The sequence below is a fragment of the Cloacibacterium normanense genome (assembly GCF_002943105.1).
Taxonomy (GTDB): Bacteria; Bacteroidota; Bacteroidia; order Flavobacteriales; family Weeksellaceae; genus Cloacibacterium.
The window spans coordinates 1-57,491 of sequence record NZ_PTPZ01000003.1 but is presented as its reverse complement, the minus strand read 5'-3'; the positions used below and the strand labels follow the sequence as shown (position 1 = coordinate 57,491).

Sequence of the window (57,491 nt, the reverse complement as noted above, 5' to 3'; positions counted from 1 at the left end):
TTTCTCGCAGATTAAGCTGATTCGGCTGATTTTCATCTGCTCAATCTGGTATAATCAGCGAGAGATTTTACTCGTTTTCGTTTAACAATTCTGCCAAAACTTTTTTGGCTCTCATAATTCTTACTTTGGTATTGGCAACAGAAAGATTGAGTTCTTCTGCAATTTCTTTGATGGTTTTTTCTTCAAAAAATCTCAAATGGATAATTTTTTGATAATTGTGATCCATTTTGGCAACTGCATCAATGATTTTTTTCTCTTCCTGCACAGAAATCATAATTTCTTCAGGAGATTTTTCGAATTGATTTTTAAAATCCTGAAAACCGTCCATTGTTTCTTCGGTTTCTCGATTTTTTTTACGCCAATAATCAATTACTGTGTTTTGAGCGATGGTAAGAACCCAAGTTTTGAACTGAAAATTCTCATCATACAAATCTAATTTTGCCAATACTTTAGAAAACACCGAAACCGTCAATTCATCTGCGGCGTTTTCATCATGAACTTTTTTCATCACAAAAGAAAAAACGTCTGTCCAAAATTGATTAATCAGTTTCGTTTGTGCTTTCTGATTCTTCTCTTTAGCCAAAAAGATGAGCTGTAAAAGTTCTGGTTTTTCCATTGCAAATGCAAAGATAAGGATTTTGTAAGAGCCAAATAAAAAGAGCCAAGTAAAAAATGATTAGATTTTGTCTATAAGATTTATGACGCGAGCATTTCGATAAGCTCAATATAAACTTCACGAGCGTCGGTTATTTTCAAAGTTGAAAACGTAAAATTTTCTAGTTTAAAAATCGTTCCATAGGAACGATATTTGTGTAATAGAAATTATTTTGTATTGGCTGTTGCGTTCCGTAGGAACGTTATGTCTTAATAATGCTAAAAAACATTGCGTTCCTACGGAACGCTTTAATTTTGTTAGTAATTTTTTATTACACACATTTGGTTCCTCTGGAACCGTTTTTTAATTTTTCTGGCGCGAGCATTTCGATAAGCTCAATATAAACTTCACGAGCGTCGATTGTTCTCAAATTAATTAAACCTTCAAGGATTTAAAATCCTGGAAGGTTTGAATAAACAAACTTTAAGAAAATTGAAAAGAAAAACTGCCCGTGAATTTTAGCCACGATTGGAGCATTGTTTGAGCTCTTTTAATTTTTTTGAGGATTGAGCGTTGGCAAAAAAAATTAAAAAGCGAGTGCGGAAAGCGTGTCTGAAAGTGAATAAATACAGAACCGTGTGCTCATAAAATTACACCCAAGATTCCTGAATAGCTTTTGCAATAAGCTCTGGAACTGTTTCACAACCAGATTTTGCAAGAATGTTTTTTCGGTGTGTATCTACTGTATACTTTGAAATATGTAATTTTTGTGAGATTTCTTTTGAACTTTTGCCTAGTACAACGAGTTCGAGTATCTGTTTTTCTCTAGAAGTGAAAATTTCATCAGAAGGAATAAAAATAAGCCTATCTACAGCAACATTATAATACGAAGGCTCTCCTTCTAATCCTAAAAAAGAAAGTCCCGAGGGTTTATTATCTCTTTTTAAATATGAAATATCGGTATGAACTCCTAAAGTTCTTATCACCGCTCCATTTTCATCACTCTGAATGGTTACAACTTGTTGAAGAATCCATTTATAGTTCCCAAAAAAATCTTTTAAACGATAATCATAAGTTACTTTATACTTGAGTACTTTTTCTGGAGGCAATTGCTCAAAAAATTTCGTAACAGCATGCTCATGTTCTATAAATCGTTTTCTATCTTGAGGATGAATATTTTCAAAAATATATTCTGCAGTAATGGGTTCAGAAACACCTAAAACATCCTTAACTTCTTCGCTCATCCATTCTATAGTTGCAGTAGCAGCATTGAAAATATAGTAATAGTAATGCCCAAAATGAAACAAATTAAACATTTTTTTATATACTTCAAGCTCAAAATTAGAACCGTCTAAACCATCATGAAATTTTGAAATTTTATTCCAAGTTTTTCTCATGACATCAAATTTAATTATTTCTTTTGCCATAGTCGTGATGTATAAAAACTTTAAATTATATATTCGAAATTAAAAATGAAACCCAATCACCATTTCAATAAAAAACATAATAATTAATCAATATAAAAACAATAAACTTAATATAAATATAATAAAATTGTCTTATTAGTGAAAAATTAATTATAAAAATACCTACTATTAGGTATTTTTTTTTGAAATCAAAACAGCCAACTTTGTGAAAATTATATCTTAATTCTACTTAATTCTCATTTTTCTATCAAAATAAAACAACAAGTATGAAAATCCTCAATTCCTTAAAACTATCACTTGCGTTATACTTAATAATTACCTGTTTACAAAATTGTGCTGTGCCACAAAACAGTGTGAACCAAAGAAGTAATTATTTAAATATGCTCAATGAGCAAATGAAAAACAACTCTAACAAAAACAATCCTAACAATTCATCTGGAAGTGCTGCAGGACCAGTAAGAACAAATTAAATTACTTAGAAATAAAAAAACATTTAAACAAAAGACTATGAAGAAAATTATTTTTTTTAAAATTGCTTTTAGCATACTCGTTTTTTCGCTGATTCTCCACAATTGTGGCGCAAAAAAAATGACTAGTATTATTCAAGTAGACCTAGCTCCAGCAGTTACTCCAGATGCTAAGGAACTTACAAGAGTAACTGATGATAATTTACAAAATTTCTTTCCAGTTCTTAGTCCAGACGGAAAAAAATTACTATACCACACGATAGACCCTAGCCAAACTGGCTCTAAAAGATCTCACATAGATCTTAAAACTATTGGCACACAAGGAACTACTCCACTACTTACAGAAGGTTGCATGTTCCCCTCTTGGATGGCAGACAGTAAAGGATTCTACTTTACTTATGCTGTACCTTCTAAACCAGTAATTGCAAAATCCAGAATTGACCAAGGAGGAATAAATTATGTGTCTGCTAATTCTAATGGTGATGATGATTATTCTGCTTCTTTTTTAAAAGCAACTAATAAAATATTATTTAGCACTAAAATAGGAACAGACTATCAACTTTGCACTATGGATCCTAGCGGATTAAATTTTACGTTATTAGGAGCTGGAGATTCTCCGAATCCACACCCAAATAATAAAGAGTTCCTCTTTAGTAAAAAAGTGGGTAACTTTTCTCAAATTTTCATCTACAATCTGGAAACTGGTCAGCAAACTCAACTAACTAGTGGAGATTTTGATTATGTTCATCCTAAATACGCGCCAGACGGAAAATGGATTGTATTCAGTAAACGAGAAAAAAATAAATCAGGAACACAAATCTCATCTCATATCTTCTTGATGGATGTAAATGGAGGAAATGTAAAACAACTTACCACAGGAAATACCTGGAATGCTACACCATCTTTTGGAGTTGATGGATCTATCTATTTCAGTTCAAATGCTGGAAATAGCGATACAAAAAGAAGTTGGGATAATTTTGACATTTGGAGACTTATTCCAAATCTTTAAAATATTTTCATATCAAATCACAAATCCTACATTTTCACAATGTGGGATTTTTATTTAATTAAGAATTTAAAATCTAAAAAACTTCCAACTTCCTACTTCGCGCAAATTTCCTATCTTTGCCATTCAAAATTTTTAAGAAAATGAACGCTTTTATTGAAGAACTAAAATGGCGCGGTTTGTACGCTGATATGATGCCCGGAACGGATGAACAACTGAATAAGGAAATGACGACTGCTTATATTGGTTTTGATCCTACCGCAGATTCACTTCACATTGGGAGTTTAATTCCGATAAAAGTTTTGGCACATTTTCAGCAACACGGTCATAAACCTATTGCTCTGGTTGGTGGTGCAACAGGTATGATTGGCGACCCTTCTGGTAAATCTTCGGAGAGAAATTTATTAGACGAAGCTACGCTTAATCATTATGTAGATTGTATAAAAGGGCAACTTTCCAGATTTTTAAATTTTGAAGGAAACGAACCAAATAAAGCGGAATTGGTAAACAATTACGATTGGATGAAAACCTTTACCTTTCTGGATTTCGTGCGTGATATAGGGAAGCACCTTACCGTAAATTATATGATGGCGAAAGATTCTGTGAAAAAACGTTTCTCTGGCGAAGCTGGAGTTGACGGAATGAGTTTTACAGAATTTACCTACCAATTATTACAAGGTTACGACTTCTTACATTTATACAAAAATAACGGTGTAAAACTACAAATGGGAGGTTCTGATCAATGGGGAAACATTACCACAGGTACAGAATTAATCCGTAGAAAAGCACAAGGTGAAGCTTATGCATTAACTGTTCCGTTGATTACAAAAGCTGATGGTTCTAAATTCGGGAAATCTGAAGCGGGAGAAAATTATTGGTTAGACGCCAAAAGAACTTCTCCGTATAAATTTTACCAATTTTGGTTAAATTCTTCTGATGTAGATGCTGAAAGATTCATTAAATACTATACTTTCTTACCAAAAGAAGAAATAGAAGCTTTGGTTGAAGAACACCAAACTGCTCCACACGAGAGAAAATTGCAGAAAAAATTAGCTGAAGAAGTTACAGTTTGGGTTCATGGAAAAGCAGAATACGAAAAGGCATTAAAAGCCTCTGAAATTCTTTTCGGAAGAAGTACTGCCGAAGATTTGGTAAGCTTAGACGAAGAATTATTCTTACAGATTTTTGATGGAGTTCCGCAAGCTGAAGTAGCAAAATCAAACGTTTTAGGAAGCAACATTATCGATTTATTATCAGAAAAATCTGGTTTCCTAAAATCTAAAGGCGAAGCAAAACGCGAATTACAAGGAAATGCTATTTCTGTAAACAAAGAAAAAGTAAAAGACGATTTCGTAGCTGCCGAAAAAGATTTAATTGACGGTAAATTTTTACTCCTTCAAAAAGGTAAAAAACAATATTTTATTGTAAAAGCGGTCTAAAATTAAATTTACAACGCTTTGCATAGTTAAATAAATTATAAAACACGCTCTAGAGCGTGTTTTTTGTTATCATTCGGTTTTCAAATGTCTACATTTGTGCCTTTATAAATTCTTATTAATGGTTATTATTATTTTCATCATCGTCCTATGGTATTCAGGACTATTTTTTCAAACTTTTTTCCTTCATCGTTACGCAGCGCATCAAACTTACACCATGTCTAAATTTGGTGAAAAACTGTGTTTTATTCTTACTTGGATTACCCAAGGTTCTAATTATCTTTCAGCGTATGGTTATGGTGTAATGCACAGAATGCATCACGCTTTTGCCGATACAGAAAAAGACCCGCATTCTCCAAAATACGACCCAAATCCACTGGCAATGATGTGGAGAACGAAAAATGTTTACCAACAAATCAATAAGCAAAAAATTGCCATTGAAGAAAAATTCACGAAAAACGTTCCTCAATGGAAATCATTCGATAAGTTTGCCAGTTCATGGTACTCAAGAATTGGTTGGGGAGCTTTCTACACCGTCTTCTTTATTATTTTTGCTGAATATTGGTGGCATTGGCTATTATTACCTATCGCTATTTTAATGGCTCCAATTCACGGAATGATTATCAATTGGTTTGGTCACATTTACGGTTATGTAAATTTCAAAGTGAACGACACTTCTAAAAATTTATTCCGTTTTGATTGGCTAATGCTTGGCGAAGGTTATCACAACAATCATCATAAATTCGGGGGAAGAGCTAATTTCGGTGGCGTGAGATGGCACGAAATAGATGTGACTTACATGATTATGTTGCTCTTAGAGAAATTAGGTTGGATTAAAATGAACCGAGTGATGGCCACTCCAAAAAGAGAAATCTAAAATTTACAAAATAGAATACACGCAGAGATTTGCGTGTTTTTTTTCTCTAACCAAACCTTCAAGGATTTTGAATCCTTGAAGGTTTTTCTACACCTCAATCGTTGTAGTATTTTTCACTTCGGCAATCATAAAAGAACTGTGTGTAGAGCCGATATGTTGTAAAGTAGTGAGTTTTTTAACCATAAAATCTCGGTATTCTTCCATGTTTTTTACACAGATTTTTAAGATATAATCGTAATCGCCACTCACGTGAAAACATTCCGTTACTTCTGGCAAAGTCATAATCTCTTTTTCAAACTGTAACACGTATTCTTTTTTGTGTTGCGTTAATTTCACATGACAGAGCACGATGAAATTTTTCTCCACTTTATGTTTATCAATCAGCGCTACATATTTAGAAATAACACCTTGCTTTTCTAATTTTTTGATGCGTTCATAAACTGCTGTCACAGACAAATCTAACTTGTGAGACAATTCTTTAGTTGTTTGTTTGCTATCTTCCTGAAGAAAGTAGAGCAATTTTTTATCAATTGAGTCGAGTTCCATAGATTATTTTTTGGAAAAAGTTTACAAAAATCAAATATAATCATAAATTTTTCTAATAATTTAAATTTAAGTAGATTTATTTTCTATAATTAAAAATAATCATTGTAAAAAAGTTGGAATTATTAGAATTTTATTACCAGAAATTTTCTTTTCCTCAATCCTAAAGGACGGAAAATTTCTTACATTAACATTAAATATTATGGAAAATTTCGATGCAGCAAATGCAATTCAAGACTTACAATATTTCGGGGAATTTGGTGGAGTAAACCCTTCAATTTCTGACAGTTCTACCTACACTTTTTTATCTGCAAAAACCATGTTCGATACTTTCGAAGGCAATGCAGAAGGTTGCTATTTGTACTCAAGACATTCATCTCCGATGAATTTATATTTAGCTCAAGCGTTAGCAAAAATGGAAGGAACAGAAGCGGCGAATGTTACTGCATCTGGAATGGGCGCGATTACTTCTACCCTACTTCAAATTTGTAAAAGTGGCGACCACATTGTTTCAGCAAGAACGATTTATGGTGGAACTTACGCATTCTTAAAAAACTTCCTGCCTCCTTTTAACATTGAGACAAGCTTTGTAGACATTAATAATTTTGAAGCGATAGAAAACGCCATCAAACCTAATACGAAGGTGATTTATTGCGAAAGCGTAAGCAATCCTTTATTGGAAGTAGCAGACTTGAGAAAACTATCTGAAATTTGTAAAAAACATAATTTAAAATTAATTGTAGACAATACATTTTCTCCGTTGCAGATTTCGCCTATACAATTAGGTGCAGATATTGTGATTCACAGTTTAACAAAATTTATTAACGGAAGCAGCGATACAGTGGGCGGCGTTTATTGCGCTTCTCAACAATTTATAGACGATACTAAAAATGTAAATAACGGAAGTTGTATGCTTCTCGGTCCAACTATGGACAGTTTTCGTTCGGCAAGTATTTTGAAAAACCTAAGAACTTTGCACATCAGAATGAAAAAACACAGCGAAAACGCAATTTATCTCGCCGAAAGATTCGAAAAAGACGGTCTGAAAGTAAATTATCCTGGTTTAAAATCTCACAGAAATCATGAACTCATGAAGTCTATGATGCACCAAGAATATGGCTTTGGCGGGTTATTAACTTTAGACGCTGGAACCGTAGACAAAGCCAATGAATTAATGGAAATGATGCAACAGGAAAACTTGGGTTACCTTGCTGTAAGTTTAGGTTTTTACAAAACATTATTCTCTTGCAGCGGAAGTTCTACCTCATCTGAAATTCCTGAAGAAGAGAGAATTTCCATGGGACTTTCTGATGGATTGATTAGATTTTCAATTGGTTTAGACCATGACATTGAAAGAACTTACCAAAAAATGAAAACTTGTATGGTAAAAGTGGGGATTTTGATGCGATAATTTGGCGATGTGATGATGCGATAATTAGGTGATTTTTCGTTCCGTAGGAACGCAATGTCCATTTTCATTCATCTAGAAAAATAATTTTGATAATTTATAAAACTGACCTTGTGTCAGTTTTTTTTTATTTGGCAAAATATTGGTAAAGTGAAAAGAAACGGAAGCCAGTTTATAGCCCAGATTGAAGCGTAAATCCTTTTTTCTTGAAAAAAGATTGTAGCGGAAAGCTGGACTGAACTTGAAAGAATTTACAAAACGTCTTGCTCCTTATCAAAATTTAAAAAATTATCTTTGCAATATGGATTTACAATTTATCGTAAGAGAACCCGAAAATATTACGCCAAATTCTCAACTCTTGGTGATGATTCATGGTTATGGAAGTAATGAAGAAGATTTATTTTCTTTTCGTCATGATTTACCAGAAGATTGGATTATCGTGAGTTATAGAGCTCCAAAAATGACCGACTACAATGGTTTTTCTTGGTACGACATTGATTTTAACGATGCTGAAAAATTTATAGATGTAGAACAGGCGGTAGATTCTATGAAAGCGATTATGAAATCTATTGACAACCTAAAACATCATTATCAGTTAGAAGGAAAAACCAATATGATGGGATTTTCACAAGGCGGAATTCTTACGTATGCTATGACGCTTACTTACCCGGAATTTTTCAATAAAATAGCTTGTTTAAGTGCTTATCCAGAACCTAAAATCCTTAAAAACATTAAAGGCAAAAAAGAAATTCAGCATCTTAGATTTTTTATTTCTCATGGAACCGAAGACGCTGTAATCCCATTAGATTGGGGAAGAAAAGCAGCAGATTTCTTGTATGAACTGGGTGCATTTTTCACTTTTAGAGAATACATGAACGGACATGGCGTGAATCAAAAAAATTACATGGATTTAATTAATTTCTTTAAATCATAAAAAAAGGTGTTTCTGACTTAGAAACACCTTAATATTTTTTAAGAATTCATCAATTCTTCTATTTCTTCTACTTCAATCGGAATGTTTTTCATCAGATTAAAAGCAGGTCCAGAATTCTGAATGACCATATCATCTTCTATTCTCACCCCGAAACCTTCTGCAGGAAGATAAATTCCAGGTTCTACGGTAAACACCATATTTTCCACAAATTTATCTTTTAAAATTCCGTAATCATGTGTATCAAGACCTAAATGGTGAGACGTTCCGTGCATCATGTATTTTTTGTAAGCTGGCCAATTTTTATCTTGGTTTTGAACATCAGCTTTGTCAAGAAGTCCTAATTCTAAGAATTTAGACGTGTAGAATTCTCCACATTCTTTGTGATAATCGTACCAGTTGTTTCCAGTAACTAAAAGAGAAGTCGCAAAGTTTTTCATGTCTAAAACTGCATTATAAATCTCTTTTTGTCTCGCTGTAAATTTACCATTCACAGGAATCATTCTGGTAAGGTCAGATGAATAATTAGCATATTCCGCACCTACATCTAGTAAAATTAAATCTCCATCTTTACATTGCATATTATTGGCAATATAGTGCAGTACATTTGCGTTTTCGCCACTTGCAATAATTGGCGTATACGCAAAACCTTTACTTCTATTTCTCAAAAATTCGTGCATGAGTTCTGCTTCAATTTCGTATTCCCAAACTCCAGGTTTCACGAAAGAAAGCAATCTTCTCACGCCTTTTTCGGTAATGTTACATGCTTTTTGTAATAATTCTATTTCTTCTGGCTCTTTGATGCTTCTCAAATGCTGAAGAATAGGATTACTTCTTAAAATTTTATGAAGCGGAAACTCTCTTTTTACTCTTTCGATGAATCTGTCTTCACGAGTTTGCACTTCTAAAACCGCTCTATAATGCTCGTTTCTATTGAGATAAATATTCTCGGCTTCGTTCATCAGATTATAGAAAATTCTATCAAAATCTGATAACCAAAGTACTGTTTTTACTCCAGAAACTTCAGTTGCTTTTTCTTTGGTTAATTTTTCGCCTTCCCAAACAGCGATATGTTCATTGGTTTCTCTTAAGAAAAGAATTTCGCGGTGTTCTTCATTGTAAGCATCAGGAAAAATCAACAAAATGCTTTCTTCTTGATCTACTCCGCTCAGATAAAAAATATCTCTGTGTTGCGCAAAAGGCATGGTAGAGTCTGAACTTACTGGATAGATGTCATTAGAATTAAAAATAGCCAAAGAATTAGGCTGCATTTTTTCTACAAACTTTTTACGATTTTTGATAAAAAGTGAACTAGAAATTTGTTCGTATTTAGTTGTCATTGTATGAAAATTAGAAAGTGTGGTAAAGTTAATGAATTTTGAAAAAAGCGATAAGGCTTTAGCACCATTAATTTTACGTTAATTTTTCCGTTAATTTTTTAAATTGTTTTTCGGCATCTTTTCCTTCATATAAAATACTGAAAACTGTGTTGATGATTGGCGTTTTCAGTTTCTTTTCGTAAGCAATTTCGTAAATTCCGCGAGTGGCGTAATACCCTTCTGCAACCATGCTCATAGATTGTACCGCAGATTTCACAGTGTATCCTTTACCAATAAGATTTCCTAAATTTCTATTCCTAGAAAAAAGCGAATAAGCCGTTACCAATAAGTCTCCCAAATATGCACTATCATTCACTTCTCTATGCTCTGGATAGACTGCATCTAAAAACAATTCCATTTCTCTAATCGCATTAGAAACCAAAACCGCATTAAAGTTATCACCATAACCTAATCCACTTGCAATTCCTGCTGCAATAGCATAAATATTTTTAAGAATAGCACTGTATTCATTGCCTAGAATATCTTTGGAACAGCTTACTTTGATATAATCCGAAGTAAAAAGTTCTCTAAGCGCATCAATATGTTCTTTTTCTGCTGCTGCAATGGTAAGATAAGACAATCTTTCCATCGCCACTTCTTCTGCGTGACAAGGTCCTGCAATTACCGCTTGACTTCTGAAACCAATTTTAAAAACATCTCTTAAATAATGTGCTACTACATCATTATGTTTAGGAACAATCCCTTTGATTGCAGAAACGAATAATTTTCCTTCGTAATCGCAAGTCATTTTTTCTATTGCATCTGCAAGATAGATAGAAGGAGTTGCCAAAACTACGATATCACAAGCAGAAACCAACTCATTAATATCTGTAGTGATTTTCAGTTTTTTTATATCAAAAGCAACCGCAGTAAGGTAATTAGGATTATGGCCGCGCAATTCTAGAGCTCCTTTTACAAACTCATTCCTTACGCACCAATGCACCAATTTCGCATTTTCTAATAGCATTTTTACAATTGCCGTAGCGAAACTGCCGCTTCCTACAACCCCAACAGTTGGCAATTCTTTGCCTTTCTTTTTAGCCATTTTAAAAAATTTGGTAGAAAAACAAAGATACAAATTATAGTGAGAAGCTAAACCTTAAAAAAATCATATTAACAAAAATAGATTTCACAGATTGACTTTACCTACTGAGTTTCAAGTATAATAAAAGCAATAATAATCAATTATTTTTAACAAATTTATACTTTTATTAACAATACTTTGGCATAATTTTTATCATAATTCATCGTTTTTGGATGAGCAAAAACATTGATTTAAAATATTTTAATTAATTTTGGCGTCGCTAAAAATTGAAAAACTGAGAAAAAAGTAATGAAGAAATTTTTTATAAAAAAGAAGAATGTTCAGCTATTCATGGGCGCTCTTCTTTTCGTTATCCTTCTGCAAAGTTTTGTTATTGCAAAATTATATTCAGAAAAAGATGACAAAAATTATCAAGTCAATTTAGTAAAAATCAACACCCAAAAAGACAGCTTAGATTTCTTTAAATTAAAAAATGATTTAGCCGCTGTAGACAATACAGTAAGAACAATCAACAATTATTTAAAGGCAAAAAACGCCTCTAATCTAAGTATAGAAGCACTATCTAGAGACAGCTTATCTAGTTCGGTTTATCTGTCTAATCAAAGTTCTAGATATTCTGAATATCTTGTAGAATTAGAAAAACGTTTACAGCAAGTTCCAGTTGGTCACCCAATAAATAACGGTTTTCTTTCTTCTAATTTTGGGATGAGAAAAAATCCTATTCCGTCTAAGAAAATCCTACTCGCTTCTGCAAGACCTCTTGCTATTTCATCTGAAAAAATAGAAAAAGACAGCGCTGGAAATGTAATCAACAAAAGCAACGTTAACGTAGCATCAAAAAACGCTGCTCCTGCTGAAAAAGACCAAATGCAATTCCACAAAGGAATAGATTATGGCGTAAGTTATGGTAGCGATGTAATGTGTACTGCTACTGGAAAAGTGATTTTTGCAGGTCAAAAAAGTGGTTACGGGAGCTGTGTAATCATCAGTCATGGTAATGGTTTAGCAACGCTTTACGCTCACCTTTCTAAAATTAATGTAAAAGCCAACCAAAGTGTAAAAGCAGGAGAAGTAATCGCACAATCTGGCAATTCTGGAAGAAGCACCGGTCCACATTTGCATTACGAAGTTCATAAGAACAATACACCTGTAAACCCTAAATTATTTCTGAATTTATAAAAATCGAAATATAAAATTTGAAGAAAGCATCCACTTGATTGGATGCTTTTTTTATTTAACTTTAGTGAAAATTTTGGGTCATGAAAAAAGACAAAGTTCCTAAAAAAGCTAAAGAGAAGTCTAAAAAAAAGAATTCAACCGAAAAGAAGGAAATCATTATCAATGAAAATTCTTCGCCAGTTTGTTTTGCTAAAAGTAAAGAAATAAGAGACGAATACCAATAAAAAAACTGACTCTAATTAAAGAATCAGTTTTATAATAGTTTTATTGAATTAATAAGCCGCAGTAAATCTTTGCTTCACAAACTGATTATTTTCTAATTCGTCTACCAGAGCTACTGCTACATCTTCTACAGAAAGAACACTTCTACCGCTTTCATCAAAAACAGGATTTTCTAGCGCTGTTCTATAGGTTCCTTTTCTAACTCCTGCTGTTCCTTGATGCATTTCTATGGCTGGAGAAAAGAATGTCCAATCTAGCTTCTCATTCTTTTTAATCATTTCTAAATATTGTCTGGCTGCTTCTGCGCCTGGTTTAATCTCCGCTGGAAATTCTGGAGTATCTATTAATTGAAGGTTTTCAGCAATATATAAACTTCCTGCTCCACCAACAGTAATAAATCTTTTTACACCAGATTCTTCTACCGCTTTTTCGATGCTTTCTGCTCCTTTTAAGAAATCTTCAAAAATATTTGGATTCGTCCAACCTGGGTTGAAAGTACTAATCACCGCATCATTTCCTTTTAGGATTTCTGACAATTCAGCTGTATTATAAATATCTGCAGTTACTGCTTTTACATTTTCTGATTCTTCGATTTTAGAAGTATTTCTAGCCAAAGCATTTACAAAATATCCTCTATTTGCTAATTCTTTTACTACTTGAGTGCCAACAAAACCTGTTGCACCAATGACTGCGACTTTTTTCATTTTTATATAATTTAAATTGTAATAATTTATGTTACATTTATGCTTAAAAAATTTTATTTGAATTGTTCTATAAAATTTTTCAAAGATTTTTCTTTTAAGAAATTCACCACTACCATATCTGTTTCAGAAAAAAGAAGATCCAAATGCTGATTAATCACTTTTCCTACTTCACATTTCGGATTAGGATGTTGATTTTTTTTACCTAAAACCTCTGAGTTTTTTACGGCATTGTAAATTTCGGCAATCGTAATTTGGTTGAGGTTTTTCCCTAATCTAGTGCCGCCTTCTTTACCTTTTTTACTCTCTACCAAACCTGCTTCTCTAAGCACAGATATTTCTTTTCTTACGATTACAGGATTTACATTGATGCTTCCAGCTAACCAATCAGAAGTATGCCATTCTTCTGGTTTAGAACCAAGAATAGTCATAATATGAAGCGCTGTGGAAAATCGAGTATTGTTCATTTATGTTGCAAAGATATAAAAATTTTTAATTGTAACAAATTTTATTACATTTAAGGTTGAAAAAAAAATTCTCTTAAAAAAACAAAATCCTCAGAAATTCTGAGGATTTTGTGGCCCAGCTTGGGCTCGAACCAAGGACTTGCTGATTATGAGTCAGCTACTCTAACCAACTGAGTTACAAGGCCAAATATTTATGATAAAATATCTTTATTTCAATTGGGTGTGCAAATGTAAGATTTTTTCGGAAAATTCAAAAAAAAATTAAGGTTTTTCTTGACACAATTCTACCAAAACTCCATTTGTAGACTTAGGATGTAAGAAAACCACCAACTTATTATCTGCGCCATCTTTTGGCTCTTCGGAGATAAAAACAAAACCTTCTTCTTTTAATCTTTCTATTTCTGCTCTAATATCTTCTACTCCGAAAGCAATATGGTGAATTCCTTCTCCTTTTTTGTCGATAAACTTCGCAATAGGACTTTCTGGATTGGTGGCTTCCAAAAGTTCTATTTTGCTTTCTCCTAATTGATAAAAAGAGGTAGTTACACCTTCTCTTTCTACCGATTCTTGTTTATAGTTGCTTTTCCCAAGAAGTTTTGCAAAAAGATTGTCTGATGTTTCTAGACTTTTAATGGCGATTCCTAAGTGTTCTATTTTCATGATGATGTGGTAATTTTTTACTTAATTTCTATTAAAATCTTAGTTTGCGTGAGGGAGTAGGCGGAACTCTTTTTCTAAATTTTTATTGCAAAGGCATAGGTTTTGATAAAAAATTTAGAAAAAAGTGGGAGCCGAATACCGACCTTTTCTTTTTATGGTCAAGACCTTGCGATTGGCAAAAAGAAAAGGACACGCCCAAAATCTCAAACAAAAATACTAAATTTGCAACATGAATGAAAGTAACAGACAAAGAAAAGTAGCACAGATTATTCAAGAAGATTTTGCTGAACTTTTTAGAAAACTCGCTTCAGAGAGCAAACAAAATTTTCTAATTACCGTTTCTGATGTAAAGGTAACGGCTGACTTAAGCATTGCTAAAATTTATTTGAGCATCTTTCCGCAAGAATTTAGAACGCCAATTATGAAGGAGATAGACGAAAATAAGTCTTTCTACAGAAATTTTATTGGTCAGAAAATGGCAAAACAAGTGCGAATTATTCCTGAACTTAATTTCTATTTAGACACTACATTAGATGATGTAGAACGTATAGAAAAAGAACTAAAAGGTCTAGGAGACAATCCTATTTTATAAAAAATGGCCAAAGGAAATACCGCTTTTTATATCGCGAGAAGATATCTCATTGCTAAAAAAGGAAGCCAAGCTGTAAGTTTTATTACAGGATTGGCTGCTTTTGCTATGATGGTTGCGGTAGCCGCTATGTTTATTATTATTTCGGTTTTTTCTGGATTAGAAGACCTCAACAAAGATTTTATTTCTAACCTTCATGCTGATCTTACGCTGAAAAGCACTCAAGGAAAAGTTATTCCTAATATTCAAAAAGTAACTTCTACCCTGAAATCTGAAAACGAAATCAGTCATTTTTCTAAAATGATTGAAGAAAAAGTATATATCGATTACAAAAACACAGGAGAAATTGCTTACATAAGAGGCGTAGACTCTGCTTATGTAAAAGTAAACCCTATTGACAAAAATATTTTCTACGGAAGTTATCCTTCATTTAAATTTATGAATGAAGTGATTATGGAAGCTCAACTGAACAACAGATTGGCAATTCCCGTAGCTAATGATGTAAACGTAGCAACTCTTTTTATGCCAAAACCAGGCAAAGGAATCATCAATAAAGAAGAAGATATTTTCAACAAAAAAGATATTTACGTTACTGGAATTTTCCCTGGAAATGACCAATTGAACAATTACATTATCGCTCCGCTGGAACTGACTTCGGAGTTACTAAACTTGCCTAAAAATTCTGCTTACGAAATTGCCATAAAACTAAAAAATCCTGAAAAAGCAGACGCTGTAAAAGAAAATTTACAAAAAAAACTCGGCAATCAAATCACCATAAAAACAAAAGCAGAAGAAAACGCTGCCTTCTGGAAAATGATTAACACCGAAAAACTGATGATTTACCTCATCTTTGCTTTGGTAATTTTCATTACTACATTTAACCTTGCAGGTGCTATTATTATTCTTCAACTCGACAAAAAAGACCAAGCTAAATCATTGATTTCTTTAGGTTTTACGATTAGTGATTTACGAAAGACTTATTTCAATACTGGTTTACTTATTGTACTGTTTGGAGTGATTTCGGGCTTGATTTTGGGGACGATTATTTGTGTTGTCCAAATACAAACTGGCATTTTCAAAGCTACTGAAACATTACCTTTCCCTGTAAAAATTTTCTGGCCTAATTATTTCTATGTGGCTTTAATAGGACTTTTCTTTGGTATTTCTGTTTCTTGGATCTTCTCAAAAATTAATAAAGAGAACATTATTGAAAATAATTAATTATCTTATTGATAATTATTATAACTTTGTGTCCCTTTTTATTACTTTAACATTATGAAGATTAAAACTTTACTAATTGTAGGATTACTATTTTCTGTTGCAAACATTTTCGCACAGATACCTACAGGTTACTATGACGGAGCAGCTGGCCTAACTGGCGCTGCATTAAAAACAAAATTAAGCCAAATTATTACAAATGGTCATCAGACGAAGTCCTACGACAATTTGTACAACGGATATCCCTCGACAGATACTGACAATTACTACGAAAAAGACGGTTCAGTTTTAGACATATATTCAGAAAATCCTAAAGGAACTGACCCTTATGTCTATCAACATGGCTCTAAACAATGTGGTAGCTATAAAGTAGAAGGTGACTGCTATAACAGAGAGCACGTTTTTCCACAAGGATATTTTAATTCTGCGTCTCCTATGGTTTCGGATATTCATCACATTGTACCAACTGATGGAAAAGTAAACGGAAATAGAAGTAATTTTCCTTTTGGAAAAGTAGGAACTGCTAATTTTGTTTCAGCCAACGGATCTAAAAGAGGAACCAGTGCATCACCTAATTATACTGGAACAGTATTCGAACCTATAGATGAATTTAAAGGAGATATTGCAAGAATGATTTTATATTTTGCTACAAGATATGAATCTAAACTTTCTACCTTTAATGAAAATGATATACTTACAAACTCTGCATTTCCTGGAGTAGAAGCTTGGGAATTGGCGGTTCTCAAAGAATGGCACACTAATGACCCTGTCTCTCAAAGAGAAATAGACAGAAACAATGCAGCATATGCATACCAAGGCAATAGAAACCCATTTATTGACCACCCAGAATATGTTGCTTTAATATGGGGAACTACAACTCCTGACACAGAAGCACCTACTACACCAACAAACCTAGCCGTTACGGGAAGTACTTCTAGCACAATATCTTTATCTTGGACAGCTTCCACTGATAACATTATAGTTGCTGCATATGACATTTATGTTGATGGAACACTTAAAACATCTTCGGCCACAAATAGCGCAACTGTAACAGGCCTTAATCCATCTACAACATATACATTTTTTATAAAAGCCAAAGACGCTGCAGGCAATACATCCAATCAAAGTAATACTGCTACTGGAACTACCACAGAAAATACTGGCGGCGGTGGAAATAACAATAATACCACTTGTGGCACAGAAAATTTCGAGGGAATTAGCGGAACTCCTAATACCTATGAAACCATAAATTGGACCAGCGCTGGAATTACATGGACAGCAACGGATTCTAGATCAGACCAAACAATTAATAATAAAGCAATTACGGTAAAGAATGGTAAATTAAGCTCTTCATCTATTTCAGGAGGAATAGGAAGTTTAACAGTAACTACACAACTTAAATTCTCTGGAACAAATGGAAGTTTTAAATTATTTATTAATGGTGTTGAAAAAGGAACAATCCCATACTCAGACACTGTAACTACCACTACCATTTCAAACATCAATGTTTCAGGAAATGTAACGATTAGCATACAAAATAATAGCACAACCTCTAACAGAGTGGCTTTTGATGATTTAAGTTGGACTTGCTATAACGATTTAGCTACCTCAGAAATAAAATCTAACAAATTCAGCATTTATCCGAATCCTATTAAGAACAACATGCTTTTTGTTAAAAGTGAAAATTTAAGTAAAATTAAAAAAGTAGAGATTTACAACACAAGCGGAGTTTTAGTTCAAGTGGCAGAAAAACCCTTTTTGAATAAAAATTACTTAGTTCTTAAAAACTTACCAAAAGGAATTTATTTTGCAAAATTTGATGATAATGCTCAGAAATTTGTAGTAGAATAAACTTGATACAAATCATTGCAAGGCTGGAAGAATTTCCAGCCTTTTTTATTACCTTTGAATTATGGAAAAATCAGTAAAATTAGGTTTGGTAGGAAGAAATATCTCCTACTCGTTTTCAAAAAAATATTTCGAACACAAATTTCAAAAACTTTTCTTGAAAAACCATTCCTATGAAGTATTTGACATCGAAAATCTTCAGAATATTCCTGAAATTTTTCAGACCGAAAATCTTGTAGGACTTAATGTGACCATTCCATACAAAGAACAAATTATTCCTTATTTAGATGAATTGAGCGAAGAAGCCCAAGAAATTGGCGCCATCAACTGTATTTCCATCAAAAACGGAAAAACAAAAGGTTTCAACACCGATGCATTTGGATTTGAAAAAACACTTCTTCTGCACAAAAAACCACACCAAAAATCTGCCATCGTTTTAGGAAATGGCGGCGCTGCAAAAGCCGTTCAATTTGTATTAAAAAAGAATAATATTCCGTTTATTACCGTTTCTAGAACTACGGAAATCAATTATCAAAATCTCACTGAAAATCAAGTCCTAGAAAACCTCATCATCATACAATGTACACCAGTAGGGACTTTTCCTAATGTAGAAGAAACGCTTCACTTCCCATTTGAAAATATTACAGAAAATCATCTCGTTATCGATTTAATTTACAACCCTACTCTTTCTAAATTTTTAAAAAACGCTGCCGAAAAAGGCGCAAAAACCATTAACGGTTATTTCATGCTAGAACAACAAGCCGAAAAAGCTTGGGAAATTTGGAAAGAAGAACTGTAAACACTTCTTAGCCATCACAGATTTAGACTGATGTATTTTTTGAAAGTGAGCACAATTATCGCTTTCAAAAAAATTGCACATTTCATAAAAAACCCTTAATTTAGTGCCGAAATGCGTTCAAACATTCAAAAAAGTGTTTGAAAAAGCATATTACTTTTAAAATTAATTTGCTATGATTACAGATAACCCTAATTCTGAAGCTCAAGAGAACTTTGTAAATCCAAACGAAGAAACTGCTAATCAATCTGTTGCTCCTCAAGAAAGCCATGATTCAGAAGTTCATGAAGAAGAAACTCATGATATGGTAGAACACCACGAACATGAAAAAATGACTTCGGGAGAATTAATGACCAAGTTAGAAGCACTGATTAATGCAGAAGATGCAGGAGCTAATCATAAAAAATTTAATGCAGTAAAAGAAATGATTCTTCACAAAATAAACCTAGAAAGTGAAGACCAAAAAGAAGCAGATGCACATTATGAACATCCTCTTCAATCAAAAGTTTCTGCACTGAGCAATATTTTCAAAGAAAAATATGATGTTTTCCACAGAAAACAAGAATCTGAGCAAAAAGACAATCTCGAAAAGAGAATCTCAATCATAGAAAAATTAAAAAATCTTTACACGCATTCTGAACCAAACACTAATCTTTTCCGCGCCATCAGAGAAATTAAAGAAGAATGGAGCAACGCTGGACAAGTAGCAAAATCAGAATTCAAAAATCTTAACAATAATTATTTCTACCATTTGAATAATTTCTATCAAATGTTAGATTTAAATAAAGAATACAGAGAGCAAGAATACGCTCATAATCTAGAAAAAAGACAGCATATTATTGCCAGAGCCAAAGAATTACAAAACGAACCTGTAGTACAAAAAGCATTAAACGAATTACAGTTTTTGCACAAGCTTTGGAAAGAAGAAGCAGAACCAGTTGCTGAAGAATTCCGTGATAAAACTTGGGAAGAGTTCAAAGAAATTTCAAACAAAATCCACGAAAGAAAATCAGAATTATTAGCCGTAATCGAAGGAGAACAGCAAACAAATCTTGAGAAGAAAAATCAAATCATCGAAACGATTAAAAAACTGACTTCTCCTGATAAAGCTCCGAATCATAATTACTGGCAAAACGCCATAAACACCGTAGAAAGTTTAAGAGCAGATTTCTTAAAATTAGGAAGTGTTCCTAGAAAAATCTCTAACCAGAACTGGAACGAATTCAAATTAGCGCTTAGAGCTTTTAACGCGAAGAAAAATGAATTCTACAAAGGGCTTAAAAACTCTCAGCATACCAATTTAGAAGAAAAACTGAAGCTCATACAAACTGCTCAGGATAATATGAATTCTGAAGATTGGGAAATTGCAGTTCCGCTATTTAAAAAATTACAAGAAGACTGGAAAAAAATAGGTCACGTTCCTAGAAGTATGACCAATAAAGTTTGGGATGATTTCCGTGAAGCTTGCAACACGTTTTTCAACAATTACAGAACTAAAAACAACGCTGTAACAGACGACTGGAAAGAAAATTACAAACAAAAACGTGCGCTTTTAGATGAATTAAAAGAAATTGGCGACGAAGAAGGAAGCGTAGAAAAAATTGAAAATATTAAAACTGCTTGGAACAACATCGGAAAAGTACCAAGAGATAAAATGGCTATCAATACAGAGTTTAATAAAACGATGAGAGAGAAATTAAGACTAAACAAAATCAATGAATTTGATTTGAAAGAAGAAGGTCTTACCGAATCTCAATTAACTGATAAAGCTAGAAAAATCAAAAATCAAGTAGCTGATTTAGAAGCAGAAATTGTAAAACTAGAAAACAACTTAGGTTTCTTTGGCAAAGTATCTCGTGATAATCCTTTATTGAAAGATACTTTTGATAAGATTGATGACAAAAAAGCTCAGTTAGAAATGTTAAAACAAAGCCTTCACCACATTATTTCGGGAGAATAACATTATGCATAAACTGTTTTCGATAGTTGTACTTTTACTATTTTCGGGGATTTTTTATTCACAAAATACCGAAGACTTAATTGGTGTGCCAGAACTTACTTTTAACGAAAGTAAATATGTATTGGCTTCTGCTCAGCAAAAATCTAAAGTCCAATTTGTACAAGAATACATTTTAGAAGACGAAAGGATTGAAGATGCTTCAGCGGTAATTACCATTTATTTTTTCAATAAAAGTATAGACGCTAAAGAAGCTACTTATCAAAAAACAGAAGAACTCGACCGAAGAGCAGAAACTGATAAATATTGCACTTACAATGTTACCGAAAATCCTAATGGAACCGAATTCGTAGTAGATTTTATTACCACCAATGTTCCAAAAGATAAAAAAGCGGAAGCACCAGAAGAAGAATTTGCAGATTATAACATCTACAGATTCAGAAATACACTGTTAGGCGAAGAAAGCACTTTTATGATAGTTGCCTACAAAGAAAAATCTACAGGAGACGCTAAAGGTTTTGAAAAATCAATCGGCAAAAAAAGAAATAAACTTTTAGAAGGAATTATTACCATGACCATTCCTTCTGTAACTCTAAAAACTAACTAATTCCGGAATTTCTTTCGGAATTTTTTTTCAAATAAAATGAATCACGAAACTTACATAAAACGCTGCATAGAACTTGCCAAAAAAGCGACTGGGAAAACATATCCAAATCCTTTAGTCGGCGCAGTAATTGTTCATAACGATGTCATCATCGGTGAAGGTTTTCACCAAAAAGCAGGTGAACCTCATGCAGAAATCAACGCGATTAATTCTGTACAAAATCCAGAACTTTTACATAAATCTACGATTTATGTTTCCTTGGAACCTTGTGCACATTTCGGGAAAACACCTCCGTGTTCATTGAAATTAAAAGAAATTGGTTTTAAGAAAGTAGTGATTGGTGCAATGGACAGCCATGATAAAGTAAACGGAAAAGGCAAAAAAATCCTTATGGATGCAGGAATAGAAACCGTTTCTGGAATTTTGGAAGAAGAATGCAGAGATTTAAACAAAAGATTTTTCACTTTCCATGAGAAAAAGCGTCCTTATCTGATTCTAAAATGGGCTGAAAGCAAAGACGGTTTTATTGACCAAAACTTTAAACCTACAAAAATATCCAACGAATTAGCTTCTCAATTTGTACATCAAATCAGAAGCGAAGAACATGCTATTTTGGTAGGAACTCAAACTGCTTTGAATGACAACCCTAGCTTAACTACTCGATTAGTGGAAGGTAGAAATCCTGTGAGGATTTTGATTGATTTTGATATAAAAGTTCCCAGAAATTTTAAAATTTATAATGATGAAGCGCCTACTTTGGTTTTCAATCAAGAAAAAGAGGCAGAAGAAGGAAATGTAAAATTCATCAAAATTTCTAAAGAAAATTTCATGGAAGAACTCATGCAGAAACTTTACGAAAATCAGATTCAATCGGTTTTAGTAGAAGGAGGAAGCAGAACTTTACAAACTTTTATTGACCAAAATCTTTGGGACGAAACCATCATCATAAAAAATGAAAATCTCCTATTAGAAAATGGCACAAAAGCTCCTAAATTTAATGGGGAAATGGCTGAAGAAAAACTTTTTAGAAATAATGTAGTTTCTATTTATAGAAATCTGTAATGTAATGCAATACAATTACACCACCATAAAATCTGAAGTTCGAGATATTTTGCTCAAAGAAAAAGGGAGCAAATTTATCGGCTTTGCATTTCCTGTCAATAACGAAAAGGAACTCAAAATTGCTTTAGAAAGCTTAAAAGAAGAACATCCAAAAGCTACGCATCACTGTTATGCTTTCAGAATAGGAATTAATGGTGAAAATTACCGCGCAAATGATGACGGAGAGCCTTCAGGAAGTGCTGGCTTACCTATTTACAATCAACTTCTCGCTCATAATCTTACCAATATTTTAGTAGTAATCATTCGTTATTATGGCGGAACCAAATTAGGCGTTTCTGGCTTGGTAAAAACCTACAAAGAAAGCACCAAATATACTTTGGAACACGCAGAAATCATTACCAAAGAACTAGAAACCGAACTAGAAATTCATTTTAAATTTTCTCAACAAAACATCATTTTTTCTCTTCTCAATAAATTTGATGCGAATGTCTTGAATTTCGATGCACAAGAAGACTGTACAATTACAGCAAGGCTCAATTTGTCTGAAAAAGAAAAAATCTCGGAACTTTTGTCCGAGATTCAATATGTAAAATTTAAATTTTTAGAATAAGATTACTCTCTTCTTCCTCCGAAAAGCATTGATGCCCAATAAAGCAATTGTGCTAATGAACCTAGCGCTGCTACCACATAAGTTCTCGCTGCCCATTTTAGAGAATCTTCTGCTGCTGCATGCTCTTCTCTACCTAAGGTTCCAGAATTTTCTAACCAAGCTAGCGCTCTTTTACTCGCGTCATATTCTACTGGTAAAGTGATGAAAGCAAAAAGTGTAGTTACCGCAAAAAGTAAAACACCAATTGCCAAAACTGTAGTATTTCCTTGCGGATTCTGAATACTTCTAGAAGCAATCATTACAGAAATCCCCGCAAAAATTACAAACTGAGAAAGCGTAGAACTAATATTTACCAACGGAACCAATTTAGAACGAAGTTGCAACATAGAATAGCCAACTGCATGTTGTACAGCATGTCCACATTCGTGAGCGGCAACTGCTGCTGCAGCTGCATTTCTCTGCATGTAAACACCTTCCGATAAGTTCACTGTTTTATTTACTGGATTATAATGATCCGTTAATTGACCAGGAACCGAAATCACTTGCACATCATGAATTCCATTATCGCGAAGCATTTTTTCGGCAATTTCTTTCCCAGACATACCATTTCTGAGATGAAGTTTAGAATAATGTTCGAATTTCGACTTCAATCTGGCCGAAACCAACCAACTCACGAGCATTAACGCTCCTAAAATTAAATAATAACCTGTCATATTTTTATTTTCTTTTTTATTTTTATTTACCCTTTTTGAAGTAAAAACTGTGCCAAACTTGGGCATTGTCATCTTTTACGCTATCTTTGTTTTTCTAATTTTTATCAACATGTCTGAAGTAAAAATCATTCAAGTTACTACCGAAAAACAATTATCAGATTTTATCAAATTCCCGATGAATCTGTACAAAAATAATCAAAATTATGTACCATCTTTAATCAAAGATGAGAAAAGCATTTGGAACAAAGAAGAAAACCCTGCTCTTTCTTATTCAGAAGCTAAGCAATTTTTGGCTTACAGAGATGATGAAATCGTAGGAAGAATTGCGGTGATGATTAATCACAAAGAAGCCCAAGAACTCGGCATAGAAAAAGTAAGATTTGGGTGGTTAGATTTTATAGATGATGAAGACGTTTCTAAAGCACTCATTGATACGGCTATAGCCTATGCTAAAGAAAAAAATATCAAAAAAATAGAAGGACCGATGGGTTTTACCAATCTAGACAAGGCAGGAATGCTCACTTTCGGGTTTGACAGATTGGCAACGATGATTGGCATTTACAATTTCAGCTATTATCCAAAACATTTAGAAAAATTGGGATTGGTGAAAGAAAAAGAATGGGTAGAATTCGAAATTATGTTTCCTGATGTTTTACCAGATAAAGTTGAAAAATTTAGCCAACTCATCGCAGAAAAATATCAACTAAAAACCATAAAATTCAATTCTAAAGAAGAAATTCTTCCTTTAGTAGAACCGATGTTTAAGTTACTAGACGAAACATACAAAAATCTTTCTACTTACACCCCTATTACCGATAAGCAAATCTTGCATTACAAAGAAAAATATTTCGGTTTTATAGACAAAGACTACATTATCTGCATTACTGATAAAGATGACAAATTGATTTCTTTTGCGATTACCATGCCTTCATATTCCAGAGCTTTGCAAAAAGCCAATGGAAGTTTATTACCATTCGGATGGTATCATTTACTAAACGCTGGAAGAAAAAACGAAAGAGCTAACTTTTATTTGATAGGAATTCATCCAGAATACCAAAGAAGAGGAGTTACCGCTATTATTTTCAAAGAAATCTGGAAAACTTTTAAGAAAAAAGGGGTCAAATTTTTAGAGACCAATCCAGAATTAGAAGAGAACAAAAACATCCAATTACTTTGGCAAGATTATAATCCTGTAAACCACAAGAGACGTAGAACTTACACTTTAGAATTTTAAAAATTTAGAAATGAAAACTCAACTTTATTATTACATTGGCATTATCATCATGTACGTGATGTACAATCAGTTTTTCCAAGTAAAAGATGAGAAAACTAATGCTATCATTAATATTTTGTTTGCGAGTTTTCTTTTTGGGTACATTGCATTCATTGTTTTTAAGGTTTTAAAAAATCTTAAAAATAAATAGTTATTTTTATTAATTCTAAATTGCGAAAAACCCTTTTTTATCTACAAAAGTCATAAAAAATACTTCTCTTTTCTATTTATATTTCGTAAATTTGCCAGTTAGAAATACTTAATAGAGATGAATTTACCTGATAATTATATCCCTGTTCTTATTCAGGCGGCAGTAGGTTTAGGTTTTGTGTTATTTACATTATATGCATCACACAATTGGGGTCCTAAAAGACATACTTCTGGAGCTACTAAAGATGACACTTTCGAGTGTGGAATTGAAGTAGAAGGAAATGCAAGAACTCCGTTTTCTGTAAAATATTTTCTTACCGCTATTTTATTCGTTTTATTCGACATAGAAATTGTTTTTTTCTATCCTTATGCTGTAAATTTTAAAGAATTAGGATTTGAAGGATTCCTTGCTGTAACTACGTTTATAGCAATCTTCTTCATAGGATTTTTCTATGTACTAAAACGAGGAGCTTTAGATTGGAATAAGTAAATTTATACCGCTAAAGTGTTTTACACATTAGAGTAAGATTTTTCAAAAAAAACTTTAAAAAAATTAAAAATGTCAGATAATAAACCTGTAATCAATACTAATGCACCTGCGCCTCCAGGAATTGAGGGTGAAGGTTTTTTCGCAGGAAAATTAAGCGATATTATCGGTATGGCGCGTAAGTTTTCGCTTTGGCCATTACCATTTGCTACTTCTTGTTGTGGTATCGAATTTATGGCAACTATGGCTCCTAACTATGATTTATCTAGATTTGGGGCAGAGAGAATGAGTTTCTCGCCAAGACAAGCAGATATCCTACTGGTTTGTGGTACTATTTCTAAAAAATTAGCTCCAGTTCTTAAACAAGTTTATACACAGATGGCAGAACCAAGATGGGTAGTTGCTGTAGGTGCTTGTGCAAGTAGCGGTGGTATTTTTGATACTTATTCTGTTTTACAAGGAATTGATAAAATTATTCCTGTAGATGTATATGTTCCAGGATGCCCACCAAGACCAGAACAAATTCTAGAAGGCTACATGCAAGTACAAGCTTTGGCAGAAAACGAAAGCTTAAGAAGAAGAGATTTACCAGAATACAAAGCTTTACTAGAAAGCTACGGAATTAAGTAATTTGAAAATGTAAAGATTTGAATTTCAAGTCTTGCGTTTATCAAAAATAAATTTGAAACAATAATAGAAACAAATTTTTGAAGGCGATGTAATTTACCTCGATTTCAAATTTTCAAATTAATAATATGACAAGCGAATTTGTTTTAGAAGCCATCAATAGAGAATTTCCAGAAGCAGTGATTTCTTCGTCTGAACCTTATGGATTTCTTACTGTAGAAGTAAAAAAAGAAGAGCTTAAAAAAGTGATTCATCACCTTAAAGAGTCTTCTCTTAATTTTATGTTCCTTACAGATATTTGTGGCATTCATTATCCAGACCATAAGGAGAAGGAACTTGGAGTAATCTATCACCTTCATAATTTACAAGAAAATTTTAGAATAAGAATCAAAAGCTTTTTCCCAAAAGATAACGCCGAGGTAGATTCTATTACAGACTTGTATTCAGGAGCCAATTGGATGGAAAGAGAAACATATGATTTCTACGGAATTACGTTTAAAGGTCACCCAGATTTAAGAGTTATTCTAAACATGGAAGAATTAGGGTATCACCCTCTTCTAAAAGAATATGCGCTAGAAGATGGAACAAGAACTGACAAAGACGACTCTATGTTCGGTAGATAAAAATTCTGAAATCTAAATTATTATGAAAGACAATCAACTATCCAATATACTTAGCCAATACGATGCTCAAGAGCAAGTAGATGGTCAATTATATACACTGAACCTTGGTCCTACTCACCCTGCTACACACGGAATTTTCCAAAATGTGTTAACTATGGATGGCGAAAGAATTCTTCATTCTGAACAAACCGTAGGTTATATTCACAGAGCTTTTGAAAAAATTGCTGAACGTAGAAATTTCACGCAAATTACCACTCTTACAGACCGTTTAAATTATTGTTCTGCACCTATCAATAACATTGGTTGGCACATGACAGTAGAAAAACTTCTTGGTATAGAAATGCCAAAAAGAGTAGATTACATGCGTGTAATCATGATGGAATTGGCTCGTATTGCAGACCACTTGGTTTGTAACTCCGTAATTGCTGTAGATACAGGTGCTTTAACCGGTTTCACCTACGTTTTCCAAGACAGAGAAAAAATTTACGATATCTATGAACAGGTTTGTGGAGCTAGAATGACTACAAACATGGGTAGAATTGGTGGTTTCGACAGAGATTTCACTCCTAAATTCCACGAATTATTAAAAGATTTCTTAAAAAATTTCCCTGCTAGATTCCAAGAATTTTCAAATTTAGTAGAAAGAAACAGAATCTTCATGGACAGAACCATCGGTGCTGGTCCTATCAGTGCAGAACGTGCTTTAAACTACAGTTTTGTAGGTCCTAACTTAAGAGCTGCAGGTGTAGATTATGACGTGAGAGTAGCAAGTCCTTATTCATCATACCAAGATTTTGATTTCAATATTCCAATTGGTACTGCAGGAGATACTTATGATAGATTCATGGTTCGTCAACAGGAAATTTGGGAAAGTTTGAAAATCATTAACCAAGCATATAATAATTTACCAGAAGGAGATTTCCATGCAGATGTACCAGAATTTTTCTTACCAGAAAAAGCAGAAGTGTACAATAATATGGAAGCATTAATCTATCACTTCAAAATCGTGATGGGCGAAACTGATATTCCTGCTGGTGAAGTTTATCATTCTGTAGAAGGAGGAAACGGTGAACTTGGTTTCTATTTAGTAAGTGATGGCGGTAGAACTCCATACAGATTGCACTTTAGAAGACCTTGTTTTATCTATTATCAAGCGTATCCTGAAATGATTAAAGGCGCCGTAATTTCTGATGCAATCGTTACGATGAGTAGCATGAACGTGATTGCTGGAGAATTAGACGGATAAAAAGATTATAAATTTTAGATTATAAATTTTAAATTATTAATCTAAAAAATCCATAGTTAATTATTTGAATTAAAGATATTTAAAATCTAAAATTCAGAATTTAAAATTTAAAATTTTTAAAGAAGTGAGCGAAACAATTGCTTTTAAACCAGAAACTTTAGAAAAAGTAAAACAAATCATTGCAAGATATCCAGAAGGAAAACAAAAATCTGCATTAATTCCTGTGCTTCACTTAGCGCAGAAGGAATTTGGAGGTTGGTTAGACGTTCCTGTGATGGATTATGTAGCAAGTGTTTTAGAAATTACTCCAATAGAAGTGTATGAAGTAGCTACTTTCTACACCATGTTTAATATGCAACCTGTAGGAAAATACGTTTTAGAAGTTTGCGTTACAGGACCTTGTATGTTAAGAGGAAGTGATGATATCGTAAATTATATCAAAGAAAAATTAGGCATTCAAGCTGGCGAAACTACTGCAGATGGTTTATTTACTCTAAAACCTGCAGAATGTCTTGGAGCTTGCGGTTATGCACCAATGATGCAACTTGGAAAATTCTATCACGAAAATTTAACTAAAGAAAAAGTAGACGAAATCCTTGAGCTTTGCAGACAAGGACAAATCGCTCTTGATTAATAAATAACAGTTATGAGTAAAAAACTTTTACTTAAAAACGCACACATAGAAGGTATCAGATATTTTGATACTTACAGAGAACATGGTGGTTACCAATCTGTAGAAAAAGCATTGAAAATGACTCCGGACCAAATTGTAGAAGAAGTAAAAACTTCTGGTCTTAGAGGTCGTGGTGGTGCTGGTTTCCCTACAGGAATGAAATGGAGCTTCCTAGCAAAACCAGAAGGTGTGCCTAGATATTTGGTCGTAAATGCAGACGAATCAGAACCTGGAACTTTTAAAGACAGATATTTGATGGAGTTTCTTCCTCATCTTTTGATCGAAGGAATGATTATCGCATCTTATGCATTAGGTTCTAACACTTCTTACATCTACATCAGAGGAGAATATGCATGGATTCCAGATATTCTAGAACAAGCAATTGACGAAGCTAAAAAAGCAGGTTTCCTTGGTAAAAATATTTTAGGCAGTGGTTTCGATTTAGAAATTTATGTTCAGAGAGGAGCTGGTGCTTATATCTGTGGAGAAGAAACTGCACTTCTAGAATCACTAGAAGGAAAACGTGGAAATCCTAGATTAAAACCACCTTTCCCTGCGGTAAAAGGTCTTTGGCAGTGTCCAACTGTGGTAAATAACGTAGAAACCATCGCTGCAGTAGTTCCAATTATAGATATTACAGGAGCAGAATACGCTAAAATTGGCGTAGGTCGTTCTACAGGTACTAAATTAATTTCCGCTTGTGGAAACATCAATAAACCAGGAGTTTACGAAATAGACATGACCATCACTGTAGAAGAATTTATCTACTCTGATGAATATTGTGGAGGAATTCCGAACGGTAAAAAATTAAAAGCATGTATTCCTGGAGGATCTTCAGTTCCAATTGTTCCAGCAAATTTATTGCTTAAAACAGCTTCAGGCGAACCAAGATACATGAACTACGAATCTCTTTCTGATGGCGGTTTCGCTACAGGAACTATGATGGGTTCTGGTGGTTTCATTGTTTTAGATGAGGACCAATGTGTGGTAAAACACACCATGACCTTAGCACATTTCTACAACCATGAAAGTTGCGGACAATGTACACCTTGCCGTGAAGGAACAGGATGGATGTATAAAATTCTGAAAAAAATAGAATCAGGACAAGGCGAAATGAAAGACATCGACTTGTTATGGGATATTCAGAGAAAAATTGAAGGAAACACCATTTGTCCATTAGGAGATGCAGCAGCTTGGCCTGTAGCAGCAGCAATTCGTCATTTTAGAGATGAATTCGAATGGCATATCAATAATCCAGAATGCTTAACCAGAAATTATGGAATTGCACATTATGCAGATCCACTTCCGGTAGTTGAAAAACAATAATATTAGACATTAATAAAGCTAAAGCTTAATTCATAATACATAGAAATGAGCGAAGAAATTAAAAAATTTAAAGTAACCATTGACGGGCAAACTACGGAAGTAGAACCAGGTACTACCATTCTAAACGCAGCGCGCCAGATTGGTGGAAAATCTGTACCTCCGGCAATGTGTTATTACAGCAAATTAGAAAACAGTGGCGGTAGATGCAGAACTTGCTTAGTAGAAGTTTCTAAAGGCTCTGAAGCAGATCCTCGTCCTATGCCAAAATTAGTGGCAAGCTGTAGAACCACAGTAATGGACGGTATGGAAGTGAAAAACCTTACTTCTGAAAAAACGCAAGAAGCAAGAAAAGCCGTTACCGAATTCCTTTTACTCAATCACCCACTAGATTGCCCTATTTGTGACCAAGCTGGTGAATGTCACCTTCAAGATTTAGGTTACGAACATGGTCTTCAGCAAACCAGAAATGATTTTGAAAAAAATACGTATGATGCTGATGATTTAGGACCAAACATTAAGCTAAACATGAACAGATGTATCTTGTGTGCAAGATGCGTTTTGGTGGCTAATCAATTGACGAATACTCGTGAACACGGAATTCTTTTCAGAGGTGAGCATGCAGAAATCTCTACTTATCTTAATAAAGCTTTAGATAATGATTTTATTGGAAACGTGATAGACGTTTGTCCAGTAGGAGCATTAACAGATAGAACGGCAAGATTTGCAAGCAGAGTTTGGTTTACAAAACCAGTAGACGCAACTTGTACTTGTTCTAAATGTTCTGGTAAAGCAGTTCTTTGGATGAAAGGAGACGAAATCGTAAGAGTAACTGCTAGAAAAGATCAATACGGAGAAGTAGAAGAATTTATCTGCAACGAATGTAGATTCGAGAAAAAAGATGTAAAACAATGGAACATAGAAGGACCAAGACACATCAGCAGACATTCTGTAATTTCTCTAAACCACTATCAGAAACCAGAAGATACTGAAGTGGAAAAATTAGAATATGAAAACGCTAAAGAAATTAGCAAAAAAGATAATTTAGAATAATTTGGAGAAAGATGAATGGTTAAAGATTCTCAAAATCTAAAATCTAAAATCTAAAATCTAAAATCTCATAAAGAAATGGATTTAATACTTTTCAAAACAATACTTGTAGTATCACTTTTCGCCCTTTCTATGGCTGTAGCAGCCTACTCTACTTGGGCAGAGAGAAAAGTGGCTGCCATTATGCAAGACAGAATTGGTCCCAACAGAAGCTGGAAGTTCGGTTTACTTCAACCATTAGCTGACGGTGGAAAATTCTTCTTCAAAGAAGACTTTATCCCAGAAAAAGCAGAAAAATTCTTATTTTTCTTCGGGCCTGGTTTAGTAATGTTTATTTCACTCATTACGGGAGCAGTAATTCCTTGGGGAAAATCTCTGAATATTGGCGGAGAATCATTCGATTTACAAGTAGCCAATCTAGATGTAGGTGTTCTCTACTTAATGGGAATGGTTTCTATCGGTGTTTACGGAATTATGATTGGAGGCTGGGCTTCTAACAATAAATATTCATTAATCGGAGCAATTAGAGCTTCATCTCAAATGATTTCTTACGAATTAGCAATGGGATTATCTCTATTAGCGATCATCATGATGAATAGTTCTCTAGACCTTAAGGTAATTGCAGAATCTCAAAGTGGATGGTATGGTATGAAATGGAATATCTTCTTCCAACCATTAGCATTTATCATCTTCTTTGTAGCAGCATTAGCAGAAACCAATAGAGCTCCTTTTGATTTACCAGAATGTGAAACAGAATTAGTAGGAGGTTTCCACACAGAATATTCTGCGATGAAACTAGGACTTTTCTTATTTGGTGAATATGTAAACTTATTTATTTCTTCAGCATTAATCACTACCCTTTTCTTAGGAAGTTACAATTTCCCAGGATTAGCATGGATTGGTGAAAACTGGGGAGAAAATGCTGCTGGAATTGCAAGTATTTTAGCATTCTTGGCTAAAACCATTGCCGTAATCCTTACCTTTATGTGGATTAGATGGACTTTACCAAGATTTAGATATGACCAATTAATGCACCTTGGCTGGAAATCATTAATTCCGCTTGCATTAGTAAACTTGTTGGTAACTGGAGCTTTAGTTCTTCTGAACCAACATTATCAATGGATTTAATCATTTGAAATTGATTATTTGAAATTTGAAATTATAAAAAAATTAAAAATTTAAGATAAAGTTTGAGTAGAGAAAAACCTCACATCTCAAATCTCACATCTCAAATCTAATTTATATGAAACTAACCAATAGATCAAAGGTAGCTTCTAACAAAAAGATGACTTTTGCAGAGAAAATTTATCTCCCTGCAATCATCAAAGGAATGGGAATTACCGGAAAACATGCGATAATGACTCTTACTGGGAAATTACCTACGGTAAGCTATCCTGAAGAGCAAAGAGAATTTTCTAAAATTTATCGTGGCTTACACGTTCTGAAGCGTGATGATGAAGGCAGAGAAAGATGTACTGCTTGTGGATTATGTGCGGTAGCTTGTCCAGCTGAAGCCATTACCATGACGGCGGGAGAACGTACCAAAGAGCAAAAACATCTTTACAGAGAAGAAAAATATGCCGAAGTATATGAAATCAATATGCTAAGATGTATCTTCTGTGGATTATGCGAAGAAGCTTGTCCAAAATCTGCAATTTATCTTACCGATAGAATTGTAAAACCAGAACAAAACAGAGGCTCATTTATCTACGGCAAAGATCTTTTGGTAGAAAGCATGGAAAACAGAATAGATATTTCTGAAAGACAAACAGAATCACAAAAAAAAGCTCTTAAATAAATGGAACAGTTCTTATTCTTTTTTATCGCTTTAGTAGCGGTTGCAAGTGCTGTTTACTTTGTATTTGCAAGAAATCCTTTGTATGCAATTTTATCATTAATTGTTACTTTCTTTAGCATTGCCGCATTATATGTTTTACTGAATGCGCAGTTCTTAGGAATTGTACAAATTATCGTGTATACAGGAGCCATCATGGTGTTATTCCTTTATGTATTAATGATGCTTAATCTTAATGCTAAAGACGAAAGCAAAAAACAAAACCTTACGAAATTTATCGGTATTTTTTCTGCCGGAATCCTTTTCGTGGGAATGTTAGGAGCTTATAAAGGTCTTTCTCAATCGAATGTTGTTGATAATATTGATAGCAGCATCGGTTTGACTAAAAACCTTGGAAAATTATTGTTTAACGAATATGTATTACCATTCGAACTCGCTTCTATCCTGATTTTAGCAGGTATTGTAAGTGCAGTATTAATTGGTAAAAAAGATTTATAGAATTATGGAAGTCAATTCATTTTTACAAAACATACCGCTCAATTGGTACATCATTTTAAGTACTACATTGTTTTGTTTAGGAGTTTTAGGAGTTCTCGTTCGTAAAAATGCCATCATCATTTTAGGATGTGTAGAATTAATGCTTAATTCTGTAAATCTACTTTTGGCTGCATTTTCTGCTTATAAAGGAGATGGACACGGACAAATTTTGGTATTCTTTATCATGGTAGTGGCTGCTGCAGAAGTTGCAGTAGGTCTAGCGATTATCACTATGATGTATAGAAATACCAGAAATGTAGATGTAAGTATTTTTAACAAATTAAAAGGATAATGCAGATGGAAAATTTAGTATACGCAATCGTTTTACTTCCTTTAATTGGATTTGTAATCAACGGATTATTCGGAAAGCGCTTACCAAAAGCTTTGGTTGGCGGATTAGCTACATTAGTAGTATTCGCGGCTTTTCTAATTTCTGTAAGTATTTATATAGGTTTTCCTGCAAACGGAACACCAGTTATTGTAAAAGCATTTGAATGGTTCACCATTGGTGGAATTCAAGTGAATTTCGGGTTCCAAATAGACCAATTATCATTAATGATGATGATGATTGTTACAGGAATTGGTTCTTTGATTCACTTGTACTCTATTGGTTACATGAGCCATGACAAAGGTTTCTACAAGTTTTTCACTTATCTGAATTTATTTATTTTCTCCATGCTTCTTTTGGTAATGGGAAGCAATTACCTTATTCTTTTCATCGGTTGGGAAGGTGTAGGTCTTTGTTCTTACTTACTGATTGGTTTCTGGTACGAAAATACAGAATATGGTAAAGCTGCTAGAAAAGCTTTCATTATGAACAGAATTGGTGACCTTGGTTTATTGATTGGTATTTTCCTAATCGCTTCACAAACCAATGCACTAGATTATCTTTCTGTAGCACAAAACGCTTCAAAATTTGAATTTGACGGAGTAGTGATTATGTTTATCACACTTAGTTTATTCATTGGAGCTATGGGTAAATCTGCACAGATTCCTTTATTTACATGGCTACCAGATGCGATGGCTGGTCCTACTCCGGTTTCAGCGTTAATTCACGCGGCAACCATGGTTACGGCTGGTATTTATTTAGTAGTACGTTCTAATTTCTTATATCATCTTTCACCGAGTACTTTAGACTTTATTCTTGTAATAGGTCTTGCAACTTCATTAATTGCAGCATTCATCGGTTTAAGACAAAATGATATCAAAAAAGTGTTAGCTTACTCTACTGTTTCTCAGTTAGGTCTTATGTTTATAGCACTAGGTGTAGAAGCTTATACTTCTGCTATGTTCCACTTAATGACGCACGCTTTCTTCAAAGCATTGTTATTCTTAGGAGCTGGTTCGGTAATTCACGCCATGAGTGGAGAACAAGATATGAGATTTATGGGAGGCTTAAAATCTAAAATTCCTGTAACCTATTGGACTTTCTTAATCGGAACATTAGCCATTGCTGGAATTCCGCCATTGTCTGGTATGATTTCTAAAGACGAAATTTTAGTTGCACTTTGGGCAAAATCTCCAGTAATTTGGGGCTTAACATTGTTCAGTGCTGCGTTAACTGGAATTTATATGTTCAGATTGTTATTCTTAACTTTCTTTGGAAATTTCAGAGGAACAGAAGATCAAAAACATCATTTACACGAAAGTCCTATCTCTATGACTTTACCATTAGTAGTATTAGCTGTATTATCAGTGGTTGGAGGTTTCATTAATTTACCTCATTTCATAGGTCATGGAGAATATCAAAATTTAGCACATTGGTTAGAACCACTTTACGTATATGGAGCGAAACATGCAGAAGTTCCATTTAATATTGAAATGATTCTTTTGGCGATTACCTTAGTAATGGTAGCAGCGGTATTCTTCATTGTAAGAAATATCTATGTTACTAAAAACAAAATGGCTCAACCAGAAGAAAATTATAAAGGCTGGGAAAGACTTTCAGCTAAAAAATTATTAATAGACGAACTTTATAATGCTACGGTAGTGAAACCTGTAGAAGGTCTTGGAAAAGGCACCAGAATGTTTGATAAACTGATGGATAGATTCTTCAATTTTTTAGGTTTCGGAGCAGTAGAATCTGGAAGATCGTTTAAAAAATTCCAAGATGGTAATGTAGAAAATTATGTTCTCATTATGTCTTTGGCAATCGGTTTAATTTTAATTGTTAACTTTTTATTACAATAGCAAATGTTAGAAGCACTGTTACTTTTACCTTTAATTGGTTCAGGATTAGTTTTTGCGTTTAGAAACTCTAATAGCAAATATTTAGCAGTAGGAATTGCTTTCGTGCAGATGTTTTTAACATTCTACATGCTATCACAATTTAATAATGTACCTACGGTAGACTCTCCATTACAATTTGAGATTATCAAGCCGTGGTCATCCTATATTAAAAGCACATTACACTTCGGTGTAGACGGAATGAGCATGCTTTTGTTATTATTAACAAACATTTTAGTTCCATTAATTATTCTTTCTTCTTTCAATGAAAACAAGAAATACAATAATAATTTCTACGCGTTAATTCTATTAATGCAGTTTGGTTTAGTAGGTGTTTTCACCGCTTTAGACGGATTATTATTCTACGTTTTCTGGGAAGTAACGCTTATCCCAATTTGGTTCATCGCTGGACTTTGGGGAGACGAAGAAAAAAGAATTAAAGTTACCACCAAGTTTTTCGTATATACTTTTGTAGGTTCATTATTTATGTTCATTGGTTTGATTTATGTATACAACCATGCTGCATCTTTTGAACTCACAGATTTATATAATGCTAACTTAAACGAAGTACAACAAGTAGTGGTTTTCTGGTTAATTTTCTTAGCTTTTGCTGTAAAATTACCGATTTTTCCACTTCACAATTGGCAACCAGATACATACACATTCTCTCCTACTCAAGGAACGATGTTGCTTTCTGGTATCATGCTTAAAATGGCTATTTATGGTGTTTTAAGATATTTATTACCAATTGCACCAACTGCTTTACTCGGAACTTCAGGGCAAGTAGTGATGATTCTTTCTATTCTTGGAGTGGTTTACGGAGCGCTTATTGCGATTGTACACCATGATATTAAGAAAATTATCGCTTACTCATCACTTTCACACGTTGGATTAATGGTGGCAGGTATTTTTGCTTCTGCTATTCTTACCGCTCAAGGAAATTTTACTTTCGAAGGAGCACAAGGAGCTTTAGTTCAAACTTTTGCACACGGTATTAATGTGGTAGGTTTATTCTACTGTGCTGATATTTTAATCAAACAATTCAAAACAAGAGACATCAGACAAATGGGAGGTTACGCTAAAGCGGCTCCTAAATTTGCTACACTTTTCATGATTTTATTACTTGGTTCTATGGGAGTTCCATTAACGAATGGATTCATCGGAGAATTTATTTTATTAAAATCTATTTTTGATTATGATAAAGTGGTAGTCGTTTTTGCAGGTCTTACTATTATTCTAGCCGCAGTTTATCTGCTTAGAATTTATGGAAAAGCCATGTTTGGAACCGGTGATGAAAGAGTGGTAAGTACCTTAAAAGACATTTCTAATGTAGAATTTGTAGTATTGGCAAGTTTGGCTGTAGTGGTAATCGTATTAGGAGTTTTCCCAAGCGGTGTTTTAGAAATGGTGAATAGTTCGTTGAAGTTTATCTACTCTTCTATTAAGGGTTAAAAAAATAATAAATTTTAGAATTTGTTTTTTGAGAATCTCAAATCTCAAATCTTAAATCTCAAATCTATAAATAATGAGTGTTTTAGTAGTTTTATTCCTTACGGCAGTATTAGCATTATTTTCTGGAGTTTATAATCAAGGAAAATTTGCAAGATATATCGGAATTTTGGGACTTTTGGTTGCACTTTGTGTAAGCTTCTCTCCTGAGTTAGCATTTTTTAATCAATACAAATCTATGTTTGATTTTAATGAGAATGCGGCTTTATTTACCAAAATTTCTTTAGTGGTTACATTGTTAATTTTCTTCTTAGGAGGTTTTGCATTTAACAATCACCGTAGTCACCAATCAGAATTATATTCGTTAATGTTATTTTCATTAATCGGAGCAGTAATTCTTTTCAGTTTTACAAATTTAGTAACACTATTCTTAGGAATCGAAATCTTATCTATTCCGCTATATGTAATGGCTGGAAGCAACAAGACTGATTTACGCTCAAACGAAGCTTCAATTAAGTATTTCTTAATGGGAGCATTTGCTACAGGATTTCTTCTTTTCGGGATTGCTTTAATTTATGGAAGCACAGGTAGTTTTGATGTTCATGTAATCAATACTTTCAGCGTAACAAATCCTAAAGACTTAATGTTCGTAATGGGAATCATGTTAATGTTGGTAGCAATGGCATTTAAGGTTTCTCTAGCTCCTTTCCACATGTGGAGTCCAGATGTTTACCAAGGTGCTCCATCATTGATTACAGCATTCATGGCTTCTGTAGTAAAAATTGCTGCATTCTTTGCCTTCTTCAAAGTTATGAATCTTGCTTTTGCAGGAAGCATCAAAGAATGGATTAACATTCTAGGCGTTTTAGTCATCATCACGCTTTTATTAGCCAATGCAATGGGATTAGCACAAACCAATGCTAAGAGAATGCTTGCTTATTCTTCTGTTTCTCATGCAGGTTATTTAAGTTTAATTTTCTTTGGAGCAAACAGCTTATCTGTATATAATTTAGCATTTTACTTATTCGCTTATTCACTCGCTACAGTTGGAGTATTTATGACTTTAATTTGGGTAGAAAAACTAAAAAGAGAAACCTCATTCGAAGCGTTTAAAGGATTGGCAAAATCTGAACCTTTATTAGCAGTTGTAACAGCAGTTTCATTATTATCAATGGCAGGAATTCCATTAACAGCAGGATTCGTAGCGAAATTTAACATTTTTGCTCAAGCGATGAATGGAGCTGCTTTCCTAGTTTTGATTGCTGTAATTGGTTCTGCACTAAGTATCGCTTATTATTTAAAACTGATTATTTCAATGTTTTTCCATACAGAAACTACATTTAAAAGTTCAGAAAAAGTAAGCATTACGTATAATATTATTGCAGTTTTCATCATTGTAGCAATTCTTGCAATAGGTATTTATCCAGACCTTTTCAAATTACAATTCGGACTTTAATTAGCAAGTCTTAATCATAAAATAAACACAATTCAGAAATGGGTTGTGTTTTTGTTTTTATTTTATTAATATTAAAGTAAATAAAAAACTCTAGCTTATCAATATTTATATGAAATTCTTTAAAAAAATGATAATTACATTTACCATACTCATTGCAACTATTGCAATAGGAACATATCTTTTTATGCAAGGCAAACAATTCGGAGAGTTACCTTCTGGAAAAAGATTAGAAAGAATTCTAAAATCACCTCATTACAAAAACGGAAAATTCCAAAACCTGAATCCTACTCCACAATTGGCAGAAGGAACTTCTATGACACAAGTTTTATTCAATTTTTTCTTTGCTCAAGTTGAAAATGCGGTACCAAAAAAGAAATTCAATTTCACAAAAACCGATTTAAAAAATTTAAAACCAAACGAAAATATCTATATTTGGATGGGACATTCCTCTTATTTTCTTCAAATTGATGGAAAAAAAATATTAGTTGATCCTGTTTTCAGCGGTAGCGTTTCTCCTTTAAAAATCACCAATAAAGCTTTTGAGGGAACAGATATTTACACCGCAAATGATATTCCTGAATTAGACTATTTGGTGATTACACATGATCATTGGGATCATTTAGACTACGAAACGGTTACCCAACTTCGTCCGAAAGTAAAACAAGTCATCACAGGTTTAGGAACTAGCGCGCATTTAGAATCTTGGGATTATGAACCATCCAAAATTATAGAATTAGACTGGTTCGAAAGTACTAACTTAGGAAACGGTTTTAAAATTAATGCAGAACCAGCCAGACATTTTTCTGGTAGAGGATTCAAAAGAGACCAAGCAATTTGGGCAAGTTTTGTTTTGGAAACACCAAATTCTAAAATTTATATCGGCGGAGATTCTGGTTATGACAATCACTTCAAAAAAATTGGAGAAAAGTACGGAAAATTAGATTTAGCAATTCTAGAAACCGGACAATATAACGCTGCTTGGAAATACATTCACATGCTTCCTGGTGAGCAATTACAAGTAATGAAAGACCTCAACGCGCAAAGAATGATTGCAGTTCATAATTCTAAATTCAAATTGGCTCTTCATTCTTGGTATGAACCAATGGAAAAACTCCACGAACTCAACAGAGAGAATTTACGAGTAATCACTCCAAAAATTGGAGAAAAAGTCTTTTGGCAAGATGACAACAAAATTTACCCAAAATGGTGGGAAGAATATAAATAAAAGAAACGCAATTCAGCAATGAGTTGCGTTTTTCTTTGAAAACAATTAACGCTCGCTTCGCTCGCGCCAAAATTCAAAATAATTTTTAATCATTTGATTAAATAATTTGTTTAAATCAAATATTTAATTGTACATTTGTTTTATGAAATGTGAAAAACAGATGAATGAACAAGAACAAACCACTGAAGAAAAAATTTTAGAAGCAGCTTCAGAAGTCTTTACCGAAAAAGGATTTGCAGGAACCAGAACCAGAGATATTGCCGAAAAAGCAGGAATAAATCTGGCGCTACTTAATTACTATTTCCGAAGTAAAGAAAAACTTTTTGAACAAGTGATGAAGATAAAAGTTGTGCTACTCTTCGGGAAGATTTTCCCTATTTTAAGCAACGAGAAAACATCTTTAGAAGAAAAAATAGACTTAGCTTCAGAAAAATATTTCGAAATTTTATCTAAAAATCCTAATCTTCCTCTTTTTGTAATCAGTGAAATTCAGAAAAAAAATTCTAACATCACGAAAATTATTCCTGTAAATAAAATTTTTGAAAATTCTGTCATCATCAAACAAATCAAAGAAAAAAGACCAGAAATCAATCCATTGCATTATTTAGTCAATTTCTTAGCGATGACTATTTTTCCTTTTGTAGCAAAACCCGTTTTTAACGCTTTTGAACTGACTAATGAAGATGAATACCACCAATTCATTAGCGAAAGAAGAAAACTCGTTCCAATCTGGATGAAACAACTTTTAGAAATAAAAACTGAAAATCTTTAAAACGATGGAAAAACTTAAATACATTTTCCTCTTATTCATAGGGCTCATCAATGCACAAGAAACCGTTACCCTTGAACAATGTTACCAATGGTCACGAGAAAATTATCCTTTAATCAAAAAAAAAGAATTGATTAAAAAAGCAGAGCAATACACTACAGAAAATGCACTGAAAGGCTGGCTTCCTCAAGTCAATATTACTGCGCAAGCTACTTACCAAAATGATGTGACTCAATTTCCCGTGAAATTGCCAAACATGAATGTAGAACCACTCAGCAAAGACCAATACAAAATATTTGCAGACGTTTCTCAAACCATTTACGATGGCGGAAACATTAGAAATCAGAAAAATTTAGCAAAAATCCAGTCAGAAGTTCAAACCATACAAACTGAAGTGGAATTAGATAAATTGAAAGAGCGAATTAATCAACTCTATTTTGGGATTCTTCAAACCAATAAACAATGGACTCAACTGCAATTCACAAAGCTCGACATCAAAGAAGGTATCAAAAAAGCAGAAGCTCAATTGAAAAATGGGGTTATTTTCAGAAGTAATTTAGATGTTTTAAAAGCAGAATTGGTAAAAATTGAACAAAAAGAAATTGAACTTCAAGCCATAAAGCAAAATTTCGTGCAAATGCTTTCTTACTTCATCAAGAAAAATATCGACGAAAATACTCAGCTTGAAACTCCTGAAAAAATTCTATTAACGAAGAATAATAATCGCTCAGAACTAAAAATTTTTGATGCACAGAAACAACTTCTAGAAACGCAAAGAAAAATCATCAACACTAAAAACATTCCAAAATTAGGAGCTTTTTTCCAAGGTGGTTACGGAAAACCGGGCTTCAATATGCTGAAAAATGAGTTTGACATTTTCTATATTGGCGGAATTAGACTTAATATCCCGATTTCTGGATTTTACACTCAGAAAAACGATTTGGCTTTGTTAGAAAATCAGTCACAAGAAATCGAAATCCAAAGAGAAAACTTCTTGTTTAACCAAAATTTTATTGAAATCCAACAAAGAAATGACCTTGAAAAGATTCAAAATTTAATCGACAAAGACAATGAACTGATTGAACTAAGAAAAAACATCAAAACAGCAAGTCTTGCCCAATTAGAAAATGGCGTTATCAATACTAATGATTATCTGCGAGAAGTAACCGCCGAAGAACAAGCAATTCTCACAAAAATTACCCACGAAATTCAATATTTATTGACACAATATAATTTGAAAGCTCAACTAAATAATTGAAAATGGAAAGGGAAAATTAAACTTCTTAACAACTTCACGATTGTACAACTTTACAAAAAATAAAAAATGAAAAAATATATTCTTCCTCTCCTAGTTTTGACCATTTTCTCTTGCAAAAGAGCAGACCAAGATTATGATGCTTCTGGAACTTTCGAAGCAGATGAAATCATCGTTACGGCGGAAGCTACAGGAAAAATCCTTGAACTCAATCTCAATGAAGGAGATGCATTAACAGCCAATCAAAACTTAGGTTTAATCGACGGAAAAGGCGTAGAATTACAAAAAGAACAGGTTTTGGCTTCTATCAATGCCATCGAACAAAAAACCAATGATGCAGCACCTCAAATTGCAGTTCTGCAATCTCAGTTGGCTACACAAAATGCTCAAATTGCTGTGCTGAATGAACAATTAAACAATGCAGTGAGAGAAAGAAACAGAACCGCAAATCTCGTAAAATTAGATGCTGCAACGCACAAGCAATTAGATGATTTAAACGGAAATGTTGTGGTGATTCAAAAACAAATAGCAACTGCAAAATCACAATCAGAAATTTTAAAACAACAGATTTCTTCTACTTTAGAACAAGTAAAAATTCAAAATAGAGCTATTTTAAGTGAAAAAAATCCTACCGAGAAGAAAGTTCTACAAATAGATGAACAATTGAAACATAATGTTATTTCTTCGCCCATTAAAGGAATTGTACTTACCAAATACATGAATAAAGGCGAGTTTGCCACCATTGGAAAACCAATTTATAAAATGGCAAATTTAGATGAAATGACTCTCAGAGCTTACATTACAGGAGACCAATTGGCAAAAGTAAAAGTCGGACAAAATGTAAAAATTTTAGTTGACGCAGGAAATGGCGAAACCAAAGAAATGAACGGAAAAATCTACTGGATTTCACAAAAATCTGAATTCACTCCCAAAACCATTCAAACCAAAGATGAAAGAGCCAATCTTGTTTACGCTACCAAAATACATGTTAAAAATGATGGCTTTCTAAAAATTGGAATGTACGGAGAAGTGAAAATAAATTAAAAATTGAAAGTTGAAAATTGAAATTCAAATCTTATGAAAAATAATTTGGTAGCTGATAAATCAATTGAATTTTCGATTAGAATTATTAAAGTTTACAAAACTTTGATTGAAAATAGAAAAGAATTTATTCTTTCTAAACAAATGTTAAGAAGCGGAACTTCAATAGGTGCTCTAATCAGGGAAGCAGAACATGCCCAATCAAAAGCAGATTTTCTTAATAAAATGAATATTGCTTTAAAAGAAGCGAACGAAACAGATTATTGGTTTTTACTTCTTTATAAAGGCGAATATTTAAACCAACAAGAATATGATTCTCTTGAAATTGACATTAAGGAACTTATAAAACTATTAGTGAAAATTGTAAAAACTACAAAAGAAAGCTTAGGAAGGTAAATGAAAAAATTTTCAACTTTCAATTTTCAATTTTCCATTTATTATGATAAAAGTAGAAAACATATCAAAATCTTACGGCGAAAAAAAACAAAAAATTCTGGCGGTAGATAATATTTCCTTTTCGGTAGAAAATGGAGAAATTTTCGGGTTGATTGGTCCCGATGGAAGTGGCAAAACCTCTATTTTCCGAATGCTGACTACTCTTCTACATCCAGATTCTGGTTCTGCTGAAATTGAAGGACTTGATGTGGTTAAAGACTACAAAAAAATCCGAAAGATTCTTGGTTATATGCCAGGAAAATTTTCTCTGTATCAAGATTTAACTGTAGAAGAAAATCTAGAATTTTTCGCTAGTGTGTTCAATACAAGTATTCAAGAAAATTATGATTTAATCAAAGATATTTATCAGCAGATTGAACCATTTAAAGACAGAAAAGCAGGGAAACTTTCTGGAGGAATGAAACAAAAATTAGCGCTTTCTTGTGCTCTCATTCACAAACCAAAAGTACTATTTCTAGACGAATCTACAACAGGAGTAGACCCTGTTTCGAGAAAAGAATTTTGGGAGATGCTGAAGCGCTTAAAACAACAAGGCATCACCATCGTGGTAGCCACTCCTTACATGGATGAAGCCACACTCTGTGACAAAGTTGCGCTCATGCAAAACGGGAAAATTTTAAAAATTGACACTCCTCAAAACATTTGCAATAGCTTCCCTGAAGATTTATACGAAGTAAAAACCGAAAATATTCCTGCTCTCATCAAAATCCTCAAAGAATACGAAACCACTAAAAACACTTATGCCTTTGGCGAATTTGTACATGTGGTGATTAAAAAAGAAAAAGATTTTAAAAAGGAAACTTTGGAGAAATTTTTACAAGAAAAAAGATTTAACAAAATTGAAATCAACAAAATAGAAGCTACCATAGAAGATAGTTTTATTCTTTTACTCTCAAATCATGAATAAAGAAATCGCCATACAAGCCCAACAAATCACTAAAACATTTGGAGATTTCACTGCGGTAGACCATATTTCCTTTGAAGTAAAAAAAGGAGAGATTTTCGGATTTCTAGGTGCAAATGGCGCTGGAAAAACCACCGCAATGCGAATGTTTTGTGGACTTTCCACACCCACTTCTGGTAAAGCAATGGTTGCAGGATTTGATGTCTACAAAAACGCTGAAGAAATCAAAAAAAACATAGGCTACATGAGTCAAAAGTTTTCTTTGTATGAAAACTTATCCATTTTAGAAAATTTAGAATTCTTTGGCGGAATCTATGGTTTAAGCATGAAGGAAATAAAACAAAAAAGCAAAGAACTCATTGAGAAATTAGGTTTAGAACAAGAAAAAAACAAAATGGTTTCTGAACTTCCATTGGGATGGAAACAGAAACTGGCATTTTCAGTCGCCATTTTTCATCAGCCCGAAATCGTTTTTCTAGACGAACCAACTGGTGGTGTAGACCCCATTACTAGAAGACAATTTTGGGACTTAATTTATGATGCTTCAGAACAAGGAATTACCATTTTTGTCACTACGCATTATATGGACGAAGCCGAATATTGCAACCGAGTTTCCATCATGGTTGACGGAAAAATTGCAGCAATTGATTCTCCTGAAAATTTGAAAAAAAGTTTTCAAGCCAAAACCATGGACGAAGTATTTTATCAATTAGCCAGAGGCGCAAAAAGAAGTGCTGATTAATGAAGAATTGAAAATTAATAAATAAAATAAACACTTGTCATTCTGAACGTAATGTAATGAAGTGAAGAATCTGTTTAAATAAAAGATTCTTCATTATGCTTCGCTTCATTCAGAATGAAAAATAAAAAATGAAACAGTTATTCCCATTTATCAAAAAAGAATTTTATCACCTTCTGCGTGATAGAAGAACTTTATTCATTCTTCTTGCAATGCCAATTATACAAGTATTGCTGTTCGGTTTTGCGCTTTCTACGGAGATTAAAAACACCAAAGTAGCTGTTTTTGACCAAGATAAAAGTACTATTTCAGCACAATTGGTTTCTAAAATTCATGAAAATCAATATTTTGACATTGAAAAAAATCTGACTTCTAACAAAGACTTTGAAAACGCTTTTAAAGACGGAAAAACAAAGCTACTTCTCGTTATTCCTTCTGATTTCTCAGAAAATTTAACGCAAGGGAAAAAAGCAAAATTGCAGATTTTAGTTGACGGAACAGATGTAAACCTAGGAAACCAAATCGCGAATTATTTCCAAAATATAGTCCTGGATTTCTATCAAAGTCAACAAAAAGAAACACTGCAAACGTTTTCTGTTTCTCCAGAAATTAGAATGCTCTATAATCCTCAACTGAAAGGAGCACCTAATTTCGTTCCGGGAGTTGTTGCACTCGTTTTATTGATTGTTTGCGTGATGATGACTGCAATTGCCATCGTAAAAGAAAAAGAAACAGGAACGATGGAAATTCTATTGGTTTCACCTATGAAACCTCAATTTATCATTATTTCTAAGGCAATTCCTTACTTTATTTTAGCGATGGGAATTTTAAGTGTGATTTTGATATTAAGCTATTTTTTACTGGATTTACCCATAAAAGGAAGCATTATTTTGCTATTTTTTGTGAGCACTATTTTCATCATCACCAATTTACTTATCGGGATTTTAATTTCTATTTTTTCAAAAACTCAACAACAAGCTATGCTTTTTTCGATGATGGGAACTATGCTTCCCACACTCATGTTGAGCGGATTTATGTTTCCTATCGAAAATATGCCCATTCCATTACAAGTGATGTCTAATATTATCCCTGCAAAATGGTATTATATCATGATTAAAAATATTATGATCAAAGGAACAGGACTCGCCGTAATCTGGAAATCTCTTTTAATTTTAACAGGAATGATGATGGTTCTTTTCACGATTGCTGTGAAAAAATTTAAAATAAGATTGGAATGATGCAAAAAATTACATTTTATCATTCTGAACGAAATGAGGAACGAATCAAAATGTTGAAATTGCAATAGCAAGAGAAAGACAACTCAAAGGTTAGACAAGATTAAAAAAGAAAATTTGATAAAAGATGTTAATCCTGATTGGAAATTTTTAAATAAAGAAATAGAATAGATTCTTCATTACGCTACGCTCCATTCAGAATGACAAAACGCTAAAATTTAAAATGAAACAGCTACTCTTCTTACTTCGTAAAGAATTCCGACAAATTTTTCGGAACAAATCTATATTGGCAATTATTTTTGTTGCGCCGATGATGCAGCTCATCATCTTGCCTTTAGCAGCAAGTTATGAGATAAAAAACATCAATTTATCTGTGGTAGACCATGACCACTCTAGTTTTTCAAGGGAATTAATTCAAAAAATTACCGCAAGTAACTATTTCAAATTACAATATTACGGAGAAGACTACCAAAAAGCCTTTGAAACCATAGAAAGTGAAAAATCAGATATTATTCTAGAAATTCCACCAAAATTTGAACAATATTTGGTGAGGGAAAATCAACAAAAAGTATTGGTTGCTATTAATGCAATAAACGGCACTAAAGCAGGTTTGGGAGGAAGTTATCTAGCACAAATTTTACAAGATTACAATCAAAATATCCAAACGAAACTCTCACCACAATTGGTAGAATTTCAAAAAAATGCAGGATTAGAACTCAATGTTACCCTTTGGTTCAATAGATTTTACAACTACAGATTGGCTCTTGTTCCCGGTATTTTAGCATTTCTTGTGACGCTAGTTGGCGGAATGCTTTCTGCGCTAAACATTGTCTCTGAGAAAGAAATTGGCACAATTGAACAAATTAATGTTTCACCCATCAAAAAATCTACCTTCATCCTCGGGAAACTTATTCCCTTTTGGATTTTGGCAAATGTAGCTTTTACCATGGGACTTTTGGTTTCCAGATTTGTCTATGGAATAGAAATTTATGGGAGTTTGCCACTGCTTTATTTCTTTGTAGGAGTTTATCTTTTAGCCATTTTAGGATTCGGCTTATTGATTTCCACCTATAGTGAAACGCAGCAACAGGCGATGTTTACCATATTTTTCTTCATGATGATTTTTATAATGATGAGCGGTTTATACACGCCCATTGAAAGCATGCCAGAATGGTCTCAAAAATTGACGCTTCTTAATCCGCTTACGTATTTAATTGAAGTGATTCGATTGATAATGCTTAAAAATTCTGGATTCAAAGATTTAATTCCTCAGTTTATCTCCATTTTAGGAATGGCAGTTTTCTTTAACTCTTGGGCAGTTTGGAATTACAGAAAGACATCATAATTTGGAAAAAAATCTAGATTTTCTTACTATTTTTCATTTTTTGAAGTTAAAGAATTCATCTTTTTAAAATAAAATTCAGTTTTAGCAATCATAATAACGATTAATTATTATTTTTGTTAAAATTTATTTGACTTATGAAGAAAATACTTGCGCTTTTAGCAATTTTTAGTGTTGTCTGGCTTTCTGCCCAAAACACTTTTGTAAAAGACAATTACACCAAAAAAGAAGTATACATCACCATGAGAGATGGTGTAAAATTATTCACCTCCATCTACATTCCAAAAGATATTTCTTCTAAAAACAAATATCCTTTTTTAATGCAGAGAACCTGCTATTCTGTAGCGCCTTATGGTGAAGATCAGTATAAAAGAAGCCTTGGTCCGAATAAATTTTTACAAAACGATAAATATATTTTCGTCTATCAAGACGTTCGCGGAAGATACATGAGCGAAGGTACCTTTACCAACATGACACCTCAAGTAGACCATAAAACCAAGAAAGACGTAGACGAAAGTACCGACACTTATGACACGATTGATTGGCTCATCAAAAATATTGAAAACAATAACGGAAATGTAGGTCAATACGGAACTTCTTATCCAGGTTTTTACGCTGCAGTTGGCGCTTTAGCAAATCATCCCGCTTTGAAAGCTTCTTCTCCTCAAGCTCCAATTTCTGATTTTTGGTTTGACGATTTTCATCACAATGGTGCTTTTATGATGGGATATTTTAGAACTTTCCCTGTTTTTGGAGTACAAAAATCTAAACCAGAAAATTCTGCTTGGTACACAGAACAAAGCAAAAATTTAGCTGCAAAATCTGAAGATGGTTCACTTTTCTTCAATGAAATGGGAACTTTAAAAGAAGGCATTGACAAATATTACGGAAGAGATAATTTTTTCATCAATGAAATTGTAGACCATCCTAATTATGATGATTTTTGGAAAAAAAGAGACCTTTTACCTCATCTCAAAAACATAAAACACGCGGTAATGACAGTTGGCGGTTGGTTTGATGCAGAAGATTTGAGAGGTCCGCTTCACATTTACAAAACCATCGAAAAAAACAATCCTAAAGCTAAAAACTCTATTGTAATGGGGCCTTTTTCTCATGGTGGTTGGTCTTATGAAATGGGAAAACATTTTCATAATGAAGTATATTTCGGGGATAGCATTGCAACTTTTTATCAAAAAAATATAGAAACTCCGTTCTTTAATCATCATTTAAAGAATACTAAATCTGCAACTGAACTTCCTGAAGCCTATATGTTTGATACTGGGAAAAAAGAATGGAAACAATTTGCAGAATGGCCACCGAAAAATGCTCAAAAAACTGCTTTTTATTTAAGAGAAAACGGACAATTTAGCACAGAATTACCTGCTTCTGCTTCTTTCACAGAATATTTTTCTGACCCCAATAAACCAGTTCCGAGCAGTACCAATTTGAAAGAATTCAATGGTTTTACGCCTAGAAATTACATGAGTGAAGACCAAAGATTTGCGGAAAATAGACCAGATGTAGCTTCTTTTACCACAGAAATTCTTGCAGAAGACCTTACTTTGGCTGGAGAAATTAAGGTAAAATTAAAAATAGCGACTACAGGAACAGATGCAGATTTCTTCGTAAAACTGATTGATATTTATCCTGCAGATGAAAAAGGCATCAAAGAAAAACCAGGCGTTATCTACGGAAATTATCACCAAATGGTAAGAAGCGAAATTATGCCTGCGAGATTTAGAAATTCTTTTGAAAAACCAGAAGCATTGGTTCCTAATCAAGAAACAGAAGTGGTTTTTAACCTTCAAGATGTATTGCACACTTTCAAAAAAGGTCACAAAATCCAAATTCAAGTGCAGAGTACAGCGTATCCTTTGTTTGCGGTAAATCCTCAGAAATTTTTAGAAAATCCTTACAAAGCAGAAAAATCTGATTATACTAAAGCTTTCCAAAAAATCTTCAACAACTCAGTAATTGAAGTGGAGATTTTAAAATAAGAAAAATGTAGAATTGGCAGAAGAAATCTTCTGCCAATTTATTTTCAATCAAAAATAATCGCTAACTTGTCAAGAAAAATTGGTTATGCAACCCGATAAACCTAAAAACCTTAATGACCATCTTGCTAATGAAAGAACTTATTTAGCATGGTTAAGAACGGGAATTGGAGTAATGGCGTTCGGTTTTGTAGTGGTAAAATTCTCTCTTTTTTTGAAACAATTTTCATTGATATTTGGAAACCAAAACATCATTCATAGCAAAGGTTATTCAGCAGAAATTGGGATTTTACTGGTCGTTTTTGGACTTATAATTTCCATTTTTGGATACTTCCGTTATAAAAAAACTGAAAAACAGATTAATGAAGATACATTTAAAAACAATTCTTTTTTAATCGGGCTTTCAACCATTATATTAATTGTTTTCACCTTAATTCTCATTTGGTATTTGATTACCAGCGTAGAATCTTATGCGAAATAATTAAACCGTTTTCTTAGCTTCTTCCCAAAGAATATCCATTTCTTCTAAAGACATTTCTGCAAGGTTAAGATTCTTTTCTAAAGCCAATTTTTCTAACGTTTGGAAACGTTTGATGAACTTTAGATTGGTTCGTTCCAGAGCAGAATCAGCATTAAGCCCAGAAATTCTAGCATAATTAATCAGCGAAAAGAAAATATCTCCTAATTCTTGTTCCTTTTTTTCGGGATTGGTTTCGGCGTGAAATTCGGCAAGTTCTTCATCTACTTTTTTCCAAGCATCTTCGGCAGAAGCAAATTCAAAACCGATTCCTTTTACTTTTTCCTGAATTCTGTATGCTTTAATAATCGGTGGCAAACTTTTCGGAACTCCTGCTAAAATAGACTTGTTTCCTTCTTTCAGCTTCAGTTTTTCCCAATTTTGTTTCACTTCTTCTTCGTCTTTCACTTCTACATTTCCATAAATGTGAGGATGACGGAAAATGAGTTTCTCGTTAAGTGAATTAATCACATCTGCAATATCAAAACTCTGCTTTTCGGAACCAATTTTAGCATAAAAAACCAAATGCAACAAAACATCGCCTAGTTCTTTCTTAATTTCGGTGAGATTTTCTTCGAGCAAAGCATCAGAAAGTTCGTAGACTTCTTCTAGCGTCAAATGTCTCAAAGATTGCAAATCTTGCTTTTTATCCCAAGGACATTTTTCTCTCAAATCGTCCATAATATCGAGTAATTTAGAGAAAGCTTCTAGTTTTTGTTCTTTGGAATTCATGATGATGTGTGGATGTGATTATGTGATAAAAAAAACTTTGTCAAAGTTCGGAACTTTGACAAAGCTATGCAAATTACTTATTGCTAAAAGCAAAAAGTGAGATTATCCTTGTTTTCTTTGTGTAGATTTTACGGTAGTTTTAGCAGATGTAGATGCTTTCGCTTTTGGCGCAGCAGGTTTTTCTGCTTTTGGAGCCGCTTTTTTAGCTGCTGCTTTCTTTTCTACAGATTTTTCTTCTACTATTTCAGCGTCTTCTACTGCTGGTTCTTCTGCTTTTACAAAAGCTTCTGGCTTAATATATCCTGCTTTTTGTAATAAGTTATACCATTGTACCAATTTCTTGATATCTGAACCATAAACTCTATCTACGTCATAGTTTGGTAAAACTGAAGACATGAAAGATTTTAGTTCATTATCAGAAGATTTGTGATTAATGGCTTCTTTATAGTCAAATTTTTCAGCAATGTTTTTCATTACTTCAAAAAGTGGAACTTCTTGGTCAAAAGTATAAATCGCAATATTGTCTAATAAACTTACTTGAGAAGTATTAGAAATGCTTGCTTTTTTTCCTGTAGAAATATCTTCTACGATAAAACCTGATCTTAATTGCGTTACTAGGGTAAACAAACCTGGTTTCCCAGAAATCGAAATTATTTTTTCTAACTGCATTTTATTTTTATTTTTTTAAGTTCAATAGAGTTGTGTTCAAGATTTTTTGCTGATTCAATAAGTCTCGAACTTGAGATATTTGTTACTTCGGAAATCTCATTTTATATCCTACGTGAATATCTCCTGAAGTAATTTTAGTTAATTTTCCTTTGATTATCTTTTTCTTTAATGGACTGAGTTTATCCGTAAAAAGTATGCCTTCAATATGGTCATACTCATGCTGAATTACTCTGGCTCTAATGTCTGAGAAAGTTTCGGTATGTTTAACGAAATTTTCGTCAAAATATTCTATCAAAATCGTTTCTTTTCTGCTTACATCTTCTCTCACATCTGGAATTGAAAGACAACCTTCATTAAATTTCCATTCATTACCGCTTTCTTCTAAAATTCTAGCGTTGATGAACACTTTTTTGAAATCTTTCAATTCATCTGCAATATCTTCATAATCTTCATCATCAGCTAATGGAGTTACATCTACGATGAAAAGACGAATGTCTAAGCCAATTTGAGGCGCAGCAAGACCTATTCCATGTGCTGCGTTCATGGTTTCGAACATATTGTCTATAAGTTCTTTAAGCTCAGGATAATCTGGCGAAATATCATGGGCTTTTTTTCTTAAAACTGTGTCTCCGTATGCTCTGATTGGTAAAATCATCTTTGTTTTTGTTCTAAAAAATTCTGTAAAATTATGGTAGCACTCACTTTATCAATAAGCGCTTTTTCTTGTCTCTGTTTTTTATTTTTCCCACTTTGAGAGATAAAAAACGAAGCCATTTTTGAGGTAAAACGTTCATCAAACCGATGAATTTCTACTTCGGGAAAAAGTTCTTTCACTTTTTCTATAAATTTTAAAATATCCGTCTCTATTTCTGATAAATTCCCCTTCAAATCAGTAGGTAAACCTATTACCAAAGTTTCAACTTTATTTTCTGAAAAATATTTTTCTAAAAAAGAAAATATATTTTTGGTTTCTACAGTAGTTAATGCGCTAGCAATCAACTGCATATCATCTGTAACTGCAATTCCGCAACGCACTTTTCCGTAATCAATAGCAACTACTTGACTCATAGTTTGCAAATTTACTAAAATTTTTCAGCTTGTAGAAATTCAAATTTTTGCTAATTTTAAACTCAGAAACTTTTCTACCCTATGAAAACACTTCTTTTAATAAGACATGCCAAAAGTGATTGTCCAACAAACGTAGATGATTTTGACCGACCACTGAATGAGCGCGGACACAAAGATGCCCCTAAAATGGCGAAATTCCTCAAAGAAATTTCTGTAAACATAGATGCATTTGTGACCAGTCCTGCAAAAAGAGCATTGACTACTTGCAGATATTTCGCCGAAGTGTTCGAAAATAAAAACATTCAAAAAATAGAAGAATTATACAATGCTTCGCCTACAGAATTTTTAGAAGTGATAGAACATCTGAACGATTCTTTAGATCATGTTGCCATTTTTTCTCATAATAACGGGATTACCTATTTTGCTAATTCTCTAACCAATGAAAATATAGAAAACATGCCAACTTGTTCTGTGGTAGCTTTTAAAATTTCTGCCGAAAGTTGGAAAGAGTTTAAAAACGCAGAGAAAAATTTCTTATTCTTCCACAAGCCAAAAGAAATATAAAACATGAAAATTGCAGCAATAGACATCGGGAGTAATGCAGCAAGATTGCTCATCAATGAAGTAAAAGAACCTAAAAAAGGAAAGCCAGAATTCGTAAAACTGAATCTTCTGAGAATTCCTTTTAGATTGGGAATAGACGTTTTTACCACTGGCGAAATTGGCAAAGAAAGAAAGGAAATGGTCATTAAATCTATGAAAGTTTTCTCTCAATTGATGGAAATTTATGGTGTAGAACATTACCGAGCTTGTGCTACCAGTGCGATGAGAGATGCTAAAAATGGCAAAGAAATTATAGATTTGGTCAAAAAGGAATCAGGAATACAGATTGAAATTATTTCTGGCGATGAAGAAGCTACGCTTATCTACGAAAATCACGTAGCAGAAGGACTTGACAAAAATTTTGGATATTTATACATTGATGTTGGTGGTGGTTCTACAGAATTGACATACTACGAAAATGGCAAAATGAAATACGAACATTCTTTCAATATTGGTACGATTAGATTACTCAATAATTTGGTAACCAAAGAAAACTGGGAAGAAATGAAAACCCAAATCAAAACCAAAATTGTGAGCAAAAAACCTATGGTTGCGATTGGTTCTGGCGGTAATATCAATAAAATTTTTAGCATGAGCAAAACCAAAGACGGAAAACCAATGTCTGCAAACATGCTCAAAACTTTTTATAAAGATTTAAAAGAACTTACCGTAGAAGAAAGAATGCTGAAACATAATTTGAGAGAAGACAGAGCAGATGTAATTGTTCCAGCGCTAGAGATTTTCAATAAAGTACTAGGTTGGGCAGAAATTTCACAAATTTTCGTTCCTAAAATTTCTGTTGCAGATGGATTAATTCACAGTATTTATGATAAAGTGAAAAAGAAATAGTTATAATTTTGCTAAATTAATATACATTTCAAAAATCATTTAAGAATTCTTTATACCTTTATTCTACCTTTCTGAAAAGAAAGGTTTTTTTTCTTACAAAAATATAAAGAATGAATACTCAATTATCCTATGTTCACGGCGATTCTTCTATTCCACTTTTAGGAGAAACTATTGGCGAAAATCTAAAGAAAACAGTAAATAAATTTCCTAAAAATGATGCTCTGATTTGTTCACATCAAAATTATCGAGCTACCTACGAAGAATTTTACGAGCAAACTTCGCAAGTTGCCAAAGCGATTCTACATCTAGGTGCAAAACCAGGTGATAGAGTTGGAATTTGGTCTCCCAATCGTTATGAATGGGTTTTATTACAATATGCAACTGCCAGAATTGGGGTGATTTTGGTTAATATTAATCCTGCTTACAGAACCAGTGAGCTTATTTTTGTATTAAATCAATCTCAAATCAAATATATTTTTGCTTCCTTGAGTTTCAAAACCAGCAATTATAAAAAAATGGTAGACGATGCTCGAGAATTTACCTCTACGCTACTAGATGAAGTATTTTTTGATGAAAACTGGGATGATTTTCTAAAAGGAGCGGCTCATATTTCTGATGAAGAACTTCAAAATTATGAAAGTCAAATTCAGTTTGACGACCCTGTAAATATTCAATATACTTCTGGGACTACAGGTTTCCCAAAAGGAGTTACGTTATCTCATCATAATATTTTAAATAATGGATATTTCATTGGCATAAGACTTCATTATACCGAAAAAGACCGAGTTTGTATTCCTGTTCCTTTTTATCATTGCTTCGGAATGGTGATTGGAAATTTATGTTGTACCGCTCACGGTTCTACAATGGTGATTCCTAATGATAGTTTTGACCCAAAACTTACGCTAGAAGTGGTAGAAAAAGAAAAATGCACATCCCTTTATGGCGTTCCTACGATGTTTATCGCTACTTTGCATGAACTGGACTTAAAAAAATATGATCTTTCAAGCCTTAGAACGGGCGTGATGGCAGGAGCAGTTTGTCCGCCAGAAGTCATGAAAAGAGTAGAAAACCAAATGAACATGAAAGAAGTGACCATTTGCTATGGAATGACGGAGACTTCGCCAGTTTCTACCCAGACTAAAATTGGAACTCCTTTTGAAAAACAAATTCACTCAGTAGGAACCATTCATGACCACTTAGAAATTAAAATTATCAATCCAGAAACCGGTAAAATAGTGAACAGAGGCGAAAATGGAGAACTCTGTACCAGAGGTTACTCTGTAATGTTGAAATATTGGGATAATCCAGAAGCAACCAATCAAGTTTTAGATAGCGCAAGATGGATGCATACTGGCGATCTTGCCATGATGGACGAAGAAGGCTACATTCATATTTCTGGAAGAATTAAAGACTTGATTATCAGAGGAGGGGAAAACATTTCTCCTAAAGAAATTGAAGATTTTTTATATCAATATCCTAATGTTTTAGACGCTCAAGTTATTGGCGTTCCGAGTGAAAAATTCGGGGAGGAAGTAATGGCTTGGATTAAAGTAAGAGAAGGATTTTCTTTAACCGAAGAAGAACTTGTCAACTTCTGCAAAGGACAAATTGCCCATTATAAAGTTCCCAAATACTGGAAATTCGTACAAGAATTCCCAATGACGATTTCGGGGAAAGTAAGAAAAGTAGAAATGCGCGAAATGGCAATTAAAGAACTCGGTTTAGGCAAAAAATAAATCGAAATATTCAATAACAAAAGGCTGCAAAATTGCAGCCTTCGTTTATTTTTATTGTAAAAAAGATTAGTCTACACTCACCACTTCTTTGATGCTTGGTACAAATTGTTTGATGGTATTTTCTACACCTAGTTTCATGGTAGAAAAACTCATAGGACAACCAGAACAATTTCCTTGCAGTTTTACCATTACTCTATTGTCAATAACATCTACCAATTCTATATCACCACCATCATTATTTAGAAACGGACGAATACTTTCCAAAGCTTCCATTACTTTGGTTACTATTTCTTCGTGAGTGAGTTTATCTTTATTCATAATTTATTCAAAATTTGTATTCAAAAATTGTAATTGCTCCAATTATTTCTTAGGCGAACAACCTGCCATTGTTGTGATTTTTACCGCTTCAGTTGGTGGTAGATTTTTATTTCTTTCCACTAAACTTTCTATCATTTTTTGAGCAGTTTCTTTATAGATTTCTGCAATTTTAGAACCTTCTTGCAATGCTACTGGTCTACCAACATCTCCCGCTTCTCTGATGCTTTGAATTAAAGGAATTTCACCTAAAACTGGAATTCCTAAATCTTCTGCCATAAACTGAGCGCCTTGTTTTCCGAAGATGTAATATTTATTTTCTGGCAATTCTTCTGGTGTAAAATACGCCATATTTTCAATTAAACCTAAAACTGGAATGTTAATGCTTTCCATCGTAAACATAGCGATTCCTTTTTTCACGTCTGCTAAAGCTACGTGTTGCGGTGTAGAAACGATTACAGCCCCCGTTACAGGAACTTCTTGAATAATCGAAAGGTGAATATCTCCAGTTCCTGGAGGAAGGTCAATCAATAAGAAATCTAGATTTCCCCAAGCTGCATCACGAAGCATTTGGTTCAATGCTTTACTTGCCATAGGTCCTCTCCACACTACTGCTTGATTCGCACCAGAGAAATAACCAATGGAAAGCATTTTCACGCCGTAATTTTCGATAGGTTTCATCATATTTTTACCTTCAACTTCTACAGAAATTGGCTTTTCTGCTTCGGTATCAAACATGGTAGGAACAGATGGTCCGTAAATATCTGCATCTAGAACACCTACAGAGAATCCCATTTTTTGTAAAGTCACGGCTAAGTTTGCAGTTACCGTAGATTTTCCTACGCCACCTTTACCAGAAGCAATGGCGATAATATTTTGAATTCCTGGAATTTCTTTTCCTTTAATTTGGTTTTGTTGAACTTGCGAAGGTTCAGGTGAAGTAATTTTGAGTTTCAGCACTACTTGGTCACCAAATTCCGTAGCAAAAGCCTGCTTCATGGCTGCTTCTAGCTTCTTTTTTTCGTGCATTGCTGGAGAATGTGCAATCATATCAATGTACACATCATCACCCATTACTTGGAAGTTTTGTACTAAATCATCAACTTCTATTTCTTTCAGAAACTCCTGAACTCTGGTTTTCGTCAACATAATTTATTGAAATTTTTTGAGATACAAATTTACGTAAAAATAATTAATTTGGAATGAATAAAAATAACAATAATGGTAATTGATAGAATTGATTTACAATAAAAAAACTTCAGATAGTTCCGAAGTTTTTAATTTTATATTTTGTCTAGTCCTGAAATAGCGATACACAAAAAAAACATCGTTATGAAAGAACATCAAGAACCGCTTTATATTAAGCGAACACAGAAAGATTACAGCT

General features: G+C 33.3%; 61 protein-coding genes and 1 tRNA gene. 46 read left to right on the top strand and 16 right to left on the bottom strand.

The window, feature by feature from the left end; genetic code table 11:
- Positions 1–67: 67 nt before the first annotated feature.
- Positions 68–616 (bottom strand): RNA polymerase sigma factor, encoded by a 549-nt coding sequence (locus tag C3729_RS05735; RefSeq protein ID WP_104793284.1) that lies wholly within the window; start codon positions 614–616, stop codon positions 68–70.
- A gap of 629 nt (positions 617–1,245) precedes the next feature.
- The gene (locus C3729_RS05730) at positions 1,246–2,022 is read right to left on the bottom strand and encodes a LuxR C-terminal-related transcriptional regulator (RefSeq protein WP_104793283.1); all 777 of its coding nucleotides are present in this window, start codon (positions 2,020–2,022) and stop codon (positions 1,246–1,248) included.
- Positions 2,023–2,360: 338 nt separating this feature from the next.
- On the opposite strand from C3729_RS05730, the gene C3729_RS13360 reads away from it, so the two are divergent.
- From C3729_RS13360 to C3729_RS05710, 4 genes are all read left to right on the top strand, one after another.
- Positions 2,361–2,492, top strand: coding sequence for a hypothetical protein (locus C3729_RS13360; RefSeq protein WP_260204479.1), 132 nt, complete (start codon positions 2,361–2,363; stop codon positions 2,490–2,492).
- A gap of 118 nt (positions 2,493–2,610) precedes the next feature.
- Entirely contained in the window at positions 2,611–3,498 is an 888-nt protein-coding gene (locus tag C3729_RS05720) for a DPP IV N-terminal domain-containing protein (RefSeq protein ID WP_165785729.1), read from the top strand.
- A gap of 140 nt (positions 3,499–3,638) precedes the next feature.
- The gene (tyrS, locus tag C3729_RS05715) at positions 3,639–4,934 is read left to right on the top strand and encodes a tyrosine--tRNA ligase (protein ID WP_104793280.1); all 1,296 of its coding nucleotides are present in this window, start codon (positions 3,639–3,641) and stop codon (positions 4,932–4,934) included.
- Positions 4,935–5,052: 118 nt separating this feature from the next.
- The gene (locus C3729_RS05710; RefSeq protein WP_104793279.1) at positions 5,053–5,808 is read left to right on the top strand and encodes an acyl-CoA desaturase; all 756 of its coding nucleotides are present in this window, start codon (positions 5,053–5,055) and stop codon (positions 5,806–5,808) included.
- Positions 5,809–5,895: 87 nt separating this feature from the next.
- On the opposite strand, the gene C3729_RS05705 is transcribed toward C3729_RS05710, so the two are convergent.
- Complete coding sequence (locus C3729_RS05705) at positions 5,896–6,354, bottom strand: Lrp/AsnC family transcriptional regulator (protein WP_104793278.1); 459 nt, start codon at positions 6,352–6,354, stop codon at positions 5,896–5,898.
- A 199-nt stretch (positions 6,355–6,553) separates the two neighbouring features.
- On the opposite strand from C3729_RS05705, the gene C3729_RS05700 reads away from it, so the two are divergent.
- A complete protein-coding gene (locus C3729_RS05700) occupies positions 6,554–7,762 on the top strand; it encodes an aminotransferase class I/II-fold pyridoxal phosphate-dependent enzyme (RefSeq protein WP_104793277.1) in 1,209 nt (402 codons plus the stop codon).
- Between the two features lie 298 nt (positions 7,763–8,060).
- Complete coding sequence (locus C3729_RS05695) at positions 8,061–8,693, top strand: alpha/beta hydrolase (protein WP_104793276.1); 633 nt, start codon at positions 8,061–8,063, stop codon at positions 8,691–8,693.
- 38 nt (positions 8,694–8,731) lie between these two features.
- Here C3729_RS05695 and C3729_RS05690 read toward each other — a convergent pair whose 3' ends face one another.
- Positions 8,732–10,030, bottom strand: a complete 1,299-nt coding sequence (locus C3729_RS05690) for an aminopeptidase P family protein (protein ID WP_104793275.1) — start codon at positions 10,028–10,030, stop codon at positions 8,732–8,734.
- Positions 10,031–10,103: 73 nt separating this feature from the next.
- On the bottom strand, positions 10,104–11,114 hold the full coding sequence (locus tag C3729_RS05685) for an NAD(P)H-dependent glycerol-3-phosphate dehydrogenase (RefSeq protein ID WP_104793274.1): 1,011 nt from the start codon (positions 11,112–11,114) through the stop codon (positions 10,104–10,106).
- Positions 11,115–11,402: 288 nt separating this feature from the next.
- Here C3729_RS05685 and C3729_RS05680 point away from each other — a divergent pair, with 288 nt between their 5' ends.
- Positions 11,403–12,293, top strand: a complete 891-nt coding sequence (locus tag C3729_RS05680; protein WP_104793273.1) for a M23 family metallopeptidase — start codon at positions 11,403–11,405, stop codon at positions 12,291–12,293.
- Between the two features lie 80 nt (positions 12,294–12,373).
- The gene (locus C3729_RS13210; RefSeq protein ID WP_165785728.1) at positions 12,374–12,517 is read left to right on the top strand and encodes a hypothetical protein; all 144 of its coding nucleotides are present in this window, start codon (positions 12,374–12,376) and stop codon (positions 12,515–12,517) included.
- A 48-nt stretch (positions 12,518–12,565) separates the two neighbouring features.
- On the opposite strand, the gene C3729_RS05675 is transcribed toward C3729_RS13210, so the two are convergent.
- The 4 genes from C3729_RS05675 to mce form a co-directional block, all read right to left on the bottom strand.
- Positions 12,566–13,219 (bottom strand): NAD(P)-dependent oxidoreductase, encoded by a 654-nt coding sequence (locus tag C3729_RS05675; protein ID WP_104793272.1) that lies wholly within the window; start codon positions 13,217–13,219, stop codon positions 12,566–12,568.
- 53 nt (positions 13,220–13,272) lie between these two features.
- The gene (locus C3729_RS05670; protein WP_104793271.1) at positions 13,273–13,683 is read right to left on the bottom strand and encodes an Rrf2 family transcriptional regulator; all 411 of its coding nucleotides are present in this window, start codon (positions 13,681–13,683) and stop codon (positions 13,273–13,275) included.
- Between the two features lie 111 nt (positions 13,684–13,794).
- Positions 13,795–13,868 (bottom strand) — tRNA-Ile (locus tag C3729_RS05665).
- A gap of 76 nt (positions 13,869–13,944) precedes the next feature.
- Entirely contained in the window at positions 13,945–14,343 is a 399-nt protein-coding gene (mce, locus tag C3729_RS05660) for a methylmalonyl-CoA epimerase (protein WP_104793270.1), read from the bottom strand.
- Between the two features lie 229 nt (positions 14,344–14,572).
- On the opposite strand from mce, the gene rbfA reads away from it, so the two are divergent.
- The 8 genes from rbfA (at position 14,573) to C3729_RS05615 (ending at position 23,027) form a co-directional block, all read left to right on the top strand.
- Positions 14,573–14,935, top strand: coding sequence for a 30S ribosome-binding factor RbfA (gene rbfA / locus C3729_RS05650; RefSeq protein WP_069797170.1), 363 nt, complete (start codon positions 14,573–14,575; stop codon positions 14,933–14,935).
- A 3-nt stretch (positions 14,936–14,938) separates the two neighbouring features.
- Positions 14,939–16,153 carry an ABC transporter permease gene (locus C3729_RS05645; protein WP_104793268.1) on the top strand — a complete coding sequence of 405 codons (1,215 nt, stop codon included), beginning with the start codon at positions 14,939–14,941 and terminating at the stop codon, positions 16,151–16,153.
- A 54-nt stretch (positions 16,154–16,207) separates the two neighbouring features.
- A complete protein-coding gene (locus C3729_RS05640) occupies positions 16,208–18,001 on the top strand; it encodes an endonuclease (RefSeq protein ID WP_104793267.1) in 1,794 nt (597 codons plus the stop codon).
- A gap of 61 nt (positions 18,002–18,062) precedes the next feature.
- On the top strand, positions 18,063–18,797 hold the full coding sequence (locus tag C3729_RS05635; protein WP_104793266.1) for a shikimate dehydrogenase family protein: 735 nt from the start codon (positions 18,063–18,065) through the stop codon (positions 18,795–18,797).
- Between the two features lie 172 nt (positions 18,798–18,969).
- The gene (locus C3729_RS05630) at positions 18,970–20,754 is read left to right on the top strand and encodes a DUF349 domain-containing protein (protein ID WP_104793265.1); all 1,785 of its coding nucleotides are present in this window, start codon (positions 18,970–18,972) and stop codon (positions 20,752–20,754) included.
- Between the two features lie 4 nt (positions 20,755–20,758).
- On the top strand, positions 20,759–21,358 hold the full coding sequence (locus C3729_RS05625; RefSeq protein ID WP_104793264.1) for a hypothetical protein: 600 nt from the start codon (positions 20,759–20,761) through the stop codon (positions 21,356–21,358).
- Positions 21,359–21,394: 36 nt separating this feature from the next.
- Positions 21,395–22,417, top strand: coding sequence for a bifunctional diaminohydroxyphosphoribosylaminopyrimidine deaminase/5-amino-6-(5-phosphoribosylamino)uracil reductase RibD (ribD, locus tag C3729_RS05620; RefSeq protein WP_104793263.1), 1,023 nt, complete (start codon positions 21,395–21,397; stop codon positions 22,415–22,417).
- A 4-nt stretch (positions 22,418–22,421) separates the two neighbouring features.
- Positions 22,422–23,027, top strand: coding sequence for an IMPACT family protein (locus C3729_RS05615; protein WP_104793262.1), 606 nt, complete (start codon positions 22,422–22,424; stop codon positions 23,025–23,027).
- A 2-nt stretch (positions 23,028–23,029) separates the two neighbouring features.
- Here C3729_RS05615 and C3729_RS05610 read toward each other — a convergent pair whose 3' ends face one another.
- Positions 23,030–23,740 carry a zinc metallopeptidase gene (locus tag C3729_RS05610; protein WP_104793613.1) on the bottom strand — a complete coding sequence of 237 codons (711 nt, stop codon included), beginning with the start codon at positions 23,738–23,740 and terminating at the stop codon, positions 23,030–23,032.
- A 109-nt stretch (positions 23,741–23,849) separates the two neighbouring features.
- On the opposite strand from C3729_RS05610, the gene C3729_RS05605 reads away from it, so the two are divergent.
- The 27 genes from C3729_RS05605 to C3729_RS05475 all read left to right on the top strand — a co-directional run bounded on the left by C3729_RS05605 (position 23,850) and on the right by C3729_RS05475 (position 50,096).
- A complete protein-coding gene (locus C3729_RS05605; RefSeq protein ID WP_104793261.1) occupies positions 23,850–24,974 on the top strand; it encodes a GNAT family N-acetyltransferase in 1,125 nt (374 codons plus the stop codon).
- A gap of 10 nt (positions 24,975–24,984) precedes the next feature.
- Positions 24,985–25,164 carry a hypothetical protein gene (locus C3729_RS05600; protein ID WP_104793260.1) on the top strand — a complete coding sequence of 60 codons (180 nt, stop codon included), beginning with the start codon at positions 24,985–24,987 and terminating at the stop codon, positions 25,162–25,164.
- Between the two features lie 117 nt (positions 25,165–25,281).
- The gene (locus C3729_RS05595; protein WP_069797183.1) at positions 25,282–25,653 is read left to right on the top strand and encodes an NADH-quinone oxidoreductase subunit A; all 372 of its coding nucleotides are present in this window, start codon (positions 25,282–25,284) and stop codon (positions 25,651–25,653) included.
- A gap of 69 nt (positions 25,654–25,722) precedes the next feature.
- Positions 25,723–26,280 (top strand): NADH-quinone oxidoreductase subunit B, encoded by a 558-nt coding sequence (locus C3729_RS05590; RefSeq protein ID WP_069797184.1) that lies wholly within the window; start codon positions 25,723–25,725, stop codon positions 26,278–26,280.
- A gap of 125 nt (positions 26,281–26,405) precedes the next feature.
- Entirely contained in the window at positions 26,406–26,900 is a 495-nt protein-coding gene (locus tag C3729_RS05585) for an NADH-quinone oxidoreductase subunit C (RefSeq protein WP_069797185.1), read from the top strand.
- A 22-nt stretch (positions 26,901–26,922) separates the two neighbouring features.
- A complete protein-coding gene (locus C3729_RS05580) occupies positions 26,923–28,146 on the top strand; it encodes an NADH-quinone oxidoreductase subunit D (RefSeq protein ID WP_104793259.1) in 1,224 nt (407 codons plus the stop codon).
- A 124-nt stretch (positions 28,147–28,270) separates the two neighbouring features.
- Complete coding sequence (gene nuoE / locus C3729_RS05575; RefSeq protein ID WP_104793258.1) at positions 28,271–28,780, top strand: complex I 24 kDa subunit family protein; 510 nt, start codon at positions 28,271–28,273, stop codon at positions 28,778–28,780.
- A 12-nt stretch (positions 28,781–28,792) separates the two neighbouring features.
- The gene (gene nuoF, locus C3729_RS05570) at positions 28,793–30,145 is read left to right on the top strand and encodes an NADH-quinone oxidoreductase subunit NuoF (protein WP_104793257.1); all 1,353 of its coding nucleotides are present in this window, start codon (positions 28,793–28,795) and stop codon (positions 30,143–30,145) included.
- A gap of 45 nt (positions 30,146–30,190) precedes the next feature.
- Entirely contained in the window at positions 30,191–31,195 is a 1,005-nt protein-coding gene (locus C3729_RS05565; RefSeq protein ID WP_104793256.1) for a 2Fe-2S iron-sulfur cluster-binding protein, read from the top strand.
- Positions 31,196–31,270: 75 nt separating this feature from the next.
- Entirely contained in the window at positions 31,271–32,320 is a 1,050-nt protein-coding gene (gene nuoH, locus C3729_RS05560; RefSeq protein WP_104793255.1) for an NADH-quinone oxidoreductase subunit NuoH, read from the top strand.
- Positions 32,321–32,435: 115 nt separating this feature from the next.
- Positions 32,436–32,990, top strand: a complete 555-nt coding sequence (locus C3729_RS05555; RefSeq protein ID WP_069797219.1) for a NuoI/complex I 23 kDa subunit family protein — start codon at positions 32,436–32,438, stop codon at positions 32,988–32,990.
- Positions 32,991–33,485 carry an NADH-quinone oxidoreductase subunit J gene (locus C3729_RS05550; protein WP_104793254.1) on the top strand — a complete coding sequence of 165 codons (495 nt, stop codon included), beginning with the start codon at positions 32,991–32,993 and terminating at the stop codon, positions 33,483–33,485.
- 4 nt (positions 33,486–33,489) lie between these two features.
- On the top strand, positions 33,490–33,816 hold the full coding sequence (gene nuoK / locus C3729_RS05545) for an NADH-quinone oxidoreductase subunit NuoK (RefSeq protein WP_069797220.1): 327 nt from the start codon (positions 33,490–33,492) through the stop codon (positions 33,814–33,816).
- 5 nt (positions 33,817–33,821) lie between these two features.
- Complete coding sequence (nuoL, locus tag C3729_RS05540) at positions 33,822–35,714, top strand: NADH-quinone oxidoreductase subunit L (RefSeq protein ID WP_104793612.1); 1,893 nt, start codon at positions 33,822–33,824, stop codon at positions 35,712–35,714.
- Positions 35,715–35,717: 3 nt separating this feature from the next.
- Complete coding sequence (locus tag C3729_RS05535) at positions 35,718–37,202, top strand: NuoM family protein (RefSeq protein ID WP_104793253.1); 1,485 nt, start codon at positions 35,718–35,720, stop codon at positions 37,200–37,202.
- A gap of 73 nt (positions 37,203–37,275) precedes the next feature.
- The gene (locus C3729_RS05530; RefSeq protein WP_104793252.1) at positions 37,276–38,655 is read left to right on the top strand and encodes an NADH-quinone oxidoreductase subunit N; all 1,380 of its coding nucleotides are present in this window, start codon (positions 37,276–37,278) and stop codon (positions 38,653–38,655) included.
- Between the two features lie 127 nt (positions 38,656–38,782).
- The gene (locus tag C3729_RS05525) at positions 38,783–39,880 is read left to right on the top strand and encodes an MBL fold metallo-hydrolase (protein ID WP_260204478.1); all 1,098 of its coding nucleotides are present in this window, start codon (positions 38,783–38,785) and stop codon (positions 39,878–39,880) included.
- 160 nt (positions 39,881–40,040) lie between these two features.
- A complete protein-coding gene (locus tag C3729_RS05520; RefSeq protein WP_104793611.1) occupies positions 40,041–40,652 on the top strand; it encodes a TetR/AcrR family transcriptional regulator in 612 nt (203 codons plus the stop codon).
- Positions 40,653–40,656: 4 nt separating this feature from the next.
- A complete protein-coding gene (locus tag C3729_RS05515) occupies positions 40,657–41,907 on the top strand; it encodes a TolC family protein (protein ID WP_104793250.1) in 1,251 nt (416 codons plus the stop codon).
- Positions 41,908–41,973: 66 nt separating this feature from the next.
- Positions 41,974–42,948, top strand: coding sequence for an HlyD family secretion protein (locus C3729_RS05510; RefSeq protein WP_104793249.1), 975 nt, complete (start codon positions 41,974–41,976; stop codon positions 42,946–42,948).
- 33 nt (positions 42,949–42,981) lie between these two features.
- Positions 42,982–43,341, top strand: coding sequence for a four helix bundle protein (locus tag C3729_RS05505; protein ID WP_104793248.1), 360 nt, complete (start codon positions 42,982–42,984; stop codon positions 43,339–43,341).
- Between the two features lie 40 nt (positions 43,342–43,381).
- Positions 43,382–44,308 carry an ABC transporter ATP-binding protein gene (locus C3729_RS05500; protein ID WP_221404904.1) on the top strand — a complete coding sequence of 309 codons (927 nt, stop codon included), beginning with the start codon at positions 43,382–43,384 and terminating at the stop codon, positions 44,306–44,308.
- Positions 44,301–45,047 (top strand): ABC transporter ATP-binding protein, encoded by a 747-nt coding sequence (locus C3729_RS05495; RefSeq protein ID WP_104793246.1) that lies wholly within the window; start codon positions 44,301–44,303, stop codon positions 45,045–45,047. The genes C3729_RS05500 and C3729_RS05495 overlap by 8 nt, the downstream gene beginning before the upstream one ends.
- 128 nt (positions 45,048–45,175) lie before the next feature.
- A complete protein-coding gene (locus C3729_RS05490; protein WP_104793245.1) occupies positions 45,176–46,282 on the top strand; it encodes an ABC transporter permease in 1,107 nt (368 codons plus the stop codon).
- A gap of 220 nt (positions 46,283–46,502) precedes the next feature.
- Entirely contained in the window at positions 46,503–47,624 is a 1,122-nt protein-coding gene (locus C3729_RS05485) for an ABC transporter permease (RefSeq protein ID WP_104793244.1), read from the top strand.
- Between the two features lie 134 nt (positions 47,625–47,758).
- A complete protein-coding gene (locus tag C3729_RS05480) occupies positions 47,759–49,618 on the top strand; it encodes a CocE/NonD family hydrolase (RefSeq protein WP_104793243.1) in 1,860 nt (619 codons plus the stop codon).
- A gap of 85 nt (positions 49,619–49,703) precedes the next feature.
- Positions 49,704–50,096, top strand: coding sequence for a YidH family protein (locus C3729_RS05475; RefSeq protein WP_104793610.1), 393 nt, complete (start codon positions 49,704–49,706; stop codon positions 50,094–50,096).
- On the opposite strand, the gene mazG is transcribed toward C3729_RS05475, so the two are convergent.
- The 4 genes from mazG to ruvX form a co-directional block, all read right to left on the bottom strand.
- Positions 50,097–50,864 carry a nucleoside triphosphate pyrophosphohydrolase gene (mazG, locus tag C3729_RS05470; protein ID WP_104793242.1) on the bottom strand — a complete coding sequence of 256 codons (768 nt, stop codon included), beginning with the start codon at positions 50,862–50,864 and terminating at the stop codon, positions 50,097–50,099. It abuts the gene before it with no gap.
- A 102-nt stretch (positions 50,865–50,966) separates the two neighbouring features.
- Positions 50,967–51,533 carry a DUF5606 domain-containing protein gene (locus C3729_RS05465; RefSeq protein WP_104793241.1) on the bottom strand — a complete coding sequence of 189 codons (567 nt, stop codon included), beginning with the start codon at positions 51,531–51,533 and terminating at the stop codon, positions 50,967–50,969.
- An 82-nt stretch (positions 51,534–51,615) separates the two neighbouring features.
- The gene (def, locus tag C3729_RS05460; RefSeq protein ID WP_104793240.1) at positions 51,616–52,188 is read right to left on the bottom strand and encodes a peptide deformylase; all 573 of its coding nucleotides are present in this window, start codon (positions 52,186–52,188) and stop codon (positions 51,616–51,618) included.
- A complete protein-coding gene (gene ruvX / locus C3729_RS05455; RefSeq protein ID WP_104793239.1) occupies positions 52,185–52,601 on the bottom strand; it encodes a Holliday junction resolvase RuvX in 417 nt (138 codons plus the stop codon). Before ruvX ends, def begins: the two co-directional genes overlap by 4 nt.
- Positions 52,602–52,682: 81 nt before the next feature.
- Here ruvX and C3729_RS05450 point away from each other — a divergent pair, with 81 nt between their 5' ends.
- From C3729_RS05450 to C3729_RS05440, 3 genes are all read left to right on the top strand, one after another.
- Positions 52,683–53,165 carry a SixA phosphatase family protein gene (locus C3729_RS05450; RefSeq protein WP_104793238.1) on the top strand — a complete coding sequence of 161 codons (483 nt, stop codon included), beginning with the start codon at positions 52,683–52,685 and terminating at the stop codon, positions 53,163–53,165.
- Positions 53,166–53,168: 3 nt separating this feature from the next.
- A complete protein-coding gene (locus C3729_RS05445; protein WP_104793237.1) occupies positions 53,169–54,053 on the top strand; it encodes an exopolyphosphatase in 885 nt (294 codons plus the stop codon).
- Between the two features lie 110 nt (positions 54,054–54,163).
- The gene (locus tag C3729_RS05440; protein ID WP_104793236.1) at positions 54,164–55,789 is read left to right on the top strand and encodes an AMP-binding protein; all 1,626 of its coding nucleotides are present in this window, start codon (positions 54,164–54,166) and stop codon (positions 55,787–55,789) included.
- A 66-nt stretch (positions 55,790–55,855) separates the two neighbouring features.
- Here C3729_RS05440 and C3729_RS05435 read toward each other — a convergent pair whose 3' ends face one another.
- Positions 55,856–56,107 (bottom strand): NifU family protein, encoded by a 252-nt coding sequence (locus C3729_RS05435; RefSeq protein ID WP_069797210.1) that lies wholly within the window; start codon positions 56,105–56,107, stop codon positions 55,856–55,858.
- A gap of 42 nt (positions 56,108–56,149) precedes the next feature.
- A complete protein-coding gene (locus C3729_RS05430; protein WP_104793235.1) occupies positions 56,150–57,253 on the bottom strand; it encodes an Mrp/NBP35 family ATP-binding protein in 1,104 nt (367 codons plus the stop codon).
- Positions 57,254–57,491 lie beyond the last annotated feature (238 nt).

What these genes read in the sequence shown, in the direction of transcription:
- ribD (WP_104793263.1), top strand. Translation starts at nt 21,395, where the DNA reads ATGAATCACGAAACTTACATAAAACGCTGCATAGAACTTGCCAAAAAA.
- ruvX (WP_104793239.1), bottom strand. Translation starts at nt 52,601, where the DNA reads ATGAGTCAAGTAGTTGCTATTGATTACGGAAAAGTGCGTTGCGGAATT.
- C3729_RS05615 (WP_104793262.1), top strand. Translation starts at nt 22,422, where the DNA reads ATGCAATACAATTACACCACCATAAAATCTGAAGTTCGAGATATTTTG.
- C3729_RS05520 (WP_104793611.1), top strand. Translation starts at nt 40,041, where the DNA reads ATGAATGAACAAGAACAAACCACTGAAGAAAAAATTTTAGAAGCAGCT.
- C3729_RS05465 (WP_104793241.1), bottom strand. Translation starts at nt 51,533, where the DNA reads ATGCAGTTAGAAAAAATAATTTCGATTTCTGGGAAACCAGGTTTGTTT.
- C3729_RS05640 (WP_104793267.1), top strand. Translation starts at nt 16,208, where the DNA reads ATGAAGATTAAAACTTTACTAATTGTAGGATTACTATTTTCTGTTGCA.
- C3729_RS05610 (WP_104793613.1), bottom strand. Translation starts at nt 23,740, where the DNA reads ATGACAGGTTATTATTTAATTTTAGGAGCGTTAATGCTCGTGAGTTGG.
- C3729_RS05675 (WP_104793272.1), bottom strand. Translation starts at nt 13,219, where the DNA reads ATGAAAAAAGTCGCAGTCATTGGTGCAACAGGTTTTGTTGGCACTCAA.
- C3729_RS05580 (WP_104793259.1), top strand. Translation starts at nt 26,923, where the DNA reads ATGAAAGACAATCAACTATCCAATATACTTAGCCAATACGATGCTCAA.
- mazG (WP_104793242.1), bottom strand. Translation starts at nt 50,864, where the DNA reads ATGAATTCCAAAGAACAAAAACTAGAAGCTTTCTCTAAATTACTCGAT.
- C3729_RS05515 (WP_104793250.1), top strand. Translation starts at nt 40,657, where the DNA reads ATGGAAAAACTTAAATACATTTTCCTCTTATTCATAGGGCTCATCAAT.
- C3729_RS05440 (WP_104793236.1), top strand. Translation starts at nt 54,164, where the DNA reads ATGAATACTCAATTATCCTATGTTCACGGCGATTCTTCTATTCCACTT.
- tyrS (WP_104793280.1), top strand. Translation starts at nt 3,639, where the DNA reads ATGAACGCTTTTATTGAAGAACTAAAATGGCGCGGTTTGTACGCTGAT.
- C3729_RS05525 (WP_260204478.1), top strand. Translation starts at nt 38,783, where the DNA reads ATGATAATTACATTTACCATACTCATTGCAACTATTGCAATAGGAACA.
- C3729_RS05475 (WP_104793610.1), top strand. Translation starts at nt 49,704, where the DNA reads ATGCAACCCGATAAACCTAAAAACCTTAATGACCATCTTGCTAATGAA.
- nuoK (WP_069797220.1), top strand. Translation starts at nt 33,490, where the DNA reads ATGGAAGTCAATTCATTTTTACAAAACATACCGCTCAATTGGTACATC.
- C3729_RS05695 (WP_104793276.1), top strand. Translation starts at nt 8,061, where the DNA reads ATGGATTTACAATTTATCGTAAGAGAACCCGAAAATATTACGCCAAAT.
- C3729_RS05485 (WP_104793244.1), top strand. Translation starts at nt 46,503, where the DNA reads ATGAAACAGCTACTCTTCTTACTTCGTAAAGAATTCCGACAAATTTTT.
- C3729_RS05735 (WP_104793284.1), bottom strand. Translation starts at nt 616, where the DNA reads ATGGAAAAACCAGAACTTTTACAGCTCATCTTTTTGGCTAAAGAGAAG.
- C3729_RS05605 (WP_104793261.1), top strand. Translation starts at nt 23,850, where the DNA reads ATGTCTGAAGTAAAAATCATTCAAGTTACTACCGAAAAACAATTATCA.
- C3729_RS05730 (WP_104793283.1), bottom strand. Translation starts at nt 2,022, where the DNA reads ATGGCAAAAGAAATAATTAAATTTGATGTCATGAGAAAAACTTGGAAT.
- C3729_RS05445 (WP_104793237.1), top strand. Translation starts at nt 53,169, where the DNA reads ATGAAAATTGCAGCAATAGACATCGGGAGTAATGCAGCAAGATTGCTC.
- C3729_RS05645 (WP_104793268.1), top strand. Translation starts at nt 14,939, where the DNA reads ATGGCCAAAGGAAATACCGCTTTTTATATCGCGAGAAGATATCTCATT.
- def (WP_104793240.1), bottom strand. Translation starts at nt 52,188, where the DNA reads ATGATTTTACCAATCAGAGCATACGGAGACACAGTTTTAAGAAAAAAA.
- C3729_RS05670 (WP_104793271.1), bottom strand. Translation starts at nt 13,683, where the DNA reads ATGAACAATACTCGATTTTCCACAGCGCTTCATATTATGACTATTCTT.
- C3729_RS05555 (WP_069797219.1), top strand. Translation starts at nt 32,436, where the DNA reads ATGAAACTAACCAATAGATCAAAGGTAGCTTCTAACAAAAAGATGACT.
- C3729_RS05710 (WP_104793279.1), top strand. Translation starts at nt 5,053, where the DNA reads ATGGTTATTATTATTTTCATCATCGTCCTATGGTATTCAGGACTATTT.
- C3729_RS05690 (WP_104793275.1), bottom strand. Translation starts at nt 10,030, where the DNA reads ATGACAACTAAATACGAACAAATTTCTAGTTCACTTTTTATCAAAAAT.
- C3729_RS05435 (WP_069797210.1), bottom strand. Translation starts at nt 56,107, where the DNA reads ATGAATAAAGATAAACTCACTCACGAAGAAATAGTAACCAAAGTAATG.
- C3729_RS13210 (WP_165785728.1), top strand. Translation starts at nt 12,374, where the DNA reads ATGAAAAAAGACAAAGTTCCTAAAAAAGCTAAAGAGAAGTCTAAAAAA.
- C3729_RS05590 (WP_069797184.1), top strand. Translation starts at nt 25,723, where the DNA reads ATGTCAGATAATAAACCTGTAATCAATACTAATGCACCTGCGCCTCCA.
- C3729_RS05635 (WP_104793266.1), top strand. Translation starts at nt 18,063, where the DNA reads ATGGAAAAATCAGTAAAATTAGGTTTGGTAGGAAGAAATATCTCCTAC.
- C3729_RS05705 (WP_104793278.1), bottom strand. Translation starts at nt 6,354, where the DNA reads ATGGAACTCGACTCAATTGATAAAAAATTGCTCTACTTTCTTCAGGAA.
- nuoL (WP_104793612.1), top strand. Translation starts at nt 33,822, where the DNA reads ATGGAAAATTTAGTATACGCAATCGTTTTACTTCCTTTAATTGGATTT.
- C3729_RS05600 (WP_104793260.1), top strand. Translation starts at nt 24,985, where the DNA reads ATGAAAACTCAACTTTATTATTACATTGGCATTATCATCATGTACGTG.
- C3729_RS05550 (WP_104793254.1), top strand. Translation starts at nt 32,991, where the DNA reads ATGGAACAGTTCTTATTCTTTTTTATCGCTTTAGTAGCGGTTGCAAGT.
- C3729_RS05495 (WP_104793246.1), top strand. Translation starts at nt 44,301, where the DNA reads ATGAATAAAGAAATCGCCATACAAGCCCAACAAATCACTAAAACATTT.
- nuoF (WP_104793257.1), top strand. Translation starts at nt 28,793, where the DNA reads ATGAGTAAAAAACTTTTACTTAAAAACGCACACATAGAAGGTATCAGA.
- C3729_RS05565 (WP_104793256.1), top strand. Translation starts at nt 30,191, where the DNA reads ATGAGCGAAGAAATTAAAAAATTTAAAGTAACCATTGACGGGCAAACT.
- C3729_RS05585 (WP_069797185.1), top strand. Translation starts at nt 26,406, where the DNA reads ATGACAAGCGAATTTGTTTTAGAAGCCATCAATAGAGAATTTCCAGAA.
- C3729_RS05510 (WP_104793249.1), top strand. Translation starts at nt 41,974, where the DNA reads ATGAAAAAATATATTCTTCCTCTCCTAGTTTTGACCATTTTCTCTTGC.
- C3729_RS05595 (WP_069797183.1), top strand. Translation starts at nt 25,282, where the DNA reads ATGAATTTACCTGATAATTATATCCCTGTTCTTATTCAGGCGGCAGTA.
- rbfA (WP_069797170.1), top strand. Translation starts at nt 14,573, where the DNA reads ATGAATGAAAGTAACAGACAAAGAAAAGTAGCACAGATTATTCAAGAA.
- C3729_RS05720 (WP_165785729.1), top strand. Translation starts at nt 2,611, where the DNA reads ATGACTAGTATTATTCAAGTAGACCTAGCTCCAGCAGTTACTCCAGAT.
- C3729_RS05505 (WP_104793248.1), top strand. Translation starts at nt 42,982, where the DNA reads ATGAAAAATAATTTGGTAGCTGATAAATCAATTGAATTTTCGATTAGA.
- mce (WP_104793270.1), bottom strand. Translation starts at nt 14,343, where the DNA reads ATGAAAATAGAACACTTAGGAATCGCCATTAAAAGTCTAGAAACATCA.
- C3729_RS05700 (WP_104793277.1), top strand. Translation starts at nt 6,554, where the DNA reads ATGGAAAATTTCGATGCAGCAAATGCAATTCAAGACTTACAATATTTC.
- C3729_RS05535 (WP_104793253.1), top strand. Translation starts at nt 35,718, where the DNA reads ATGTTAGAAGCACTGTTACTTTTACCTTTAATTGGTTCAGGATTAGTT.
- C3729_RS05680 (WP_104793273.1), top strand. Translation starts at nt 11,403, where the DNA reads ATGAAGAAATTTTTTATAAAAAAGAAGAATGTTCAGCTATTCATGGGC.
- C3729_RS05480 (WP_104793243.1), top strand. Translation starts at nt 47,759, where the DNA reads ATGAAGAAAATACTTGCGCTTTTAGCAATTTTTAGTGTTGTCTGGCTT.
- C3729_RS05685 (WP_104793274.1), bottom strand. Translation starts at nt 11,114, where the DNA reads ATGGCTAAAAAGAAAGGCAAAGAATTGCCAACTGTTGGGGTTGTAGGA.
- C3729_RS05430 (WP_104793235.1), bottom strand. Translation starts at nt 57,253, where the DNA reads ATGTTGACGAAAACCAGAGTTCAGGAGTTTCTGAAAGAAATAGAAGTT.
- C3729_RS05490 (WP_104793245.1), top strand. Translation starts at nt 45,176, where the DNA reads ATGAAACAGTTATTCCCATTTATCAAAAAAGAATTTTATCACCTTCTG.
- C3729_RS05625 (WP_104793264.1), top strand. Translation starts at nt 20,759, where the DNA reads ATGCATAAACTGTTTTCGATAGTTGTACTTTTACTATTTTCGGGGATT.
- C3729_RS05530 (WP_104793252.1), top strand. Translation starts at nt 37,276, where the DNA reads ATGAGTGTTTTAGTAGTTTTATTCCTTACGGCAGTATTAGCATTATTT.
- nuoH (WP_104793255.1), top strand. Translation starts at nt 31,271, where the DNA reads ATGGATTTAATACTTTTCAAAACAATACTTGTAGTATCACTTTTCGCC.
- C3729_RS05630 (WP_104793265.1), top strand. Translation starts at nt 18,970, where the DNA reads ATGATTACAGATAACCCTAATTCTGAAGCTCAAGAGAACTTTGTAAAT.
- C3729_RS05450 (WP_104793238.1), top strand. Translation starts at nt 52,683, where the DNA reads ATGAAAACACTTCTTTTAATAAGACATGCCAAAAGTGATTGTCCAACA.